At 67.4% G+C, this 42284-nt stretch carries 39 protein-coding genes and 1 other RNA gene (1 of these 40 cut by a window edge); 18 read left to right on the forward strand and 22 right to left on the reverse strand.

Annotated features, from left to right (window positions below; translation table 11 throughout):
• Both B0T44_RS03370 and B0T44_RS03375 read left to right on the forward strand, forming a co-directional pair.
• On the forward strand, positions 1-63 hold the 3' end of the coding sequence (locus B0T44_RS03370; protein ID WP_077116553.1) for an acyl-CoA carboxylase subunit beta. It extends 1371 nt beyond the left edge of the window; the window shows 63 of its 1434 coding nt (coding positions 1372-1434); the start codon falls outside the window, past its left edge; the stop codon is at positions 61-63.
• A 136-nt stretch (positions 64-199) separates the two neighbouring features.
• A complete protein-coding gene (locus B0T44_RS03375; protein ID WP_077116554.1) occupies positions 200-1999 on the forward strand; it encodes an Eco57I restriction-modification methylase domain-containing protein in 1800 nt (599 codons plus the stop codon).
• A 337-nt stretch (positions 2000-2336) separates the two neighbouring features.
• Here B0T44_RS03375 and B0T44_RS03380 read toward each other — a convergent pair whose 3' ends face one another.
• The gene (locus B0T44_RS03380; RefSeq protein ID WP_077116555.1) at positions 2337-2852 is read right to left on the reverse strand and encodes a gamma carbonic anhydrase family protein; all 516 of its coding nucleotides are present in this window, start codon (positions 2850-2852) and stop codon (positions 2337-2339) included.
• A 106-nt stretch (positions 2853-2958) separates the two neighbouring features.
• Here B0T44_RS03380 and ald point away from each other — a divergent pair, with 106 nt between their 5' ends.
• Positions 2959-4062 (forward strand): alanine dehydrogenase, encoded by a 1104-nt coding sequence (gene ald / locus B0T44_RS03385; RefSeq protein WP_077116556.1) that lies wholly within the window; start codon positions 2959-2961, stop codon positions 4060-4062.
• A 3-nt stretch (positions 4063-4065) separates the two neighbouring features.
• Here ald and sigJ read toward each other — a convergent pair whose 3' ends face one another.
• A complete protein-coding gene (sigJ, locus tag B0T44_RS03390; protein ID WP_077116557.1) occupies positions 4066-5058 on the reverse strand; it encodes an RNA polymerase sigma factor SigJ in 993 nt (330 codons plus the stop codon).
• 222 nt (positions 5059-5280) lie between these two features.
• Here sigJ and B0T44_RS03395 point away from each other — a divergent pair, with 222 nt between their 5' ends.
• On the forward strand, positions 5281-6210 hold the full coding sequence (locus B0T44_RS03395) for a cobalamin biosynthesis protein (protein WP_077116558.1): 930 nt from the start codon (positions 5281-5283) through the stop codon (positions 6208-6210).
• Between the two features lie 135 nt (positions 6211-6345).
• Here B0T44_RS03395 and B0T44_RS03400 read toward each other — a convergent pair whose 3' ends face one another.
• The gene (locus B0T44_RS03400) at positions 6346-7215 is read right to left on the reverse strand and encodes an SURF1 family cytochrome oxidase biogenesis protein (protein WP_077116559.1); all 870 of its coding nucleotides are present in this window, start codon (positions 7213-7215) and stop codon (positions 6346-6348) included.
• Positions 7215-7724 carry a low molecular weight protein-tyrosine-phosphatase gene (locus B0T44_RS03405; protein ID WP_077116560.1) on the reverse strand — a complete coding sequence of 170 codons (510 nt, stop codon included), beginning with the start codon at positions 7722-7724 and terminating at the stop codon, positions 7215-7217. The genes B0T44_RS03400 and B0T44_RS03405 overlap by 1 nt, the downstream gene beginning before the upstream one ends.
• A gap of 44 nt (positions 7725-7768) precedes the next feature.
• On the opposite strand from B0T44_RS03405, the gene cobC reads away from it, so the two are divergent.
• The 6 genes from cobC (at position 7769) to B0T44_RS03435 (ending at position 23085) form a co-directional block, all read left to right on the forward strand.
• Positions 7769-8851 (forward strand): Rv2231c family histidinol phosphate aminotransferase CobC, encoded by a 1083-nt coding sequence (cobC, locus tag B0T44_RS03410; protein ID WP_077116561.1) that lies wholly within the window; start codon positions 7769-7771, stop codon positions 8849-8851.
• 500 nt (positions 8852-9351) lie between these two features.
• The gene (locus tag B0T44_RS03415) at positions 9352-10506 is read left to right on the forward strand and encodes a Nif3-like dinuclear metal center hexameric protein (protein ID WP_077116654.1); all 1155 of its coding nucleotides are present in this window, start codon (positions 9352-9354) and stop codon (positions 10504-10506) included.
• Positions 10507-11026: 520 nt separating this feature from the next.
• On the forward strand, positions 11027-11764 hold the full coding sequence (locus B0T44_RS03420) for a zinc ribbon domain-containing protein (RefSeq protein WP_077116655.1): 738 nt from the start codon (positions 11027-11029) through the stop codon (positions 11762-11764).
• Complete coding sequence (locus tag B0T44_RS03425; RefSeq protein ID WP_077116562.1) at positions 11761-12981, forward strand: bifunctional RNase H/acid phosphatase; 1221 nt, start codon at positions 11761-11763, stop codon at positions 12979-12981. The genes B0T44_RS03420 and B0T44_RS03425 overlap by 4 nt, the downstream gene beginning before the upstream one ends.
• A gap of 243 nt (positions 12982-13224) precedes the next feature.
• Positions 13225-15702, forward strand: a complete 2478-nt coding sequence (locus B0T44_RS03430) for an FAD-dependent monooxygenase (RefSeq protein WP_081511505.1) — start codon at positions 13225-13227, stop codon at positions 15700-15702.
• Between the two features lie 171 nt (positions 15703-15873).
• Complete coding sequence (locus B0T44_RS03435) at positions 15874-23085, forward strand: non-ribosomal peptide synthetase (protein WP_081511508.1); 7212 nt, start codon at positions 15874-15876, stop codon at positions 23083-23085.
• A gap of 1 nt (position 23086) precedes the next feature.
• On the opposite strand, the gene B0T44_RS03440 is transcribed toward B0T44_RS03435, so the two are convergent.
• Entirely contained in the window at positions 23087-23878 is a 792-nt protein-coding gene (locus B0T44_RS03440) for a helix-turn-helix domain-containing protein (RefSeq protein WP_077116564.1), read from the reverse strand.
• 132 nt (positions 23879-24010) lie between these two features.
• On the opposite strand from B0T44_RS03440, the gene B0T44_RS03445 reads away from it, so the two are divergent.
• Positions 24011-24439, forward strand: coding sequence for a hypothetical protein (locus B0T44_RS03445; protein ID WP_077116657.1), 429 nt, complete (start codon positions 24011-24013; stop codon positions 24437-24439).
• Positions 24440-24443: 4 nt separating this feature from the next.
• Positions 24444-24902, forward strand: a complete 459-nt coding sequence (locus B0T44_RS03450) for an SgcJ/EcaC family oxidoreductase (protein ID WP_077116565.1) — start codon at positions 24444-24446, stop codon at positions 24900-24902.
• A 92-nt stretch (positions 24903-24994) separates the two neighbouring features.
• On the opposite strand, the gene B0T44_RS27460 is transcribed toward B0T44_RS03450, so the two are convergent.
• The 9 genes from B0T44_RS27460 to B0T44_RS03490 all read right to left on the reverse strand — a co-directional run bounded on the left by B0T44_RS27460 (position 24995) and on the right by B0T44_RS03490 (position 32413).
• Positions 24995-25681: a DUF234 domain-containing protein gene (locus tag B0T44_RS27460; RefSeq protein ID WP_217697484.1), complete on the reverse strand. Its 687-nt coding sequence runs from the start codon at positions 25679-25681 to the stop codon at positions 24995-24997.
• A 70-nt stretch (positions 25682-25751) separates the two neighbouring features.
• Positions 25752-25988 (reverse strand): ATP-binding protein, encoded by a 237-nt coding sequence (locus B0T44_RS27465; RefSeq protein ID WP_217697485.1) that lies wholly within the window; start codon positions 25986-25988, stop codon positions 25752-25754.
• 326 nt (positions 25989-26314) lie between these two features.
• Positions 26315-27364 carry an ABC transporter ATP-binding protein gene (locus B0T44_RS03460; RefSeq protein ID WP_077116566.1) on the reverse strand — a complete coding sequence of 350 codons (1050 nt, stop codon included), beginning with the start codon at positions 27362-27364 and terminating at the stop codon, positions 26315-26317.
• Positions 27361-28170 (reverse strand): molybdate ABC transporter permease subunit, encoded by an 810-nt coding sequence (gene modB, locus B0T44_RS03465; RefSeq protein ID WP_077116567.1) that lies wholly within the window; start codon positions 28168-28170, stop codon positions 27361-27363. Before modB ends, B0T44_RS03460 begins: the two co-directional genes overlap by 4 nt.
• 2 nt (positions 28171-28172) lie before the next feature.
• Positions 28173-28940, reverse strand: a complete 768-nt coding sequence (gene modA, locus B0T44_RS03470) for a molybdate ABC transporter substrate-binding protein (protein WP_245839081.1) — start codon at positions 28938-28940, stop codon at positions 28173-28175.
• Positions 28937-29335 carry a TOBE domain-containing protein gene (locus B0T44_RS03475; protein WP_077116568.1) on the reverse strand — a complete coding sequence of 133 codons (399 nt, stop codon included), beginning with the start codon at positions 29333-29335 and terminating at the stop codon, positions 28937-28939. The genes modA and B0T44_RS03475 overlap by 4 nt, the downstream gene beginning before the upstream one ends.
• Before the next feature lie 210 nt (positions 29336-29545).
• A complete protein-coding gene (locus tag B0T44_RS03480; protein WP_175647999.1) occupies positions 29546-30031 on the reverse strand; it encodes a GNAT family N-acetyltransferase in 486 nt (161 codons plus the stop codon).
• A gap of 132 nt (positions 30032-30163) precedes the next feature.
• Positions 30164-31237 carry a YhgE/Pip domain-containing protein gene (locus B0T44_RS03485; protein ID WP_077116570.1) on the reverse strand — a complete coding sequence of 358 codons (1074 nt, stop codon included), beginning with the start codon at positions 31235-31237 and terminating at the stop codon, positions 30164-30166.
• 168 nt (positions 31238-31405) lie between these two features.
• Entirely contained in the window at positions 31406-32413 is a 1008-nt protein-coding gene (locus B0T44_RS03490; protein WP_077116571.1) for a pirin family protein, read from the reverse strand.
• A gap of 293 nt (positions 32414-32706) precedes the next feature.
• Between B0T44_RS03490 and B0T44_RS03495 the strand changes: the two genes are divergently transcribed.
• A complete protein-coding gene (locus B0T44_RS03495) occupies positions 32707-33204 on the forward strand; it encodes a MarR family winged helix-turn-helix transcriptional regulator (RefSeq protein ID WP_077116572.1) in 498 nt (165 codons plus the stop codon).
• Here the strand turns inward: B0T44_RS03495 and fabG are convergent.
• From fabG to B0T44_RS03515, 4 genes are all read right to left on the reverse strand, one after another.
• On the reverse strand, positions 33173-33925 hold the full coding sequence (gene fabG, locus B0T44_RS03500; protein ID WP_077116573.1) for a 3-oxoacyl-ACP reductase FabG: 753 nt from the start codon (positions 33923-33925) through the stop codon (positions 33173-33175). The genes B0T44_RS03495 and fabG overlap by 32 nt on opposite strands.
• Before the next feature lie 33 nt (positions 33926-33958).
• A complete protein-coding gene (locus tag B0T44_RS03505) occupies positions 33959-34108 on the reverse strand; it encodes a hypothetical protein (protein ID WP_175647995.1) in 150 nt (49 codons plus the stop codon).
• 28 nt (positions 34109-34136) lie between these two features.
• Positions 34137-34655, reverse strand: coding sequence for a TrmH family RNA methyltransferase (locus B0T44_RS03510; protein ID WP_077116575.1), 519 nt, complete (start codon positions 34653-34655; stop codon positions 34137-34139).
• Positions 34656-34796: 141 nt separating this feature from the next.
• A complete protein-coding gene (locus tag B0T44_RS03515) occupies positions 34797-35684 on the reverse strand; it encodes an alpha/beta hydrolase (protein ID WP_077116576.1) in 888 nt (295 codons plus the stop codon).
• A 36-nt stretch (positions 35685-35720) separates the two neighbouring features.
• On the opposite strand from B0T44_RS03515, the gene rnpB reads away from it, so the two are divergent.
• From rnpB to B0T44_RS03530, 3 genes are all read left to right on the forward strand, one after another.
• An RNA gene (rnpB, locus tag B0T44_RS03520) (RNase P RNA component class A) lies at positions 35721-36133 on the forward strand.
• 145 nt (positions 36134-36278) lie between these two features.
• Positions 36279-36932: a scabin-related ADP-ribosyltransferase gene (locus B0T44_RS03525; RefSeq protein ID WP_077116577.1), complete on the forward strand. Its 654-nt coding sequence runs from the start codon at positions 36279-36281 to the stop codon at positions 36930-36932.
• Positions 36933-37299: 367 nt separating this feature from the next.
• Complete coding sequence (locus tag B0T44_RS03530) at positions 37300-37872, forward strand: hypothetical protein (RefSeq protein ID WP_077116578.1); 573 nt, start codon at positions 37300-37302, stop codon at positions 37870-37872.
• Between the two features lie 137 nt (positions 37873-38009).
• Here B0T44_RS03530 and B0T44_RS03535 read toward each other — a convergent pair whose 3' ends face one another.
• From B0T44_RS03535 to B0T44_RS03550, 4 genes are read right to left on the reverse strand one after another with little or no spacing between them, the layout of a single operon-like run.
• Complete coding sequence (locus B0T44_RS03535; protein ID WP_077116579.1) at positions 38010-38381, reverse strand: hypothetical protein; 372 nt, start codon at positions 38379-38381, stop codon at positions 38010-38012.
• A gap of 32 nt (positions 38382-38413) precedes the next feature.
• A complete protein-coding gene (locus B0T44_RS03540; protein ID WP_245839083.1) occupies positions 38414-38872 on the reverse strand; it encodes a roadblock/LC7 domain-containing protein in 459 nt (152 codons plus the stop codon).
• Positions 38869-39651, reverse strand: coding sequence for a hypothetical protein (locus B0T44_RS03545; protein WP_077116580.1), 783 nt, complete (start codon positions 39649-39651; stop codon positions 38869-38871). The genes B0T44_RS03540 and B0T44_RS03545 overlap by 4 nt, the downstream gene beginning before the upstream one ends.
• On the reverse strand, positions 39641-40033 hold the full coding sequence (locus B0T44_RS03550) for a hypothetical protein (RefSeq protein WP_077116581.1): 393 nt from the start codon (positions 40031-40033) through the stop codon (positions 39641-39643). Before B0T44_RS03550 ends, B0T44_RS03545 begins: the two co-directional genes overlap by 11 nt.
• Before the next feature lie 869 nt (positions 40034-40902).
• Between B0T44_RS03550 and B0T44_RS03560 the strand changes: the two genes are divergently transcribed.
• Together B0T44_RS03560 and B0T44_RS26275 are read left to right on the forward strand one after the other, a co-directional pair.
• Positions 40903-41937 carry a hypothetical protein gene (locus B0T44_RS03560; RefSeq protein ID WP_077116583.1) on the forward strand — a complete coding sequence of 345 codons (1035 nt, stop codon included), beginning with the start codon at positions 40903-40905 and terminating at the stop codon, positions 41935-41937.
• Between the two features lie 103 nt (positions 41938-42040).
• A partial coding sequence (locus B0T44_RS26275) for a hypothetical protein (protein WP_139795312.1) occupies positions 42041-42284 on the forward strand: 244 nt, incomplete at its 3' end.

Genomic DNA, 42284 nt, shown 5'->3' on the forward strand with positions numbered 1-42284 from the left:
ATCGCTGCCGCGCTGGCCTCGGCCCCGAGCCGCCCCAGCCATCACAAGAACATTCCGCTGTGACCGATTGATTCCCACGCGGTAACCGACGGGCTCCGGATCAACTCCGGGGTTCGTCGAGCTTTGCGCGCACCACCGGGGTCTGCACCGGTTGAGCCGAAAGCATCCGAACATCGGTGCGAGCAGGCAGAATTCGCGCATGGAACGCGACGGGCGACGTGTGCGGGAGCGCAAAAGACACGGTAGGCATTACACACCCGCCGAGTTGGCGCGGTTCTTGGCCGCCCGCGCCGTCGCGTATCTGCCGGAGCGGGCGTCGCTGCGGGTGCTCGACCCGGCATGCGGAGACGGGGAATTGCTGTTCGCGGTCCACGGCGAAATCGCCGCACGACGGCCGAGCGCCGTAATCGAATTGGTGGGTTACGACCTGGACCCGGCGGCCTTGGATATCGCACGAGGCCGCGGCGTCGCGCTCGGTATCGACGTGATGTGGCGGGAAGCGAACTTCCTGGCCGAATGCGGTGAGCTGCCCGACGCCGGTTTCGATGCGGTGCTCGCCAACCCGCCGTATGTGCGTGCCCAGCAGCTGGGTGGGCCCGCAGCGCAGGAACTGAGCAGGCAATTCGGGTTGCGTGGCCGCATCGATCTGACCCACCCGTTCGTCGCTGCTCTCCCACGCCTGATGTGTTCGGGCGGGGTGCTCGGGCTGTTGTGTGCGAACCGTTTCCTCACGACCATCGCGGGCGCGAACCTGCGGGCGGTCCTGTTGAACGAACTGACGCCGGTGGAACTGTACGACCTGGGCGACACCCGGTTGTTCGACGCGACCGTACTGCCCGCGATCACCATCGCGACCCGGACCCGGATCCCCATCGGCTGCCGGTATGTGTCCGTCTATCAGGTCATCGGTGATCAGGTACCGGCCGGCGCGGCGAACAAGGCGCGCTCGAGTTCCGCAGCGGATGGACCGGTGCTCGCCGGTGACCTCTCAGCCGAGGGCAGAGGCCGGGCCGGTAATCGGGGCAGTGCTCTTTTCCGGGCGCTCGCCGACGCACAGGATGCGGTGGTCGAGCACCGGGGCCGCAGCTTCGCTGTCGAAGTGGGCTTATTGGATCCGGAGTGTGCGGACGCCGGTTCGGATCCGGGCGCTGTGCGGGCGGTGGGATGGCAGAACGGGCGCAGTGTATGGCGGATGTCGCGGGATGGCCGGGATGCCTGGCTGGCTCGGGTGCGGGATGCCACCTGGCGGACCTTCGGGGACGTGGCGCGGATCAGGGTCGGTATCAAAACCACCGCCGACCGGGTGTTCATCGCTGAGCAGTGGGACGAGGCCGGCCCGGAACCGGAGTTGCTGCACGACCTGATCACCCACTATGACCTGCAGCAGTGGCGGATTGTGCGAGCACGCGCCACGCGTGTGCTGTACCCCTACGACATGGCGCAGCCCTGTCGGGTGCCCATCGCACTGGAGCGTTACCCGCGCGCCGCCGCCTATCTGAACGCGCACCGCGAGACTCTCGCCGCCCGGCAGTACGTCATCGACGCGGGACGCGAATGGTACGAAATATGGGTGCCGCAGCGACCCCATCTGTGGCGGGGACCGAAGATCGTTTTCCCCGATATCAGCGAGAGGCCGAAGTTCGCCTTGGACCGAACTGGTGCGGTGGTGAACGGCGACTGTTACTGGATTCCGCTGGCCGATCTCACCGCCGTTGCAGGCCGTACGGCAGAGGACATCGCGTATCTGCTGATGGGCATAGCGAACTCGGCCTTGGGCTTGCGATTCTACGATGCCGTCTGCGGCAACCGGCTCTATGCAGGTAGACGGCGTTGGATCACCCAGTATGTGTCCCGGCTACCGCTGCCCGACCCTGCCACTCCGACTGCCGCCGGGATCGTCGCATGCGTGCGTGACCTCGTCGACCGGGCCGAGCCCGGCGCGGATGCGATGTGCCGGTTGGACGAACTCGTATCCGCTGCTTTCACGCTCGATCGGTAAGTCCAGTTCGGCCATTTCGCGTTCGATCGCGTTGGCTGCGAAATCTACACCACAGGAACGTAATTCATGAACACGTCGATGTAGTGCTTCCACCCCGCCCGGCTGGGCGGCGATATCGGCGAGGCTGATCCGGCCATTCGCCCGGCGCATACTGGGCTGCTCGTACGCCACCGTCATACCTCCTGCTTGCACGCATACGCGCCCGCGGTCCATGCGAGCTCACCACAGCGCTACAAGCCGCACGGCAACCGTGTCGGCAGGAGAACCCGGCGAGCCGGGCACGCTTTTCCCAGATTAACAGCCAGCCCTACTGGACGCTTGACCAAGGAGGTGGGGATCACACCTCCTTGGCGGAGCGGTGGCTGCTCATGTGGTGTAGATATACCGCGCTGTTGAGCCGGATCCCGTTCTGCTGGTCCTCGCTCAGCTCCCGCCGCACCTTGCCTGGCACCCCCGCGACCAGCGAACCGGGCGGGATCTGCGCGCCCTCCGGGATCAGCGCATTGGCCGCGATCAGGCTCCCCGCGCCGATGACCGCGCCGTTCAGCACTGTGGCGCCCATACCGACCAGCACATCGTCACCGACGGTGCAGCCGTGCAGGATGGCGTTATGACCCACCGAAACGCCGGCGCCCACCGTGAGCGGGAAGCCAGGATCGGCGTGCAGCACGCATCCGTCCTGGATATTGCTGCGCGCGCCGATGGTGATCTGGTCGCTGTCGCCGCGGAGTACCGCATTGTACCAGATGCTCACCTCGGCCTCGAGCTTGACGCGCCCGATCACGGTCGCGGTAGGCGCGAGCCACGCGGCCTCGTCGATCTCCGGCTGGTACCCGTTGACTTCGATCCTCATACAGAGGAACTTAGCTCGCCGGGAACCGGGCAGGCCCCGCGGGAACCGGCCGACCCGCACGAAACGGGTTCGTGACGCGGCCGATGCCGTCGACCACGATGGGATCATGAGAATCGCGGTTCCGCGGGAAGTCAAGGAACAGGAGTTCCGGGTGGCGCTCACCCCCGCCGGTGCGGGGGAACTCGCAGGTCGCGGGCATCAGGTGCTGGTGGAGGCCGGAGCCGGGGTTGGATCGGGATTCACCGACGCCGAATACCGGGTGGCGGGGGCGGTGCTCGTACCGGACGCGGAGACGGTGTGGCGGGAGGGGGAGCTGGTATTGAAGGTGAAGGAGCCCGTCGCCGAGGAGTACCCGAGGATGCGGGACGGGCAGGTGCTGTTCACTTTCCTGCATCTGGCCGCCTCACGGGAATGTACCGAGGCCATCCTGGACGCGGGAGTGACCGCGGTCGCCTATGAGGCGGTGCGTACCCCGAACGGTGCGTTGCCGCTGCTCGCGCCGATGAGCGAAGTCGCGGGAAAGCTCGCCCCGCAGGTCGGCGCCTATCACCTGATGGCACCGTTCGGCGGCTCCGGAGTGCTGCTCGGTGGGGTGCCCGGCGTGCGCCGAGCCGATGTGGTGGTACTCGGCGGCGGGGTCGCCGGGACCAACGCGGCGGCGGTCGCGGCCGGAATGGGCGCGCGGGTGAGCGTGCTGGACACCAACCCGGTCCGGCTACGCGAACTGGAGGCCCGGTTTCACGGCCGGATCACCACCCTCGCCTCGAACGCCACCGACATCGAGCATGCGGTCACCGCCGCCGACTTGGTCATCGGCTCGGTGCTGGTACCAGGGGCGCGGGCACCGAAACTGGTTTCCGACGAACTGGTCGCCCGGATGCGGACCGGTTCGGTGCTGGTCGACGTGGCGATCGACCAGGGTGGTTGTTTCGCGGGTTCGCGGCCGACCACCCACGCCGACCCCACCTTCCGGGTGGCTGGCTCGGTGTTCTACTGCGTGCCGAATATGCCCGGTGCGGTCCCGCACACCGCCACCGTCGCGCTCACCAACGCCACCCTTCCCTATGTCCGGCAGATCGCCGCTGAAGGATGGGCGGCCGCCGCGGCGGCAGACCCCGCGCTTGCCCGGGGGTTGACTGCCGCCGACGGGAAGCTGTGCTCGGCGGAGGTCGCAGCAGCCCACGGGTATCCGCCACCGGTCACCGGCTGAGCTCTACTCGACCTGCTGCCCAGGATCGCCCATCCTCCAGTCCGGTTCGCCGTCGAGGGGCAGGTCGTGCAGTTTGTCGGGGTTGCGGACGACATCGATGGCGACGATGCGCCCCCCGTCTACCGTAAAGGAGAAGACACCGGGATATTTGCCGTCGAAAACCAGCAGGCCAGCAGTGCCGTTGACCTTGACGCCGCGGCCCCACCCGTTGACCGCCGACGGGGCGTGATACCAGCCGAGCATCAGTTTCGCGATGATTTCCGCACCGCTGATGGGTTTGCGGATGGAGGGGACCTTGCCGCCGCCGTCCGCGGTCAGGGTCACGTTGGCGTCGAGCAGGCCGAGCAGGGCATTCAGGTCGCCGGAGCGCCATGCCACCGCGAACGCGGAGACAACCTTTTCGTGTTCATCGGGTGAAGCCGGGAAACGGGGCGTGCCGTGCTCGACGTGTTTGCGGGCGCGGGAGGCGAGCTGGCGCACCGCGGCCGGGGTGCGACCGACCACCTCGGCGACCTCGGGGCCGGACATACCGAACACATCCTGCAGCACGAACGCGGTGCGTTCGGCCGGGGACAGCGATTCCAGTACCACCAGCAGCGCCATGGTGACCCGCTCATCCTGGGAGATCCGGTCGGCCGGGTCGTCCCACTCCACCACCGCGGGTTCGGGCAACCATTCGCCGACGTACTGTTCGCGACGCACTCGCGCCGAACCCAGATAATCCAAGGCCAACCGGCCGGTCACGGTGGTCAGCCACGCCCGCAGGTTGTCGATCTCGGCGACGCCACCGGATTCGTGCTGCCGCTGCAACCGCAGCCACGCCTCCTGCACCACATCGTCGGCGTCGGTCAGACTGCCAAGGGTGCTGTAGGCGAGCCTGCGCAGGTACGGCCGGTGCTCCTCGAAACGCCTGGCCAGTTCGGCCTGATCGACGACGTCTGGAGAGTCGAGGTGCTCGGTCACTGCGGTACACCGTTCGTTCGTTGCCTGAGGCATCGGGTATGTCATCGAGATGACGAGACGGGCGGGGCGAGTGTGACATCCAGGCGGCACTCGTCCAGCGACCATCACGCCATCCTCTTCGGATTGTCCCCCGTCGGTGAGGGGAGTGGCGAACCCCGAGCGTACGCAGAGGCGCGGGTTCTGCTGCTCGGGGCAGGAAGCGATTCGGACGTGGCGCCTGGAACGACGCGGATCGGGCGCGGTTAGTCTCGGCGGGTGCGTAGGAGTAGTAGAACGGCCACCGGGTTGCTGCTGGGATTCGCGGTGGATCGGGTGCTGGGTGACCCGCGGCGGTGGCATCCGGTTGCCGGGTTCGGTTCGATGGCACTCGCTGTCGAGACGGTGACCTACGCTGATCGCCGGGCCGCAGGAGTGGTGCATGAACTGCTGCTCGTCGGTTCGGTTGCCGGGGCGGGGGCGGTGCTGCGGGGGCGCGGGATACTGCCGGTGGCGTTGGCGACATGGACGGTGCTGGGCGGGCAGAGTCTGGTGCGGACCGGGCGGGATATGGCCGACCGGCTCGAGGCCGGTGATCTGGACGGAGCCCGTGCGCTGCTGCCGTCACTGTGCGGGCGCGACCCCGCAGCCCTCGACGCCGACGGGCTGGCGCGGGCAGCGCTGGAATCGATTGCCGAGAACACCTCCGACGCTGCCGTCGCGCCACTGCTGTGGGGTGCGATCGCCGGTGTTCCCGGCCTGCTCGGATACCGGGCCGTCAACACCCTCGACGCGATGATCGGCTACCGCAACGACCGCTACCACCGCTTCGGCTGGGCCGCCGCCCGCGTCGACGACCTCGCCAATCTGGCCCCCGCCCGGCTCACCGGTCTGCTGACCGCCTGCCTTGCGCCCCTGTCCGGTGGCACCCCCGCCCGCGCACTGCGTGTGTGGCGCCGCGATGCCCGCAACCATCCGAGCCCGAACGCGGGCGTGGTGGAGTCATCCATGGCGGGTGCGCTCGGTATCCGACTCGGCGGCCGCACCGAGTACCGGCACGGCATAGAACTGAGACCCGTCCTCGGCGACGGCCCGGCACCGACGGTTCCTGATCTGCGGCGTGCGGTGCGCATGTCGGAGGCGGTGCAGTTGGCTGCTGTCACGCTGGCCGCGGCTGCCGCGGCGCTGATCTCGTGGCCGCAGCGCTGACGTCTGTACCTGGAAGCCCTGTGGCGGTCTTGCCTCCCAGCGCAGCTGCCCGGCCTGCTGTTGGCCCATTCGGGACTCTGGCCGGCACAAATCCTGGGCGGCGGCCGGTGCCGGTGGACGTGGTGGTCGCGTGCGTTATTTGCGGGTGCGGCCGTAGCGGTCGGCGAGGCGGTCCTCGGCCGCGACCGGGGTCGGAGGGGTTTCCGGTTCCGTCGGTGCGGGTTCGGTAGGGGGCGGCGCTTGTTCGGTGCGGTTCTTACGGCGTTCCTTGATTTCGGCATAGACGAAATAGCCGAGGCCGAGCGGGGCCATGACGCCGAAAGCCAGCCACTGCAAGCCATAGGACAGGTAGGGGCCCGCGTCGAGTTGGGGAAGCGGGGTGGGAGTGAAAGCGCCGGGCTGATCCTCACCGAGCTGCAGATAGCCGCCTCGGCCACCGGTGGGGACCGGGGTCAGCGGGAGATCGAGCACGCTGGTTTCCTGCTCGGTGTCGATCGAATACACCTGCCGGTATCCGTCTTGCACGGTGGGCAGCCGGTCGGGGTTGCTGCCTTCGGATGCGCGGATACGGGCTTCGATCCGAAGTGGCCCTGCCGGTGGCGCGGGGACCTGCGGTGGCCGTGCCCCTTCGACGGCGGCCACGAGCCCGCGGTCGACCAGCAGGATGCGGCCGTCGGTGAGCTGGAACGCCGCCAGCACCGAATAGCCGGGGGCGCCATCGAGGTGACGCAACCGCACCAGCACCGTCGAATCGGCCACATAGCTGCCTTCGGCGATCACCCGCCGCCATTCGGTCGGTTCACCGCCGACCTCGTCGAGCACCCCGGTGACGGGAACCGGGTCGGCCTGCACCGAATCGGCGATCAACTGGTTGCGTTCGGAGGTGTCGGTGTTCTTGCCGAGCTGCCACGGCGCGAGCACCGAAAAACACAGGTAGGCGAACGCAACGACCACGGCGGCCAGGATCAGCCAGCCCGGTCGCAGCAGGAACGCTAACCGGCGCATCAGACCAGCCCGTCTGCGACCGGTTCGGCGCGGGCGGCGAGCGTGGCCCGCACCCAGTCGAGCATGCCTGGGATCGCGGCTTCGATCTGGTTGCGGACCAGGTCGAAATCGGCGGTCGAGCCGTAGTACGGGTCGGGCACGTCGACACCGTCGGCATCCGGGTCGAAACTGCGCAGCAGGGTGCGGCGCTGGGCCGGGATGCCGAGCACCGCCAGCTCCCGGTCGTGGGTGCGGTCGAGCGCGACGACCAGATCGGCGTCGGCGTGCTCGGTACCGAACTTCGCGGCGGTATGCCCGGTCGGGTAACCGTAACGGCGGAGCGTGGAATCGGTGCGTGGGTCGGCGTCGCCGCCCACATGCCAGCCGGTGGTGCCCGCGCTGCTCACCCGCACCTTGTTGGCCAGACCGGCCCGGTACAGGTGTGACGCGAAAATTTTCTCGGCCATAGGGGATCGGCAGATATTGCCGGTACAGACGAACGAAATATGCAGCTCACCCACGCCGACCATTGTGGCCGGTCGCCCGGGCCTGCCGCCACGTAGGGTGTGGTGTCGTGTCCGACACCGTCGATTTCGCCCGGTTACGCCACCACGGCGATGTGGAGGCGCGCCCCGGTCTGCTCGATTTCGCGGTGAATGTGCAGGGCAGTGCGCCGCCGGAGTGGTTGCGGCAGCGCCTCGCCGCCGGGCTCGCCGACCTGGGCCGTTATCCGAGTGCCGACGACGAGCTGGCGGCTCGCAGCGCGGTCGCGGCCCGGCACGGGCGAACCGCGGACGAGGTGTTGCCGTTGGCGGGCGGGGCCGAAGGGTTCGCGCTGCTGCCTCGGCTGCAACCCCGGCTGGCGGCGGTGGTGCATCCGTCGTTCACCGAACCGGAGCTGGCGTTTCGGGAGGCCGGTGTCCCGGTGACTCGCGTGGTGCTGGAACCTCCCTACATCCTGGACCCGGCGCTGATCCCCGAGGCCGCCGACCTGGTGGTGCTCGGCAACCCCACCAACCCGACCTCGGTCCTGCACCCCGCCGCCACCCTCCGCGCCCTGCGCCGCCCTGGCCGGATCGTCGTCGTCGACGAGGCGTTCGCCGACGCCGTTCCCGGTGAACCGGAATCCCTGGCCGCCGGCTCCGCACCCGATGTGCTTGTGCTGCGCAGCCTCACCAAGACCTGGGCTTTGGCGGGCCTGCGCTGCGGCTACCTCCTCGGACCCGTCCCACTGCTGCAGCGTCTCGCCCGCAGCCGCCCCCACTGGCCACTCGGCACCCTGCAACTCACCGCCATCACCGCCACCGCCGAGCCGCACGCCGTTGCCGAAGCCGAGGCCCGCGCCCACGACCTCGCCCGCCACCGCGCCCACATGATCGAACGACTGACCGCCATCGGAATCGACGTCCACACCCCCGCCGCCGCACCGTTCCTGCTACTGCACCACCCGGCAGGCGCACGGCTGCGCGAACACCTGATCGAACAGGGCATCGCCGTCCGCCGCGCCGACACCTTCCCCGGTCTCGGCCCCGACCACCTGCGGGTCGCGGTCCGTCCCGCGGCTGATGTCGACCGGCTCGTACACGCGATCCAGACCGCGACAGATGATCTGTCGCTTCCTGTAGTGCCGCTCGGCGAGCGGGCGACCACGGTGTGACCGCGTCCGGCGCCGGGTGGACTCGGTCGGGTGATCGAGGGTGCGCAGAACCAGCGCAGGTGTATAGGAACGGCTCGACGGGGCTCGCTGCCAAGCCGGGGATCGGATCGCTCGTCACGTGGCTCGACCGAATGTCGAGGTGAGCGCGGCCTGTCCGGATCGGCCGGGGCGGTGCCCTGGTCGGCGGACGTGGAACGCCAGGCCCATTCCGTGCGGTGGGCCTGAGCCGCGCGAGTACCTGCTCGCCGAAAGGTCACAAGCCTGAGCTGGGTGGCGACTGCGCGGTTCGGCCCCCTGTGCCGCGGTGGTGTTGTACGAACTCGCGGGGGACGGGTCGCGGGTGAGGGTCCGCCGGCGGCTGGGCTCCGTCGGGAACTGCGTGCGCCGGGTAGTGGCGCGATCGAAGTATCGGTCGGCGACCATGAGCGTGGTGTCGTCGACCAGCACGGATGTCCAGCATGTGTGGTGGTGCGGCCAGGGCGGTGGCGGCATGCAGCATGATGGCTTGGCACGGTTGCGACGACGGAAGGTGTGCGGTGACGACCCTGGCGGATCTGATCGAGGTGCTGGACGCGGCGTACCCGCCGAAGCTGGCCGAATCGTGGGATTCGGTGGGGTTGGTATGCGGGGATCCGGGGGAGACCGTGCAGCGGGTGTTGTTCGCGGTGGATGTCACCGCGGCAGTGGTGGACGAGGCGCTTCAGTGGGGTGCGCAGGCGTTGGTGGCTCATCATCCGCTGCTGTTGCGCGGGGTGGACAGTGTGGCCGCGGACCGGCCGAAGGGGGCGCTGCTGCATCGGCTGATCCGGTCGGGGTGTGCGCTGTTCACCGCGCATACCAATGCCGATTCCGCTGATCCGGGAGTTTCCGATGCACTGGCCGATGCGGTGGGGTTGACCGTTACCGGGCCGTTGGATGCGAAACCGGTCGAGGCCGCGGACAAGTGGACCGTGCAGGTGCCGTGCTCGCACACCGAGGACGTGCTGGCCGCGCTCTTCGCGGCGGGTGCCGGCGGGAGCGGCGACTACCGGGAGGCCGCGTGGCGGGTGACCGGTGTCGGCCAGTTCCGGCCGGGGCAGGGCGCGAGTCCGGCGATCGGCACGATCGGTGAGCTGGAGCGGGTCGAGGAGGACCGGATCGAGGTCGTTGCCCCGCCGCGTGCCCGCGCCGCTGTGCTCGCCGCTTTACGCGCTGCGCACCCGTACGAGGTCCCGGCCTATCACGTCACCGAACGCGCGCCGCTGTCGAGCGGCCTGGGTCTCGGTCGCGTCGGCGAACTCCCCGAACCGCTGACGCTGCGTGAGTTCACGGCCCGCGCCGCCGCCGGGCTCCCGGCGACGGCATGGGGGGTGCGTGCTGCGGGCGACCCGGATCGGTTGATCCGCGCCGTTGCCGTCTGCGGCGGCGCAGGCGATTCGCTGCTCGACGCCGCCACTCGCCGCGGCGTCGACGCCTACCTCACTGCCGACCTGCGCCACCACCCTGCCGACGAACACTTGCGCCGCAACGGCCCCGCCCTGATCGACGCCGCCCACTGGGCCACCGAGTTCCCGTGGTGCGCCCAGGCCGAATCGGTGGTCCGTGCGGGGCTGCCGGACCTGACCACCCGGGTGTCGGCACTGCGCACCGACCCCTGGACTGTCGCCCACCGCTGAGCACCGCAAGAGGAGGCCATCTCGGAACGAGAGTTCCTGGCATCGACCGGTCCTGGTGTTCGAGACGTTGATTTCGGTCGCGCGGTACTTCTCGGATGCCTCCGTCCGTCGTCCGCCCGGGTTCCCGGCGGCGGCCTGCGGGCGACGACACCAGCAACCGGAGCGTCCGAGCCTGCTTCCGACCGCCCACCGCGCGGAAGCGGCCCGGCGCATGGTCGTCCGAACTCGGCCTGCGCATCGGCCCGCCGTACCCGCATCGTTCACCGCGGCCGATGCGACTCGGGAGATACCGATGTGGGCATGGCGGCGATAGCGGGCGAAGGTCGTGCAGCGCCGCCCAGCGGTACTCGGGCCGGTGCGGCGAAGAGATCTGGGGATGTCCGACAGGGAACCGGGCCGGGTCTCGGCGGCTGAATCGTCCTGGTCGAGCACGTCGGCTTGCGGCCTCGGGTGTGGGGGCGGCCCGGCGCGGTACGGTTGAACTTCTATCCGTCCACAGTGTTCAGGGAGTTTGTTCGCGTTGAATGTCGAACCATCGATTCAGGCCAAGCTGCTGCAGCTCGCTGCCATCGACGCCGAGCTGACGCGGATCGCGCACCGGCGGACCGTGCTGCCCGAACAGCAGGAGGTCGCCAGGTTCGAGGCCGAGCGCAACACGCACAAGGATGCGGCGGTCGCGGTGGAGATCGTCATCGACGACCTCGATCGCGATATGCGCAAACTGGAGGGCGAGATCGATGCCGTCCGCAAACGCGAGGAACGCGATCGCGGCATGCTCACCTCCGGTTCGGTGGGCGCGAAACAGCTCTCCGAAATCCAGCACGAACTGGGCAGCCTGGAGCGCCGCCGCACCGTGCTGGAAGACGAACTGCTCGAGGTGATGGAACGCCGCGAAGCCTCCGCCGCCGATCACGAGCATGCGGGCGCCCGGCTGAGCAGAACGGAGCAGGAGCTCTCCGATGCCGTGCGCCAGCGCGACGAAGCGGTGGCCGACCTCGACGCCGCACAGCAGCGCTGCGAAACCGACCGCAAAGAGCTGCTCGGGGCGTTTCCCGACGAGCTGCTGGCGATCTACGACCGGCAGTGTGCTGCGCACGGTGTGGGTGCGGCGCTGCTGCAGGCCCGCCGCTGCGGCGCGTGCCGGATCGAACTGGACCGCGGCGAGATCGCCCGCATTGCGAAAACCGCGCCCGAGGTGGTAGTGCGCTGCCCGGAGTGCGGCGCCGTGCTGGTGCGCACCAAGGAATCGGGGTTGTGAGCGTCGATGAGGTGATTGTCGAAGCCGACGGCGGCTCCCGCGGGAACCCGGGGCCCGCCGGGTACGGTGCGGTTGTTTTCGACGCCGCCCATACCGCGGTACTCGCCGAACGTAAGGAGTCGCTCGGCATCACCACCAACAATGTGGCCGAATACCGGGGCTTGATCGCAGGTTTGGAGGCCGCCGCCGCGCTGGGTGCCCGCGTTGCCGCGGTGCGGATGGATTCGAAACTGGTCGTCGAGCAGATGTCGGGCCGCTGGAAGGTCAAGCATGCGGCGCTGATCCCGCTGGCCGATCGCGCCCGCCGCCTCGTCGCAGGCTTCGACAGCGTCAGCTTCGCCTGGATCCCGCGCGCCGAGAACGCCTACGCCGACCGGTTGGCCAACGAGGCCATGGACGACGCGAAACTGGTGGACGAGGTACGTGCCGCTCGCGACGCAGGTCATCCGCTGCCCGGTGAGCGGGGAACCGGAAAAGCAGTGCGAGAACGGGGCGAGCCCACCGGCGAGGGGGACACCGATGGGGCAGATCCGATCGCCGACTCACGCAGCGCGACCGCCCGGCTCGGCACCGAGGCGTCTGCTCCCGGCTGGACCGGCGCGGTGGGCCGTCCCACCCGCCTGCTGCTGTTGCGGCACGGCCAGACCGAACTGTCGGTGCACCGCCGCTACTCCGGGCGCGGTAACCCGCCGCTGACCGCGCTCGGCCGCGACCAGGCGGCGCGGGCCGCGAAGATGCTTGCCGCCAAAGGCGATATCGCGGCGGTGGTGACGTCACCGCTGGGGCGAGCTCGCGAGACCGCGGAGGCGGCGGGTGCGGCGCTGGGGGTTCCGGTGCGGGTGGTCGAGGGTGTGATCGAAACCGATTTCGGCGAATGGGAGGGGCTTACCTTCGCCGAGGCCGCCGAACGTGATCCGGACCTGCATAAGCGCTGGCTCGGTGATCCGTCGTTACGCGCGCCCGGCGGGGAGAGTTTCGACGAGGTCAGGGAGCGGGTCGAGGCGGCGCGCCGGGATCTGGTCGCGCTGTACCCGGGAGCCAATATCGTTGTTGTGAGTCACGTCACGCCGATCAAAACGTTGCTGCAACTCGCGCTCGGCGTCGGTCCGTCGTTGCTGTACCGGCTGCATCTGGATCTGGCATCCCTGTCGATCGCCGAGTTCTACGATGATGGCGGCTCGTCGGTGCGGCTGGTCAACGATACGAGTTATCTGTGATATCGGGCGCTGGGCGATAACTGCGGCCGTCCCGTTCGGTGCGCGAAAGCTGGAGACTGCTGTCACCCCCTTCCAACATATTCATGTTTCACATTGCCGTGAAGTGGTGAAAGTTGTTCTGGTTCGTTGAATTTAGAGGATGACGGTAGGCTCCAGGGCGGTCAGGTGCAGGCGTGTCGCCCGCCTGCTGACCGGGATGGGGTCATGGTCCCGGGTCGAACGTTCGATGAGAGTGCAGGTTCGATGAGCAGTCCGATCAAAGTAGTTGTACTAGGGGCGGGGATCGGCGGGCTCACCACCGCCGCGGCGTTACGCCGCGCTGGGTTCGGTGTGGAACTCTACGAAGCCGCGCCCGAGCTGCGGGCACAGGGCTTCGGTCTTTCGGTGCAGGCCAACGGGATCAACGCCTTGCGCACGCTCGGTCTAGGGATCGACGAGGAATTACTGGAACGCGGCGGCCGGGTGGAAACCTTCCAGTTCCGCCGTCCCGACGGCACCCTCATCCGGGAACTACCGGTCCACGAACTCGACGCTCGGCTCGGTGCGCCCGCGGTGGCATTGCATCGGGCCGATCTGCACGATGTGCTGCTGCATGCGATCGACGACACCCAGACCTTCGTCGGCGCGCAGGCCACCGGCTTCACCGATGACGGCGACCGGGTGCGGGTACGGTTCGCCGACGGACGCGAAGCCGAGGGCGATCTGCTGGTCGGCGCCGACGGCATCCATTCGGTGGTGCGTGCCCAGTTGCACGGACGCAGCGAACCGCGTCCCGGCAATTTCGTGTGCTGGCTGGCCTGCGTCCCGTTCCAGCATCCGCATGTGCCGCGCGGTGCGTCGACCCATTACTGGGGCACCGGAATGCGATTCGGCATCCACGATATCGGCCACGGTCGCGTGTACTGGTGGGGCACGATGACGCTGCCCGCCGAACAGGCCGCCGCATGGGACGGCAGCAAAGCAGATCTGCTGCGCCTCTACGCGGGCTGGGCTCCGGAGGTCCGCGCCTGCATCGAACAAACCGACTGGGACGACGTGCTGGCAGTGCCTGCGCAGGACCGGCCGCCGCTGGCCGAACTCGGGCGCGGCCGGGTCACCCTGCTCGGCGACGCCGCCCACCCGATGCTGCCCAGCCTCGGCCAGGGCGCGAACTCGGCCATCGAGGACGCGGTGGTGCTCGCGCACACCCTGACGAACTCGCTGGACCCGGTGGCCGGTCTGCGCCGCTACGAACAGCTGCGCGCCGACCGCAACGCCATGTTCGTCAACGGTTCGCTCAACCTGGGCAAGGTGGAGCAGACGGTGAACGACAAGCTGGTAGCGGTGCGCGAGGCCTATTTCCGGCGCGCCCCCGAGTCGTTCTTCCTGCAGAACCTGGCCAAGCCCATGGGTTTCCCACCATTGCACGGCCCGACGGCGGAGCTTCCGCGTGCACTGTCACCGATGGAACGCTGGCATTGGATCGCCGACCAGCTCGCCCCGCTGCACATTCTGTCCCGGGTGCGGGTGCACGGCCCAATCACTGTCGAACAGTTGCGTACCGGCCTGGACGAGGTGCAGCGGCGGCACCCGCTGCTGCGCGTCGCCGTGGCGGCGAACGCCGACGGCACAGCACCGGAGTTCGTTCCGGTGCAACGCCAGATCCCGCTGCGGGTGGTGGCAGCCGCCGATCCCGATGCCTGGCTCGATGAGGTCGACGAGGTCGAGCTGCGGGAGCCGTTCGACTGGCGGGCGGGCCCCCTGGCCAGGGCGGTGCTGATCAGCGACCCGTCGGGCCAGGTCAACGACCTGATCGTCACGCTGCATTACGCGATCGCCGACGGCGAATCGGCAATGACCGTGGCCGCACAGGTGCTCGAAGCCGCCGCGGGCGAAGCCGCGCCGCTGCCGCCGAGCCCGGTACGTCCCGGCCCCGAACAGCTGTTCCCAGCGAAATTCCGTGGGGCAAGCGGCACCGGCAGGCTGGTCGGTTCGCTGCTGCGCGACCAGAAAACGCAGCTGCGGCACCGTCCCCGGCGTCTGGAACCCACCAGGATCGCGCCGCCGTCGCAGCGCCGCAGCCGCGTGGTGCACCGCACCCTGACCGGGGATCAGCTCGATGCGCTGCTGACCGGATGCCGGGCTCGCGGGGTCGAGCTGCAATCCGCTCTGTCGGCTGCCCTGCTCGTCGGCGCGGCGCGTGAGGCCGGAACCACCGGCGCCTCCTGGTTCACCGTCGGCAGTTCGGTGAACTTCCGCTCCCACCTGGGCGGGGTGATCTCCGACGCGGAAGTCGGCACCTACCAGGGCATGATCGCCACACCCGCGCAGTACGCACCGTGGGCATCGCTGTGGCAGCTCGCCGCCGAGATCGACCGCGAATACGCCGACCGCATGCGCCGCCGCGACCATCTGTCGGCGTTGAACCTGCTGCAGGCGGCCGCGCCGAAATCGGTGGGAACCAGCGCGTCCACAGTGCAGGTGATGGACACCCGCGGCCCAGGCCACCTGTGCATGACCTACCTCGGGCAGTACGGCTTCCCGGACAAGGTGGGTGCCTGGCGGCTGTCGGAGGCGCAGTTCGTTTCCGGTATGTCGGTCAGCGGTTTCATCATGGCGACCGCCAACGCCAGCCACGACCAATTGTCGTTCAACGTGGGTTATGTGGAGCCTGCGGTCTCGCGCGAACGCGCGCAGCGGCTGGCCGACGAGAGCATCCAGGCGCTGCTGTCGGCCTGCTGAACAGGCACGCAGTTCACCCCGTGGACAAACCCGGACGGTGCATCGCTGCCCGGCGTCATCCGGGAAATAGTCGAGGTACGGATCTCTGCTCGGACGTGGCCGCGCGCACGCTGCTGCGGTGCCCGGTACCACACAGAGCATGGGTCCGTAACTGCCGTATGAGGAGTTACCGTGACATCCGAGACGAGACGCACGGAAGTGGCGGAGACGGACCCGGCGCCCTGGCCGGTCACCGCGTATCAGCGCGATATCCTTTCCGCCAGTTTCCGTTACGCACCCGAGCCGATCGCGCAGCTGGCCGTCAAAGGTGATGTCGACCGGCCACTGGACCTGCCCCGGTTACGTGCGGCGCTGCGCCGCGCGGTGCAGCGCAACGACGCGCTGCGGCTGCGTTTCGAGTTGGTCGACGGCGAATTCCGGCAGTGGGTCTGCGACACCGAACCGGAACTCGAGCATGTCGATTTCACCGGCGACACCGACCCGGCGGCGGCATGCGCACGCTGGCTGCGCGCCGCGGCCGCGCAGCCGATCCCCGGTCCGGGCACTCTCGCGGTCACCGCCTTGGTGGACGATCCGAACGGCTTCCACATCTTCATCCGCGTGCTGCACGCCGTCGCCGACGGCTGGGCGCTGAACCTGCTGTTGGCGCATCTGATCCTGGATTTCCTGAGCGACGACACCAGCGCGTTCGAGCAGCCGATGCCCTCCTACCGGGAACTGCTCGCCGAGGAACAGCGCTACCGGTTCTCCGCCGAATGGAACGACGACCGCGAAGCGCTGCTGGCACATGTCGGCGGCAGTGTGCCCGCGCTGTTTTCCCGTAACTCCGCGCCGACGGCGGCACGCGGGCATCGGCGGCTGCGACTGGGCAAGAACTATCTGGACCGGATCCGCGCCACCGGCGCCACCCCGTTCGCCTACACCGCCGCTGCGCTCGGCTCCTACCTGTGCGCCGTGCACCGCAGCGACGAGGTGATGCTCGGGGTGCCGATGCTCAACCGGCAGACACCGGTGGCCCTGGCCGCGGGCGGTCATGTGACGAATATGCTGCCGCTGCGGGTGCGTTCCGGAACCGGGTCGACGCTGTCGGAATCGGCCGCCGATGTGGGCGCGCAGATCCGTGAGTTGAAGAAACGGCAGCGCTTCGCCTACGGCGACCTGGTGCGAGCCATGGCCGTCGACCCCACGGCGCCACCGCTGTTCGACGTGTCGTACTCGTACATGAAGTTGCCATCCTCGGATCATCTGGATCAGATCATGGAGCAGCTGGAGCTGCCGAACGCGGGTTCGTGCCTGCAGGTGCTCAATATCGTGGCGATCGAACACGAACGTGACGGCTCGCTCAGCCTGCAACTCATCTACGACCTCGACGTTTTCGACCACACCTACCCGATCGGGGAGGCGGTGCGCAGTATCGCCACCATGATCGAGGCGGCGCTGGCCGACCCGGAGCTCCCGGTGGCGCAGCTGCCGCTGCTGTCGCCGCGGGCGGCCGAACGTATCGCCGGGTTCGAGTCCGGGCCGCCGGTCGATTTCCCGTACACGACTGTGGACCGGCTGTTCCAGGAACAGGTCACCGCTCATCCCCGCCGGACCGCGATCGTGGCCGCCGCGGGCACCGGTGACAGATCGCTGACCTACGCGGAGTTGGCGCGGCACTCGGACGGCCTCGCCGACCGGCTGCTCGCACTCGGGGCAGCGGACAACGAATGCGTGCCCGTTGTACTGCCGCGCGGCACCGGCATGCTGGTCGCGCTGTACGGCATCGTGCGGGCGGGCTGCGCCTACGTGCCGCTGGATCCGGAGTTCCCGGCCGCCCGGATCGATACGGTGCTCGCGGACTGCGCAGCCCGTTTCGTGGTGGCCGACACCCGGCATCAGGCGCTGTTCGACCGGCGCGGCATCACCCGGATCGATCCCGCCGATATCGCCTCGGGTTCGGTGCACAACCGTTCCCATCCGGCGAATCTGGCGTACCTGATCTACACTTCCGGCTCCACCGGAAAACCGAAGGGCGTGATGATCGAGCACCGCTCGGTGGTCAACCGCCTGACCTGGATGCAGCGGCGTTACCCGCTGGCCGCCGATGATGTGATCCTGCAGAAAACCCCCGTGACGTTCGATGTGTCGGTGTGGGAGTTGTTCTGGTGGGCGATCACCGGAGCCCGGGTGGCGTTGCTGGAGCCGGGCGGGGAACGCGACCCGCGGCGCATCATCGCCGCCATCGCCGCCGCCGAGGTGACGGTGCTACATTTCGTGCCGTCGATGCTGGCGGCGTTCGTCACCGAACTCGAAGCCAACCGGGCACAACTGGGCCGTATCGCCACACTGCGCCGCGTGTTCTGCAGCGGGGAAGCGCTATCGCCCGCGCTGGTACGCCGCTTCCACGCCCTGTACGCCGCGGCGAAACTTCCCGCGCCCCAGCTGGTCAACCTGTACGGCCCCACCGAAGCCACCGTCGACGTCTCGTATTTCGACTGCCCGGACGAACCGCTGGATACCGTGCCGATCGGGCGGCCCATCGACAACATCGACCTACTGGTGCTCGACCACACCGGGCGCAGGCTGCCCGTCGGGGTGCCGGGCGAGCTGAACATCGCCGGTGCCGGTGTCGCCCGCGGATACCGCGGACGACCGGAACTGACTTCGGCTGCGTTCGTGCACGATCTGCGGGTGCCGGGCCGCAGACGCTACCGCACCGGCGACCTGGTCCGTTGGCTGCCGGACGGAAATCTGGAATACCTGGGCCGCTTCGACGACCAGGTGAAGATACGCGGTAACCGGGTCACCCTCGGCGAAGTGCAGAACGCGCTGCTGGATTGCGCGGGCGTGCGCGACGCCGCCGTCGTCGACGAGGAGTCCACCGCGCAAGGGGTGCACCTGGTCGGTTACTTCGTCGCCGCCCCCGACGCCGAACCGACCCCCGGCGGGCTCGCCGCCGAGCTCGGCAACCGGTTGCCCACATATATGGTCCCGTCCCGGCTGGTGCGGGTCGAGCGGATCCCGGTGACCCGCAACGGCAAACTCGACCGCAACGCCCTCGCCCAGTACGCCACCGAACCCGGGGCAGGGTCCGGCTCGCGCGACCACACACCCGGCACGGAGGTGGAGGCCGCGCTGACCCGCATCTGGGCAGCCACCCTCGGTGTCGAAACCATCGGCGTGCACGACGATTTCTTCACCCACGGCGGCGATTCGATTCTGGTGCTCGCACTGCGCACCGCCGCCGAACGCGAGGGACTGTTCTTCGACGTCGACAGCTTCTACCAGCGGCCGACCATCGCCGAACTCGCGCATGTGGTGGCACGGGAATCGGCACCGACTCCAGCGCAGATCACCACACCACTGGACACGGTGCCGCTGGTCGACCGCGCCGCCCTGCACCACGCCGAAGACGCCTTCCCGGCGACCGCATTACAACTGGGCATGCTGTTCCACAGCATCGAACGCGCCGATTCGGCCAGCTACAAAGATGTTTTCCGCTACCGGCTGCAACTGCCCTGGTCCGAAGACCGGTTCCGCGCCGCCTACGACCGGCTGCTGCGCCGCCAGCCCGCGCTGCGTTCGTCGTTCGAGCTGACCAAATACTCGATTCCGCTGCAGATCGTGCACAGCCGGGTCGACGGCTCGGTGGAGGTCGTCGATCTGACATCGGTGACCAACGCCGAAGCCGAATACCGCATCGAAAACTACATTCAGCAGCAGCGAACGGCCCGTTATCAGTTCGATCGGCCGCCACTGCATGCGCTGCGGGCGTTCCTGCGCACCCCCGAACCGGGCAGCGGCGAACCCGCCGTCGATCTGGTGCTCAGCTTCCACCACGCCATCCTCGACGGTTGGAGCGTGGCCACCGCGGTGCTGGAACTCTTGCGGGACTACCTGCACGATCTTGGCATCGGAGACAGCGGCGTCCCGCCCGGCACCCCCGAGACGACACTGCTGGCCGAGTACGCGCACGCCGAACAGCAGACCGCACGCAGCAGTAAGGCGCGCGAGTTCTGGCGCGCCGAACTCGCCGGCGCCGAACCGACCGCGCTGACCGCGTTGGCCGCACACCACCCGGAAACCGTCACCGTGCCCCGGGCGCGGGCGCTGGTATCGCGGCAGCTCGCCGCCCGGATACGCGCCTACGCCGAACGCCATCAGGTCCCGCAGAAGTCGATCTATCTGACCGCGCATCTGCTGTCGCTGCGGCTGTTGACGGGGCGCGACGACGTCACCACCGGGGTGATCAGCCACGGCCGCCCCGACCGGGCGGGCGCGGAAACCCTCGCAGGCCTGTTCCTGAACACGCTGCCGATGCGGCTGGACGCCACCCCGATCACCTGGGGTGACGCGCTGGCCCAGGTGATCCGCCGCGATCGCGCCGCCCACCCGCACCGGCGCTACCCGCTGCGGTCGATCATCGCCGACCACGGTGGGCCGGTATTCGAGACGGCGTTCAACTTCGTCAACTATCACCAGTTCCAGACAGTGCTCGATGTGCAGCGGGTGCGGCTGCTCGATATCGATATCCGCGAGGAAACCAACTTCCAGCTGCTGGTCACCGTCGCGACCGACCCCCGCGACGGCCGCATCTGGGTGCGGGTCGACGGCGACAGCACCGTCAGTGCGCAACAGTGCGACACCGTCGCGCTCACGATATTGCGTGTCCTCAACGCGCTGGTCACCGAGCGCGACACCGCCTTGGACCTCGGCAACCAGCGCGTACACGCCCGCGACGTGGGCAGCCTCGTCGCCGATATCGCGGCGCTGCGCCCGCACGATATCGCTCTCGCAGGCGACGAGGGTGCCTGGACCTACGACGAACTGCACACCTTCGCCGACACCATCGCCGCCCGCCTGGCCGCACACGGCGTCGTGGCCGGTGCCCGCGTCGGCGTGTTGATGCGGCGGCGACCGGAACTGGTCGCGCTGGTCCTCGCGATCGCCGGTCTCGGCGCGGCCAGCGTACCGCTGGACATCAGCTATCCGCGGGCCCGACTGAACCTGATGATCGACCGCGCCCGCCCGCAGCGCGTGGTCGCCGACGCCGATTACGCCGATATCGTCGACAACCCCGCCCTGCTGCTCGACGCCGCCGAACTCACCGCACCCGGCCCAATGGAACTGAACCAGGTAGCTGTGCCGCCGGTGTATCCGGACACCACCGCGTACGTGCTGTTCACCTCCGGCTCCACCGGTGAGCCGAAGGGCGTCGCCATGCCGCACCGCGGCCTGACCGCCCTGGTCGACTGGCAGAACCGCGCTGTCTCCGGCGTCGGCCTGGCCAGCACACTGCAACTGGCGCCGTTGAGTTTCGACGTGTCGTTCCAGGAAATCTTCACCACGCTGGCCTCCGGCGCGACGCTGCGGGTGAGCGGCCGTGATCTGCGTGCCGACGTGGAGGACCTGCTGTACACCGTCGCCGACGAGAACATCGAACGCATCTACCTGCCGTATGTGGCGTTGCAGGCGTTCGCCGAGGCCGCGGTGGTGCGGCAGGTGTTCCCGACCGAGCTGAAGGTGCTGGCGTCCTCCGGTGAGCAACTGCGCATCACCGACGAGATCCGCGCCCTGCGCGAGGCGGTGCCGGGGCTGCTGCTGGAAAACCAGTACGGTCCGACGGAAACCCATGTCGCGACCAGGTATTCGCTGACCGGCCCTGCGTCGGAGTATCCGCAGCTGCCGCCGATCGGCCGCGCCGTCGACGGTGCTGTGGTCGATGTGCTCGATACCGCGCTGCGCCCGCTGCCCGCCGGTGCGCCCGGCGAAATCTATATCAGCGGACGCACGCTGGCCAGCGGTTACCTGGCCAGCCCCGGCCTGACTGCGCAGCGTTTCGTCGCCGCTCCCGGTGGCGCGGTCCGCTACCGCACCGGCGATCTGGGGGTCCGGCTCGCTTCCGGCGCTATCGTCTGCCTGGGCCGCGGCGACAGCCAGGTCAAGATCCGTGGTTTCCGGGTGGAACCGGCCGAAGTCGAATTGAGCATCCTCGGATCGGCCGAATACTTCCCCGGCATCCTCGATGTCGCCGTGGTGGCGCACAGTTTCGGCGGTATCGATGGCGCGCTGCTGGCATTCCTGGTCGGCGACGAGGCCAGCACCGATATCGCGGCCCTGCGCACTCACCTGCGCACGGTGCTGCCCGCGCATATGGTGCCGTCGCGGTTCCACTGGCTCGACGAACTCCCGCGCACTCCCAGCGGCAAACGCGACGACCGCGCGCTGCTGGGCATTCCGCTCGACTGGGGCGAGGCCGCCGTCACCCAGCGTGAACCGGTCGACGAGATCGAACGGTCGGCGATGGAGTTGCTCGCCGAATACGCCGGGCTGCCCGCGATCGGCCCCGACGACGATTTCTACGATATGGGTGGAACTTCCATCGGCGCCATGCGCGTGGTGATGGGATTGTCCCGCCGCTGGGGTGTGGAACTGCCGATGAGCTCGTTCATCGGCTCGCCGACCGCCGCCGGGCTGGCCGCGCTGATCCGGGCGGGGGAGACTGCACCGAGTTTCGACCCGCTGGTGCCGATCAATACCGACGGTCACCGGGCGCCGCTGTTCCTGGTGCACCCGATCGGCGGCAATGTGCTCTGCTATCTGGCCGTCGCCAAATACCTCGATCCCGACCGCCCGGTGTACGGGTTGCAGGCCGCGGGCGCCGATGCGGGCAGTGTGCCGTTGACGTCGGTGGCCGATATGGCCGAGTCGTATATCGCCGCGATCCGGCGGGTGCACCCGGTGGGGCCGTATCACGTGGCGGGCTGGTCGTTCGGCGGGTATGTGGCGTTGGAGATGGCGCGGCGGCTACCCGAACACGAGGTGGCCACCGTGACCCTGCTCGACACGATGGCGTTGCGGCAGCAGTCCCGCAAAACGATTCCGGAAGAGAGACTGATCCGCTGGTTCTTCCTGGAACTGCTGTGGTACGCCCGCGGAAACGAGAGTGCCCTGGTCGATTTCGAGCCGGATGTGCACGGTTCGGCAGAACTGTTCGACGCCATGCTGGCCGAGGCGATCCGCTCCGACATCCTGCCCGAAGGCAGCCCCGCTCAGTCGATCCGCCGGTTGTACGATGTCTTCCACGCCAATTACACGGCGCTGATCGAATACGAGCTCACACCGTATGACCGCGATATCACCCTGCTGCGGGCCGCCGATGGCCTGCCGCCGGGTTTCGATATCGCACATCAGACCGTCGGCACGATGTTCGACAGCGAGAACAATGGCTGGGAACAGTACGCGGGCCGCCGCTTCCAGGTGGTCACCGTGCCCGGCGACCACCTGCACATGATGACCGAACCACATGTCGGGGAAGTGGGGATGCAGCTGGATGCGGCCGTCGCCGCGGGCGATCCGGATCTGGACCGCGAATTCAGCGAGGGGATGCTCGACGCGTGAGTTACCGGCCCGCCGCGGCCCGCAGTACTGCCGCGGTGAATTCGTCCAGTGGATAGAACAATTCGATCGCCAGCTCCGACAAGGTCACGTCGGCGGGTGCGCCGAAGGTGGCCATCGTGCTGAACATCGCGATCTCACCTGCCGGGGTACGCACCCGCACCGGAAATTGGAACGGGCCCGACCGCTCCAGACCGGTTTCGGTGTCGGTGGTCTCGGGTAGCGGGTAGGCGCTGACCTCGTCATACAGGTCCCGCAACCGGGTATCGCCGGTCGCGCTGACCTGCCGCGCCAACCGCTCCAGGAACCGTTCACGCACCTGGTGCGCGTTCACCAACCGGCCCGACAGTCCTTCCGGGTGCAGCACCAGCCGGTACACGTTCGGTTGCCCGTCCAGCAGATGGGCGTGCACACCGTCGGTGAGCACATGCATCGCCGAGTTACCGGCCACCACATTCCACATCCGGTCGACCACGACCGCCGGGTACGGCTCGTGCGTGGCCAGCATCGTTTCCCACGCCGATCGTGCGGCCGCCAGGTTCTCGTCGTCGAGACTGCTCTCCTGATACGCCGGTGCGTAGTCAGCGGCCAGCAGCACCGTATTGCGTTCCCGCAGCGGAACATCCAGTGCTTCGCACAAGCGCAACACCATCGCCCGGCTCGGTTTCGCCCGCCCCGTCTCCACATACGACAGATGCCGGGCCGATGTCCCCGCCGCCAACGCCAGATCCAGTTGGCTCAACCGTCGCCGCTGCCGCCATTCCCGCAACAACCCGCCGACGCGCGAGGAAGCCATGAATCGAGTTCCTACCACCCGGTCAGGCTAAACGGCCGTCGGTGAGCACCGCCATGACCTCGGAGGTCATTGAGCCGGTTACCCACATCCGCCACAGTGGTGCCGTCACCGACCTCGAACAAGAAGGCGAACATGACCACCGCGATACGAACATCCCGAACAAACACTGTCCTGGACTCCGAACCCCTCCGGCGCGCCCTCCGCGTGGACGGCTGGTCCACCGGCGTATTCGGTGTCGTCATGCTCGCCGGCGCGGCACCGCTGACAGAGCCCCTCGGTCTCCCCACCTCCTGGTCGATCCCGGTCGGCGTCGCCATGCTCGGCGGGGCGCTGGCATTGCTGCTCATCGCCGGCTACCCGGTCGTCTCCTTACGCCACGCGAGGGCCGTGGTCGCCGTGAACCTGACGGCCGCCGTGGCGATGGTGGCGTTGGCCTTCTCCGGCCTGATCGATCTGACCGGACTCGGCATCGTTTTCTTGCTGATCGGCGCGGTCACCGTCTCGGTGTTCGCCTTCTTCGAATATCGGGGATCGGTCCGAGCCACCGGGAAAGGACAGTAAGACCATGAACAACCGCACGGCTTCGGTCGACATCTCCCGCGCCGACGACGAAGCCGCTGTGCTGCGGCTCCTCGACGAACAAGCCTCCGCCTGGCAAGCCGGAGACGGCGCCGCCTTCGCCGCCACCTGCACCGAAGACGCCGTTTTCGTCTCTGTCATCGGCGAACATATCGTGGGCCGGACAGCTCTTGCCGCGGTCATGCAGCAAGGTTTCGACGGTTTCATGAAAGACACCCGTTGGTCGTCGCCGAAGCAGACCACTATCCGCTTCCCGGTGGCCGACACCGCCATCGTCGCCACCGACGGCCTGTGCGTCCTGCGCCCCGGCTCCGACACCTGCCGCCCCGAAGACCTCTCCATCCAGACCCGCACCGCGGTGCGCGTGGCTGGGCGATGGCTGTTCGCGTCATTTCAGAACACGCGCATAGTGTCGCCGGGCGACCTTCCGCAGGTCGAACAGTGACCCAGCCCCCGAGACCCGACACACCGGACAACGCCGCTGTCTCTCCGCCTGCGAGTCGACGATGAAGTGCTGGCCTCTATTTTGCCTCACCGTCAGGCGCCGACGAGATCCTCGGGACCCCACTGCGCAGTGAGTGGCAGCCCTTGTTCGACTCCTGCGCGGGCGACTGCCACCAGGGGAGTGTGCGTATCTACGCCAGGTACGGCAAGCACCTCTCGCGCGAGGGCGTCGTAGTCGTGGCGGTCGAACAACCGGTCTTCGAGCCATTTGACCGAGCCGAGAAAATGTACCGCCCCGGCCACGGGGGTACGGTCCGCGCCGATGATGTCGATTTCCGGTTTGTTCTGCCGGTTCCACCAGCCGCCGATCGCTTCGGTATCGGGCCAGCGGTCATCGGGGAGTAGACGTAGCAGGGATTCTCGGATGAGCGGCTCTACGGCACGTCCACACCAAGTGGTCCAGGAGCGTTCGATGTGGGCGAGGGCGAGGTCGCCACGCCCGCGTTCGGTGAGGGGGATGCCGCGCTGCAGGAACGCGAGCCAGAACCGCAGGTATGGGTCGGCGATGCGGTAGCGCTTGTTCTTGGAGTCGGGTTTGGTGGACAGCGGCAGGTCGGCGGCGATCGTGCTGAAGGTTCGTTCGCCGGATCCGATCGCTTCCAACACCGCGCGTGATCGCGAGGCCTCCGGGAACTCGCCGAGGAGCGACAGCTCACCGGCCACCAGCAGTGGTGACAACGGGTTGCTGGTCGCCTCGCGTAGGAAGTCTGTTCTGCTCATGCCCGGCTGCCACGACCGAACGATTTCGGGGAACCCGCCGGTGATCAGCATGGCGTCGACAGCAGCGGCGTCATCCAGCCCCTGTCATGCTCTGGACATCGGCCACATGCAGCGGCTGTACCGTCATCTTCGTTGCCCGTCCGAAGAATGGCCGGTCACGCGACTGCAGCGCTTCCATCACCGAGATATCGCTGCCCATCAGAATCAACAGGACCGGCTTCGCCGACAGGTGACGATCCCACACCGTCTGCAGCGCACCTTCGAACTCTGCGTCCTGCTCGACGAGCCACGGCACCTCGTCGATCACCGCGACGCTGGGGTGTCCTGTGGGAGTGCGAGAGCCAAGGCGCGGAGCGCGTGGTTCCAGTCGGAGACCTGTATACCGCTGAAGACCCGTTTCGCCCAGGCTGGAGCGTCCGATGGTTTCGATGAAGTCTTCGCGTTCGGCGACCGAATTACGCCCCTGGTTGCTTGGAAGAGGAGGTAGGGGAGCCCGGAACGGTCACAGAATTCCTGGGCGAGCCGCAACTTGCCGACGCGTCGCCGCCCGGTCACGGTTACCGCTCGGCCGCGCGTGGTGGCTTTTCCCCCGGTGACCACGTCCAGTTGCCTGTATGGCTGGGCCGAAGCGTCTCAGGCGGGGTAGGTGTGGACTTCGGTTGCCTCGAGGGCGGCCCACAGGGGGAGGCCGGGGCGTAGGCGGAGGTCGGCGACGGTGGCGGGGGTGACGTCAGCGAGGACCGGTGGGGTGCCGTCGAGGCGGACGCGGACGGTGTGGGCGTGTTGTTCGATACCGGCGACGGTGACCGGCCAGGTGTTGCGGGGGCTGCCGGTGGGGCGTTCGAGGTGGAGGCCGATCGCGGTGGGTGGGAAGGCGATGTGGACGGGGCCGGTGGCGGGTTCGGCGGTGGTGAGGGTGCCGCCGTCGGTGAGGTCGACGGTGGTGTCGTGGGCGGTGCCGCGAAAAAGGTTGAGCCCCACCAGGTTCGCGACGTAGTCGGAGCGGGGTCGGCGGGCTACCTCGGCGGGGGAACCTTGCTGGACGATGGCGCCGTTTTCGATGATGACGAGACGATCCGCGAGCACCAGAGCGTCGAGGGGGTCGTGGGTGACCAGCACCGTGTGCCCCGGGAAATCGGCGAGATGGTGGGCCAGGTCGGAACGAACCCGCAATCGGGTGCTGGCGTCGAGGGCGGACAGGGGTTCGTCCAGGAGCAATAGTTGTGGTGCGGTGGCCAGGGCGCGGGCCAGCGCCACCCGCTGGGCTTGGCCGCCGGAGAGGGCGCGCGGTTTCGCGTGGGCGTAATCGGTTACCCCCACCCGGTCGAGCCAGCGCCGGGCGGCTGCGCGGGCAGCGGCTCGGCGATGCCCGCGAGCGCGCAGGCCGAAGGCGACATTGTCGAGGGCGGTGAGGTGGGCGAACAACAGGTAATCCTGGAACACCACGCCGATCGGGCGTCGCTCCGCGGGGACGAACACGTTCGGTGGTCCGTCCCAGACCTGCCCGTCCAGCCGGATGCTCCCGTCCGTCAATGGTGTCAGCCCGGCCAGGGCGCGCAGCGCGGTCGTCTTACCCGCGCCGTTCGGGCCCAGTAAGGCCAGGACTTCGCCCGGCTCACACACCAGGTCCGCCGTGAGCCGGAAGTTGCCCCGCGTGAGGTGCAACTGCGCGGCCAGAGTCACAGCGCACCTCGTATCCAGCGTTCGCGCAGCGCGGCCAGCACCGCAACCGACACCGCGAGCAGCACCACGCTGAGCACGATCGCCGCGTCCGGGTCGGTTTCCAAAGCGAGGTATACCGCCAACGGCATGGTGGTGGTTTCCCCGGGAAAGTTGCCCGCGAACGTGATCGTCGCACCGAACTCGCCGAGGGCCCGCGCCCAGCACAGCACCGCACCGGCCACCACACCCGGCAGCACCGACGGCAGCGTCACCCGCCGGAACGTCAGCCACCGCGACGCGCCGAGGGTTGCGGCGGCTTCCTCGTATCGTGGGTCCGCGCTCCGTAACGCGCCTTCGACCGAAATCACCAGGAACGGCATAGCCACGAACGCTTCCGCGACCACCACACCGGGCGTGGTGAACGGCAACGCGACCCCGAACCAGTCGTACAGGTATTGCCCGAGCAGCCCCCGCCGCCCCAGCACCAGCAGCAACGCCACACCACCCACCACCGGCGGCAACACCAGCGGCACGGTGACCAGCGCCCGCACCAGCCCGCGCCCGGGAACATCCCCGCGGGCCAGCAGCCAGGCGAGCGGGATCCCCAGCACCAGGCACAGCACCGTCGCCAGGCTCGCGCATACCAGCGAAAGCCGCAAAGCCGCACCGATTTCCGCGCTGAACAGCCGTTCGGGCAGCTCACGCCACGGCGCTCGCAGCACCAGTCCGAGCAGCGGCACAACCAGGAACACCAGCCCGAGCAGTGCGGGCAGAACGAGGATCAGCGGCCGCCGTCCCCGCACGGCCCGCCGCCGCGTCCGCGTCACTGTCACGGTGTGTCGAATCCGGCATCGACGAAGACCGGCCGGGCTGCCGAGGAACCGGTGAAGTCGGCGAACAGCGCGGCCACAGCCGGGTTCGGTGCCTCGGCCAGCGGCGCGATCAGGTACTCGTTGGCGACGCGGCTCGATTCGGGAAAACCGATCCCCTCGACCGCGTTCCCTGCCGCGCGCACGTCGCTGCGGTACACCAGCGCGGCATCGACTTCACTGAGCGTCACCTTCGTCAGGGCGGCCTTGACATCCTGCTCGGTGGTGTCGGGTTGCGGTGTGACACCGGCAGCCTCGAAAACCTGCTGCGCGGCGGCCCCGCACGGCACCTGCTCGGCGCATATCGCGATCCTCGGTTCGGGTTTCCCGAAGTCGGCGAGCCCGGTGACACCACCCGGGTTCCCCGCCGGCACCGCGATCTCGAGCCGGTTGCGCGCGAACGTCACCGGTGTCGCTGTGACATCACCGGAGTCGACGACCTGCTGCATATTCTTCGGCGCTGCGGAGGCGAACACGTCCGCGGGTGCGCCTTGCCGGATCTGCTGAGCCAGCGTGGAACTGCCGCCGAAGCTGAACACCACCTCCACGCCCGGGTGTTCGGCTTCGAACCGTGCACCGAGTTCGGTGAACGTCTCGGTGAGCGAGGCGGCGGCGAACACCGTGATCCGCCCGCTGACCTCACCGGAGTCGCCGCTGGTGTCCACGGCCACGCACCCGGTCAGCGCCAGCGCGACGAGCACCATCAGGGCCCGAAATACAGCCGTCACCGCTGCGGTACCTCGACCACGACATGCGTCGATTTCACCGACGCGACCGCCACACTGCCCACCTCGAGCCCCAACTCGTCCACCGATTCCCGGCTCACCAGCGACACCAGCCGGAACGGTCCCGCCTGCATCTCCACCTGCGCCATCACGGTGTCCTTCACCACCCGTGTCACGATTCCTCGCATCCGGTTGCGCGCCGACGCCGCCACTGTCGCTCCCGCCTCCGGCGCCGCCGCCATCGCCTGCGCGAACTCGGCCAGATCCCGCCCCCGCACTCCTTGCCGCCCGCTGTCCAGCCGAACCGAAGGCAGCCGCCCCTGATCCACCCACCGCCGCACGGTGTCATCACTGACCCCGAGCAGAGTAGCCGCCTCACTGATCCGCAGATTCGTCACGAACGGCAGTGTATTTCTGCAAGTGCGGGGATAGAAGGGGGTAGTGGTTTCCGAAGCACCGCGGTGGGCGTGGGGCGAACCCGCTACCGAGGCGTTGAGCGGCACTGCCGACTACAGGTGCGTGTGGAGACCTCGGCGGTGACGCGCGAGCAAGGCCCCTGGGGGAACCTGCTGGCAGTCGCTTCCCGAGGCGATCGCATCACCCGTTGTTCACCGGTCGGTGACGGCCAGTAGCAGCATCATCTCGTGCTCAGGCCGGGGGTCGTCCGCAGCGTACGGGCGCTCTCGTCCCGTGCGGACAAACCCGTTTCTGCGGTAGAGCTTTTCGGCGTGCTCGTTACCCTCGACAAACCAGAGCCGCAATTCCGGGTACCCACCGACGAGCGCCCAGGCAGCGACCGCGCGGACCAGGCGGTCGGAAACACCCGTCCCGCGCACTACCGGAGCCGTCCACATCGAGACGAGTTCGGCTTTTCCCTCGGTGACGATCCCGCCCGCCGATCCAACCGGTGCGCCGTCGCGTTCGGCGATGAACAGGGCGCGCCGCTCGGTCCACTGCCGCCACTGCTGTTCATCCCATGTCGAGGCTTCGGCGTGAGTGGCGGCGAAAGTACCCGGTGGGGAGCCGGCGAGTGCGTCGAGCCGAACCGTGCGCGCGGTTTCCCATTCGTCCTGTCCGATCTGCCGTATAGCCATACCCGCATCGTGGTCACGAAAGATGCTGAACGCAAAGGCATAACCCGCTCGGGCCGTCGGCGCATCTCGACCGGGAAACAGGTGGTTCAGGTGCAGCAGATTTTCCGACCGCATCCGCTCTGTCGCGCGACGCTAGGTGTTTCGACCGTGGCCCGCCTGCCGGTCCTGGCTGATCCAGAACACCGTGCACGCCAGCAGAGCCCACGCGGCCAGGACGAGGAACGGCAACGCATGCTGGTGACCGCGGAAGTACACGGCAGTGTGCTGGGCGTTGACCGACGCCCCCGGCGGCAGCCAGCGCCCGATCTGTGCCAGCGCCGACGGCAGCAGCGGCCATGGCACCGCACCACCGGACGACGGATTGCCGACGAGCACCATCAATCCCCAGGTCGGAATCATCGCCCACCGGGCGAAGAGCGCGTCGAACATGGTGAAGATCATGCCCGCGGTGAACATGGTCAGTGCCAAGATCAGCCACGATGTGACGACCGGGAGATCGAGGGCGCCCAACCACCAGTCGACCACGGCCACGATCACGAAACCGCCGAGCAGCGCGTAAGCGCCGGTGAAGGCGATCCGCTGGGGAGGCCCGAGTTGCTGAGCGTGTACTTTGAGCTGAATCGCCCCGACGAATCCGATGATCACCGCCGCCAGCGCGATGTAGAAGATCGCCAGCCCGCGGGGGTCGCCCGTTTGCAGTGGATTCATATCGGTGACCGTGACCGCCAGTCCGGTCTGCGCACCTGCGGATTGGGCTGCGTTCGTCAGTACCTCGGCCACCGATGATCCGGACGCTCCCGACACGTTGACGGCCACGGCATCCGGCTGTTCGATCTCCAGAATCGCGAACACCCGCTGTGCCTCCACAGCGTCTCGCGCCGCCGTCATGGTGTCGAACTGGACGATCTCGAGCGTTTCGTCCAGCGCCCTGTTCATATCGGCCAGGAAAACGGCGCCTTCGCCGCTGACCGGCCTATCCGAGTCCACCACGGCGACGGGAATTCGGTGTGGTGTGGGATTCGCCATCACGTAGGTGTAGGACCCGGCGAACAGCCCGGCGGCGATGGCCAGGATGAACACCAGGACGGTGGCAGGCAGGTACGGTGACCGCCGGAACTCGGCCCAGCGCCGTCGCGCTCGCGCCGCCCAGCCTGATCTGCCTCGGGTCCTGGCTCGTCCTCCCCGCTCGGTTGCGCCCTCGGACATGGCGCAACCTTAAGAGCAGGCAGAGGTGTTTCCTGACAGGCTCACGGGGACCGACCCGAAACGGCACCATCGGCCCGCCGACGCCCTAGGCAGTCCGCTGATGCCCGGGACGGCCTGTGTCTTCGTCAACCCGCTCCGGCGGCGAGTCCCATGGTGTTCGTCCTGAGATCAATTGCTGGTCGGGGGATTGCGGCGCGGCTGGATACGTGCATTCGGTAGGGCGGGGGCAGGTAGGCGAGCGATTTTCCCCTGATAGCCGTCGACCCGGCCGAACCGATCGGATTCGCGTTCCCATGCTGTGCGGTATTCGGCGATCTCCTCATGGCTGCGGCCGACGAAGTTCCACCACATGACGATCTCCTCGCCGAACGGGGTGCCGCCGAGCAGGAGCACGCGAGCGGTGTCGCCGGTGCGGTTGGTCAGGGACAAACAGGGGACACCTGTACCGATATAGCCGAGTTCGGCGCGGTCGAGCGCAGTGTCGAACAGCGTGACGGTGCCGGTGTCGACGAGCACCCCGTGCTCGAAATCGGTGTCGACATCGAGGTCGATCGTGGCGTGCGGGCCCAGCACGAGCTCTGCGCCGAGTAGTGGGCTGAACGTGGTCACCGGTGACGTCTGGCCGGCGAGGGTGCCGAGGAACACCCGGGCGAGCACGTCGGCGCCTGGGGCGGCCGGATGTACTTCAGGAACGTAATGCTGGAAGTCGCGGGGCGCGTCGCGGGCGGTGTCGGGCAGTGCCAGCCACAGCTGCACACCGTGCAGGATCGTCGTCTCCGGGGTGGATACCTCCGAGTGAGCGATCCCGTGCCCACCGGTCATCAGGTTCATCTCCCCGGGCCGCACCATCGCGTGCACGCCGTGACTGTCACGATGTTCGATCTCGCCGGAGAACAACCAGCTCAACGTCTGCAAACCGGTGTGCGGATGCGGGGCGACATCCATCCCACCGGTGACGGAAACATCGTCGGGTCCGTAATGGTCGATGAAACACCATGCCCCGATCAGTGAACGTTTCCGCTGCGGCAGCGTGCGGCGCACCGGCATGGCTCGCGGCCCGCCGAGCGGTACCGCACGGGATGTGATCACCTCTACCTGCGGGCGCCGGGTATCGCCGACCGGAAGATCCTCGGGACGGCACCGCAGCTCCACCGGTGCGGTTTCGGTATTGCTCATGGCTGTGGAACTTTCCGGTCGGCGGTTGCGGGAAGGATGTCTCGCAACCAATGTAGTTGCTTGCTCAATTACTTTAGAGAGTAGGTGCTGGTGTTCTCCCTGGCGATCGATGTGCGGAAGTGTTCAGGCTGCCGCCGCCTGGACGTTGATATGGGCGCGTTGCGCGGCAGCCGCAACTGCGTATCTGCTGCTCTGCGGTTACCCGGCGCGCTCGTGGACAAAACGCTTGCGAGTGCAGCTACTGAGTCGGGTATATAGTTGCGCACACAACAAAGACGGTTAGCCTGAAATACATGAACGACACGCGGTGGCTCGATGACGACGAACAGCGCCTGTGGCGCTCCTACCTCGACGCCACCCGGCTGCTGTTCCAGGAACTCGACAAACAATTGGCCCGCGACGCAGGTATCACCCTCGCCGACTACGAAATCCTCGTACTCCTGTCCGAAGCCCCCCAGCGCCGTCTCCGCATGCGCGACCTCGCCGATGCCAGCACCACCAGCCGCAGCGGCATCACCCGCGCCATCACCCGGCTGGAAACCGCAGGCTGGGTCACCCGCGTCGACTGTGAAACCGACAAGCGCGGCGCCTGGGCCGAACTCACCGACGCGGGCGCGGCGAAACTCGCCGCCGCAGGGCCCGGCCATGTCGCAGCCGTCCGCGAGAACATGTTCGACCTGCTCAGTCCGCGCGGTATCGCCGTCATGACCCACGGGTTCGGCGAAATGCGCCAGCACATGCTGGAAAACCGAGAAAAGCTCAGCCGCGCGGACCGCCTGCAACATAGATGACCTGCCCCGATACGAAGCCCGCCCCTTCGCTCACCAGGAAAGACGCCGTGTGCGCGATATCTTCCGGTTGCCCGACCCGCTGCACCGGGATCTCGGCTGCCGCGGCCTTCTTGAACTCCTCGAAGCCGACTCCCACGCGGGCAGCGGTCGCCGCCGTCATATCGGTGACGATGAATCCGGGCGCGATAGCGTTCGCGGTCACCCCGAACTTGCCGAGTTCGAACGCCAGCGTTTTGGTGAATCCCTGCATCCCGGCCTTGGCCGCCGAATAGTTGACCTGCCCGCGGTTGCCCTGCGCCGAGGTACTGGACATATTGACGATACGGCCCCACTTCTGCTCGACCATGTACTTCTGCACGGCCCTGGTCAGCAGGAAGGCGCCGCGCAGGTGCACGTTCATCACCGCGTCCCAGTCGTCGACGCTCATCTTGAACAGCAGGTTGTCCCGTAGGATCCCTGCATTGTTGACCACCACCGTCGGCGCGCCGAGTTCCTGCTCCAGCCGCTCCACAGCCGCCGCCACCGACGCCTCATCGCTCACATCCGCGCCAAGCGCCAGTGCCTGCCCACCGGCCTCGGTGATCGCCGACACCGTATCCGCGCACGCTTTCTCGTCCAGGTCGAGCACCCCGACCCGCAGCCCGTCGGCTGCCAAGCGTGTGGCGATCGCCGCCCCGATCCCCCGCGCGGCCCCGGAAACTACTGCGATCCTCTCGGCCATTCGACGTCCTCTCTCCTTCGGTCGTGCCTCAGCTCATTCAACAGCCTCATCGGCAACGGCGCGAGCGGCCCCCGGCAGCTCCCCGGGCGCCCGCAGCAGTGCGACGCCATACCTCACGAGCCACGCCACCCACAGCAGCCACCCGATCAGGCCGAGTAGCCCCAGCGGTCCCGGCTCGGCCATGACCAGCGGAGTCAGTGATGCCGAACTGTCAGCACAACCCGGCGAGCTTGTAGAGGACAAGCGAACCGGCCACCGCAACGTTCAGACTGTGCCCGGTCCCCACCATCGGGATCTCCACGGCCACATCCACGCGCTCCATCCCCTCCGGCGGTATCCCGTCGGATTCGTGCCCGAGCACCACGATGGTCCGCCGCCGCGCGACAGGCAGGTCGGCGAGCCGGATGGATTCGTCGGTGAGTTCGACGCCGACCACAACGGACCCACCGGATCGCTGCCGGTCCAGCCACCGATCGACTCGCCCCTCGACCCAGTGCACACATTGCCGGTGCCGCAAGGTGTTTCCTTGCGCCAACGCATCGGGCACCCATGGGCGCCGAGGCACCGCCATACACGCGCCGACAGCGTCGCACGTGCGCAGCAGGGTCCCGAGATTGGCGGTGTGCTTCGGCCAGAGCGGAGCGACGATCAGATGATTCCAGCAGCCGTGCGCACGGGGACGGCGCTGTCTGCGCAGCTCGGGGCGGGTACGCACCCGCGCGCCGCTCATCGGGGTCCGGGAAGACCCTTCCCATGGGGTTCGATTGTCATCACGAGGATGCTTCGCGGCGCATCCGGGCCATCGTCGCGGCCTGCCACCGGTAAGGGCCAGCCTCTGCTGCCACAGGATACCGGCCCGTTGTCCGTTGTGTCAGGGTCGCAGGATCGAGGTGAGGAATTCGGTCTGGTCGCGCACCGCCTGCTCGAACATGTCGTCGAAGTACAGGTCGAAATGCCCGGCCGGATAACGTTTCACCGTGGCGTGCTTGGTGTGCTTCGCCGCCTTCAACGCCCGTTTCACCGGTGCGATCGAATCGTTGTCGGCCAGCGCGTACATCACCGGCATCTTCAACTGTTTGGCATGCTTGCCCGGCGAATCGAACAGCGCCGAGAAAGCCACCCGCGCAGCAACTTTCGGTAGATAACTTTCGCTCTCCTCGGACAACCTGCCGAAACCCTCCGGCACATCCGGTGCGCTCATCAACGCCGCTGCCCGTTTCCGTCCCGCCAATCGCACCGGAACCGGTTTGCGCCGAATCGGCCCGAGCAGCATATCGGTGGCGGCGATGGTGGCCACCTTCGTCAAGCTGACCGGCCCCTTCGCCAGCGCCGAGGAGAACCCGCTGATGAACGGAACCTGCGCGACAACGGCGGCGATATAACTGTCGTCCGGCGCCACCGACAGCACATGCCCGCCGCCGAACGAGGTGCCCCACAACGCGATCCGCGTCGCATCGAACCCTTTGACGGTGCGCGCATAGGCGATCGCGGCGTGCCAGTCCTCCCGCTGCCGGGCGATATGCACCATCTGCCGCGGTTCACCGTCACTGGCGCCGAAATGCCGGTAGTCGAAAACCAGCACCCCCATCCCCGCGGCCGTGAACCGCCGCGCATACCGATCCAAACCCATTTCTCTGTTGGCCCCCAGGCCGTGTCCCATCACCACGAGCGGGCGGGGTTTGGGCACGCCGTCCGGGCGGTACAACCAGGCGGCGCACTGCTGGCCTCCCGACGGGAAGCTGACCTCGACACGTTCCATGATCGTTTACCGTACCGAGTATCGTGGGCAGGCGGACGAGTCGGCCGGGCGGCCGCGGCGACGGGAACGGGCACCAACAGGTGCCGCGCCCGGTGCCGAGGAAAGTCCGGACTCCACAGAGCAGGGCGGTTGCTAACGGCAACCCGGGGCGACCCGCGGGACAGTGCCACAGAAAACAAACCGCCCACGGCCTCACGGTCGTGCGGTAAGGGTGAAACGGTGCGGTAAGAGCGCACCAGCGCCCCGGGTGACCGGGGCGGCTCGGTAAACCCCGCCCGGAGCAAGGTCGAAGGCCGCACCCTGTGGTGCGGCTGCGCAGGTGTTCGAGGGCTGCTCGCCCGAGCCTGCGGGTGGACCGCTCGAGGTACCCGGCGACGGTGTGCCCAGATGGATGGCCGCCACCCGGTGCGAACCGGGGACAGGATCCGGCTTACAGGCCGACTCGTCCACCTTTCTCTCCAGGCCGTGTGCTTGGGTGTGCCAGTCCACTGCGCTTTCGTCCACCCGGATAGCATCAGAGCCCACCCATCTCGGTGTGATCGACGGCCCAGCAGGGGTGAGTACGAGTTGCGTAACGAGGACCCAGGGAAACTGATGGAGGTGCTGACGCGCCTCGTCGACTCGACACATGAAGTGACGACGCTCCTCTCGCGGCACATTCACGGTGTGAGCCGAAATCTGGACGGCGTCGCAACCGTGGCTCCAGGCGCCGATGGTGACCTGGCATCCACCATTACCGCGAGCAAGCCGATGACGTCACGACGCCGGCCGAAAGATCCTTTCGAAGCAGCGTTTCGCCGCGACATAGATGTCTCCACCCACGGGCTGGGCCAGCCCGCACTGTGGCGTACCGATGTCAACGTGCTCTACCGCCACGACAACCGGCCCCCGGAAGTGATTTTCGCGGAAGGCTTCCAAGTACGGAATTCGGACTCTCACCTCGGTGAGCACGAGGCAGGCACGCCCTCAGGGTTCGTCAGCACAACGCGCGCAGAGATTATCGGCAAGGGAACTTCGTTCCGAAGGCGATACATATACAGCATTGATGCTCCGGGTGGGATCGATCTCGGGGAAATGGCCGCCCAGCGGTTCTATTCGCAACAATGGACTACGCAGCAGAAAGAGGTTGCCTTCCCGGGCGGCATACGACCCGAATTCATCGTCGGCGCGCGTCTGCGGGAGCCGCGGCCAGGGGAACCGGCAGGATTTATCGAAAATCCGAACTATCGGCCGCGTCCTTCGCAGTGAGCGCTGGACTTCGGTCAAGACCGTGAACTCGGTCGGCCACCCATACGGTAGGCATCCACAATCTACTCTTGACGACGCTCTGCCATGGCAGCTCGTGGAAGAGCCCGTGCGGCACCTCATTTGCTGGTGTGGCTGCGCAGGTGTGCGGGCTGCTCGGGCCCGGCCCGCGGGTGGACCGCTCGAAGCAACCGGCAACTGCGTGCCCAGAGGGATGACCGCCCGGTGCGAACCGGGACAGAACCCGGCTTACCGGCCGACTCGTCCGCCCGAAACCGGCTCCGGGAATGTTTCCCGTTTTCTCTGATATCCGTGACACTCCGGATCTACGCTGATGCGGCAATCTGCTGGGGGTCTTGAACATTACGCGGTGATCTGGGAGCACACGGTCGTCAACGCCCCGCGCGGGAGAGCCGAGGACATCCGCTGCGGCGGAACAACCAAAGGGGGAGTGTTGGTGGTGGACAACTGTGACGGGCTGGGGCGGCTGCCGACCGGGCAGGAACTGTGGCGGGCGTTCTCCGCAGCGTCCGGGCCGGACCGGGACGCGGCCGGGTTCGGCAGCATGCTGCTCGCCGCTGCCGCGGGCCTGGTGGATGCCCACCGGCGCTTCGCGGCCGCGCACCTGGACACCGGAGACCGGGAGTTGCTGAACGCCTGCAAAGACCTGGAGAGCCATATGACCACCATCGATCGCCACGCGCGCGACGTGCTCAGCGCTCGGCCCGTGCACAGTGCCGCCGTGACCCATCCGGAAAACGCAGGCTCGATCTTCAGCCATTTGGCCTGGCTGTACACCAGGTCGTTCTCCGCTCAAGGGTATCCACTCGGCGGACTGCGCTGCCCGGAAAGATCTCAGCTCGCCGCCGGGATCCGCAAATATGGCGCGCTGGTGGTGGAGTTGGAGGCAGGAAGGCGGCGGTTGCCCGTCATGGACGGATGATCACCGTCGACACCACGCGTTCGGCGGGTAGATACCGTCTGAGCCGACGGGCGTCTGTGCGCCGTCTATTTCTACGAGAAACCGGAGCACCCTCGGTATGCAGTATTCACTGCATACCGAGGGTTGCCGTCGGACGATCACACATCCAGGTCCTCTTCGATGCCCTTGAGGCGATGCCGGGCCAGCGCGAGATTCGCCCGGTTCCGGTCCAGGGCGAGGTAGAGGAACAGACCCTTGGATTTACGGCCGGTCATCGGCCGGATGAGGTGGTACTGTCCGGACAGGGTGATGAGGATGTCCTCGATGTTTTCCTGAATACCGAGCTGGTCGATGGTGCGCATTTTGGCGCGCACCACCTCGGTGTTGCCTGCGGCGGCGACCTGGAGGTCCAGCGCATTGGAACTGCTGAGTGCCCCGAGCGCCATACCGCTGTTGTAGTCGACAACGGCGGCACCGACGGCGCCGTCGATCGACATCATGTCCTTCAGCGCCAGATCCATATCGGACATATCGCTTTCCTTTCGGTTGGGGTTGTTACCAGCTAGCTGTTTCTGCGGTCGTTCGCCGATTCAGCCAGATAGTGAGCTATTGCGCGGGCGGCTGGGCGTGACTCCAGATGCAGGCGTCCGACATTCACCTCGGGGGCCGCGAGCACGGTCAGCGATGCCCAGCCCGCCGCATACACCACCACATAGCCGTCGGTGCCGTGCACCACGACATCGTTGAATCCGCCGCCGTGCGCTGTGGTGGCCAGCCGGTGTGACAGCGACAGCTGCGAGGCAGCGAGCGCAGCCATTCCGGAGGGCTCGATATGCGCGGGTAGATCATGGGCGACGAGCAGACCGTCGCTGGAAGCCACCAGTGAGCCGGTCAGTCCGGGGACACGCTCGCGCAGTGCCCGCAACTGGTTCAGTACCGCCGCATTCGGATCGGGTCCGGGCATCGTCACCTTCGTCCACTTTCCCATCAGTTCGCCGAGCAGTTTCTTGCGCTCTGTCACGCGAGCTCCTCCAATGCCGCTCGTACGCGGACGAGCAGGTCGTGGTCGACCGGCTCCCACTGGTCCGGGGCGGGGATGGCTACGGCAGGCCGTCGGCGGCGATGCAGCAGCGGTGCGTCCGGGGCGCCGGTGCGGGCGGCTGCCGATCCAGCTGTCGTAGCGGGTGGTTCGATCAGCCCGGCCGCGGTCAGGTCCCGGACCGCTTCCAGACAGCCGTAGGCGGTGCGGCCGAGATCACGCGCGATCTCGGTGATGCTGCGCCGGGAATCGGCGGCGGCCAGCACCTCGGCGTGGCCGCCGGTGAGCACTACCCGGCGGCGCCGGACGCGGCGGACCGGTACCACGGGGACACGGCTGACCAGTTCCGCAGGCCAGGGTCCCGATTCCGGTTCTCCGCGCCGGGCGCATTCGCGGATGAGGGCGCTGGGTGTGACTCGGCAGACCGCGGCGAGCCAATGCGCGGGCCCGGGCTGGAATTCGGGAACGTCGGCCGCCGACAGCAGGAAGTAGGCGGCGTCGAACACCGACAGCAACGCCAAAGCTTCCAACTGCGGGCGTTCCAGCATCCTCCCGGTTTCCCCCGCCACGGCCCGCTGCCATTCCTCGCTGGTCGCCACACCCGCCTCGACGGCGAGCCGGTCCAACCCGGGTGTGCGGCGGCAGTCGGCGGCCGCGATCGCGCCGTCGGCCAGATGGAAGGCGCCGTCGCGGGTGCGTAGTACTCCGGTGCTTCTTTCCGCTGCGAGGCGTTGTAGTTCTTGTGCGATATCAGGCGCCATAGTCGTCCCTGGCGAATTCGCCGAGAATTCCCCGAATCTGGAAACGCGCCATTGCCAAGTTTCCGGATTCGTCGTCGAACAGAACGTGTACGAACAGCCGTCCGTCGAAGTCGCCGTTCACCAGATGAAGCAGATGATATCCGTGGGTTCCGGAGATGATGATCTCGTTCACATCATCGTCATCCGGCCCGGTCGCCAGCGCCGGGCAATTCAGCACCGCCCGCACCACATCTGTAGTGGTCGCGGCGTCTTCGTGCTGGTCGACCGTATCGTGCCGACCTGCCGCCGCAATGGCCAAACCGCTCGCACTGTCCACCAACGTCACACTGCGCGCCCCTGGAATGCCCATGATGCGTTCCAGGCAGTCGTCGATACCGATCACCGTGCCACCGCTTGTCCATTGCCTGTTTCGGAAACGCCGACGCTAACACAGCCGAATAAATACGCACCCGTAACTTCGGGCTGTCGATGAGTGTGAAGAAACCTGAAAAAGCAAATCGGACGGGTATTACCATTCGGTAATTTTCCCCGCTCATGCGGTTTTCCGTCTTGGATGCACGGTGTCGCCGGTGTGGTGTTGTGGGCCCGTATCCGGCTTGATCGCCGATTTTCGAGAGTTGCCGAGTTGCGGTGCTGTAGAAGCGTTTACCCATGTAGAGAGGCCTCAAACCTGGCGGGTGCGCGGATGTGGCAACTATCCGGCAAGCAGGGTCGGCAAGAGTGCTCCGGCCGATGAAGGCTGCCGATTCCGGCGAGTGGGCAGGTGTCGTCCGGCGGCTTCTGTGTCGTCGCATCCCGGAGGTGTCCGGGCTTTGTTCGTGCTCTTTCCGGCAATCAGAAAAGGAAGAATGTCACATTTGTGCCAGTAACCTGCCTGCGTCCTACCTGTCTGTTCGGCACTCGTGAAGGCACTCGCCGGTTCGGTGTCACACCGATCGCGTGGGCGCGGATGGGGACGGTGCGGGTTCTTCTGCCGGGCTTCTCTCGGCTTGCACGCTGATGTCGTCCGCGAGTGCTTCGAGACGCCCGTTCTCGATCCCGTCGAGTGCGGCGGCAACGACAGCGGCGAGGACGCCTCCGTCGAGCGTGGCTGAACGGGACCCGTATTTCCGGTCTTCGAGCAGTGGTTGCACCCGGTATTGATCTGGTCGAGGTATTTCCATTCGGGGTGCACGCCGACGCCTCGTTGCCTACGCTAACTGTTCGCTGGATACGGAAGTTGTTGCGCGCGAAGAGGAAGCGGAGTCGAAGATGACCGAACGCCATGCGTTGTTGATCGGTACCTTGCCGGGCGAGACCGCCGACGAAGCGATGCGGTCCGCTGTCGGGCGGGTCGGCCCCCATCTACGTTTTCTACCCGACGGCGAAACCGGCGAACGCAGGTCCTGGATCGTCGGATTGATCATGAGTTTGGAAAACCATCCCGACCTGGAGATCAGCAAGGACGGCGACTTCTCCGACTACCGGCATCAGCGCAATTACCGAGTGCGTAAAGGCCATCAGTTGACGAGCGACAACCTGGATCTGGGATACGCGAGCTGGTATCGGACCAATCGGGAGATCTTCGACAAGCTGGTCGCGGACACACCGGAACTCGACGGGGTGTCGTTCCAGGTGGGTATTCCGAGCGATCTCGACCTCGCCATGTTCGCACTGGGTCCGATGGGAGGTTTGCGAAATCGGAAAGTGTTCCAGGAAGCAACGATTCGCGATATCACCGCTATTCGGGACGAATCGGGCGATGATGTGCTGTTCCAGATCGAGGTGCCCGTCGAAACAATGCTGGTTGCCCTGGCCGGGCCGTTCGGTCGTTTCGTCGCTCCGCGGGTGGCGGCGAGCATCGGCCGGACGGTAGCCCGTGCGCCAGAGGGGACACGTTTCGGGGTCCACTTGTGCATGGGCGATCTCGGCCACAAGGCATTGACGCGGTTGCGGTCGTTGAAACCATTCGTGACGTTGGCGAACACGCTGTCGCAGTCGTGGCCGGCGGGACGGCCGCTGGAGTATGTGCATATGCCGCTGGCGGCGGGCGAAGAACCGGCCACTCTGGAGGAGAGCTTCTACCGTCCGCTGGCGGGCTTGCGGTTGCCCGCCGACGTCCACTTCGTCGCCGGTTTCCTGCACGAGCAGCGCGGCATCGACGAACAGCGCCGCATCCTCGCCGCGATCGAAACGGCGGTGGGCCACCCGGTCGATGTCGCCGCCGCGTGCGGACTCGGCCGACGCAGCCCGGAGGCCGCGTTCGCGACGATGGATCAGGCCAAGGCTCTGTGCGAGGCGAACTGACCTCTCACTATATCGAGTGGTCCTGGCTAGACCACCGCTGCGGGCGCATGCGGATGAGGAGCGAGCCCGAGTCGAGGCTCTGCTCGACGAAGGCCGTTCCCTCGTGTTCGCCGAGATAGCGGACGGCGACGGCTCGGCCCGCACCGGAATTTCAGCAGAGCACTTCGATCATCTGGTAAATGGCGCGCGCTTCCTCGGGTGTGGCTGCGGCTTCTCCGGACGCTGTGCGGGCGATGAGATCGCCGACTATTTTGTTTTCCGGTTTACGCTCGCGGATATCGGTACAGGTGTCGGTGAAGACGTCGCGGATATCGGTGTCGGATCGGTCTGCGGCGAGGGCGGGGAAC

Source organism: Nocardia donostiensis (assembly GCF_002081715.1).
Classification (GTDB): Bacteria; Actinomycetota; Actinomycetes; order Mycobacteriales; family Mycobacteriaceae; genus Nocardia; species Nocardia donostiensis.

Bases quoted from the DNA above. Each gene is read 5' to 3' on its own strand.
- B0T44_RS03535 (WP_077116579.1), bottom strand. From the start codon at position 38,381: ATGTCCGATATGGATCTGGCGCTGAAGGACATGATGTCGATCGACGGC.
- B0T44_RS03430 (WP_081511505.1), top strand. From the start codon at position 13,225: ATGAGCAGTCCGATCAAAGTAGTTGTACTAGGGGCGGGGATCGGCGGG.
- B0T44_RS03525 (WP_077116577.1), top strand. From the start codon at position 36,279: ATGGAGGTGCTGACGCGCCTCGTCGACTCGACACATGAAGTGACGACG.
- B0T44_RS27460 (WP_217697484.1), bottom strand. From the start codon at position 25,681: ATGAGCAGAACAGACTTCCTACGCGAGGCGACCAGCAACCCGTTGTCA.
- ald (WP_077116556.1), top strand. From the start codon at position 2,959: ATGAGAATCGCGGTTCCGCGGGAAGTCAAGGAACAGGAGTTCCGGGTG.
- B0T44_RS03415 (WP_077116654.1), top strand. From the start codon at position 9,352: ATGGCTTGGCACGGTTGCGACGACGGAAGGTGTGCGGTGACGACCCTG.
- B0T44_RS03380 (WP_077116555.1), bottom strand. From the start codon at position 2,852: ATGAGGATCGAAGTCAACGGGTACCAGCCGGAGATCGACGAGGCCGCG.
- B0T44_RS03405 (WP_077116560.1), bottom strand. From the start codon at position 7,724: ATGGTCGGCGTGGGTGAGCTGCATATTTCGTTCGTCTGTACCGGCAAT.
- B0T44_RS03375 (WP_077116554.1), top strand. From the start codon at position 200: ATGGAACGCGACGGGCGACGTGTGCGGGAGCGCAAAAGACACGGTAGG.
- B0T44_RS03485 (WP_077116570.1), bottom strand. From the start codon at position 31,237: ATGTCCGAGGGCGCAACCGAGCGGGGAGGACGAGCCAGGACCCGAGGC.
- B0T44_RS03495 (WP_077116572.1), top strand. From the start codon at position 32,707: ATGAACGACACGCGGTGGCTCGATGACGACGAACAGCGCCTGTGGCGC.
- B0T44_RS03510 (WP_077116575.1), bottom strand. From the start codon at position 34,655: ATGAGCGGCGCGCGGGTGCGTACCCGCCCCGAGCTGCGCAGACAGCGC.
- B0T44_RS03440 (WP_077116564.1), bottom strand. From the start codon at position 23,878: ATGGCTTCCTCGCGCGTCGGCGGGTTGTTGCGGGAATGGCGGCAGCGG.
- B0T44_RS03450 (WP_077116565.1), top strand. From the start codon at position 24,444: ATGAACAACCGCACGGCTTCGGTCGACATCTCCCGCGCCGACGACGAA.
- fabG (WP_077116573.1), bottom strand. From the start codon at position 33,925: ATGGCCGAGAGGATCGCAGTAGTTTCCGGGGCCGCGCGGGGGATCGGG.
- B0T44_RS03400 (WP_077116559.1), bottom strand. From the start codon at position 7,215: ATGCGCCGGTTAGCGTTCCTGCTGCGACCGGGCTGGCTGATCCTGGCC.
- B0T44_RS03545 (WP_077116580.1), bottom strand. From the start codon at position 39,651: ATGGCGCCTGATATCGCACAAGAACTACAACGCCTCGCAGCGGAAAGA.
- B0T44_RS03505 (WP_175647995.1), bottom strand. From the start codon at position 34,108: ATGGCCGAGCCGGGACCGCTGGGGCTACTCGGCCTGATCGGGTGGCTG.
- sigJ (WP_077116557.1), bottom strand. From the start codon at position 5,058: ATGCCTCAGGCAACGAACGAACGGTGTACCGCAGTGACCGAGCACCTC.
- B0T44_RS03445 (WP_077116657.1), top strand. From the start codon at position 24,011: ATGACCACCGCGATACGAACATCCCGAACAAACACTGTCCTGGACTCC.
- B0T44_RS03515 (WP_077116576.1), bottom strand. From the start codon at position 35,684: ATGGAACGTGTCGAGGTCAGCTTCCCGTCGGGAGGCCAGCAGTGCGCC.
- B0T44_RS03560 (WP_077116583.1), top strand. From the start codon at position 40,903: ATGACCGAACGCCATGCGTTGTTGATCGGTACCTTGCCGGGCGAGACC.
- B0T44_RS03480 (WP_175647999.1), bottom strand. From the start codon at position 30,031: ATGGCTATACGGCAGATCGGACAGGACGAATGGGAAACCGCGCGCACG.
- B0T44_RS03490 (WP_077116571.1), bottom strand. From the start codon at position 32,413: ATGAGCAATACCGAAACCGCACCGGTGGAGCTGCGGTGCCGTCCCGAG.